Annotated in this window: 63 protein-coding genes (2 of these 63 only partly in view); 8 read left to right on the top strand and 55 right to left on the bottom strand. The window is 41.0% G+C overall.

All coding sequences use genetic code 11. The annotated features are described in order from the left end of the window. From KSP24_RS01535 to KSP24_RS01450, 18 genes are all read right to left on the bottom strand, one after another. Positions 1 to 600, bottom strand: partial view of a (2Fe-2S)-binding protein gene (locus KSP24_RS01535; RefSeq protein WP_064962027.1) — the 5' portion only. The gene continues 177 nt to the left of window position 1, outside the view; 600 of the gene's 777 nt are visible here — the first part of the coding sequence; the start codon lies at positions 598 to 600; its stop codon lies off the left edge, out of view. Position 601: 1 nt separating this feature from the next. Beyond that, positions 602 to 1,642, bottom strand: coding sequence for an ABC transporter substrate-binding protein (locus KSP24_RS01530; RefSeq protein WP_216974304.1), 1,041 nt, complete (start codon positions 1,640 to 1,642; stop codon positions 602 to 604). Between the two features lie 108 nt (positions 1,643 to 1,750). Next, positions 1,751 to 2,026, bottom strand: a complete 276-nt coding sequence (locus KSP24_RS01525) for a hypothetical protein (protein WP_196767448.1) — start codon at positions 2,024 to 2,026, stop codon at positions 1,751 to 1,753. Positions 2,027 to 2,262: 236 nt separating this feature from the next. Next, a complete protein-coding gene (locus tag KSP24_RS01520) occupies positions 2,263 to 2,772 on the bottom strand; it encodes a hypothetical protein (RefSeq protein ID WP_231124502.1) in 510 nt (169 codons plus the stop codon). 215 nt (positions 2,773 to 2,987) lie between these two features. Beyond that, the gene (locus KSP24_RS01515) at positions 2,988 to 3,416 is read right to left on the bottom strand and encodes a hypothetical protein (protein WP_058829972.1); all 429 of its coding nucleotides are present in this window, start codon (positions 3,414 to 3,416) and stop codon (positions 2,988 to 2,990) included. A 200-nt stretch (positions 3,417 to 3,616) separates the two neighbouring features. Then, positions 3,617 to 4,084, bottom strand: a complete 468-nt coding sequence (locus tag KSP24_RS01510; protein ID WP_058829973.1) for a DUF2691 family protein — start codon at positions 4,082 to 4,084, stop codon at positions 3,617 to 3,619. A 359-nt stretch (positions 4,085 to 4,443) separates the two neighbouring features. Further along, positions 4,444 to 4,536 carry a competence inhibitor ComI gene (gene comI, locus KSP24_RS01505; RefSeq protein WP_007431380.1) on the bottom strand — a complete coding sequence of 31 codons (93 nt, stop codon included), beginning with the start codon at positions 4,534 to 4,536 and terminating at the stop codon, positions 4,444 to 4,446. A 298-nt stretch (positions 4,537 to 4,834) separates the two neighbouring features. Then, complete coding sequence (locus KSP24_RS01500) at positions 4,835 to 5,206, bottom strand: hypothetical protein (RefSeq protein WP_064962180.1); 372 nt, start codon at positions 5,204 to 5,206, stop codon at positions 4,835 to 4,837. Positions 5,207 to 5,360: 154 nt separating this feature from the next. Next, the gene (locus tag KSP24_RS01495) at positions 5,361 to 6,410 is read right to left on the bottom strand and encodes a hypothetical protein (protein ID WP_058829981.1); all 1,050 of its coding nucleotides are present in this window, start codon (positions 6,408 to 6,410) and stop codon (positions 5,361 to 5,363) included. 155 nt (positions 6,411 to 6,565) lie between these two features. Further along, positions 6,566 to 7,351 carry a hypothetical protein gene (locus KSP24_RS01490; protein ID WP_216974303.1) on the bottom strand — a complete coding sequence of 262 codons (786 nt, stop codon included), beginning with the start codon at positions 7,349 to 7,351 and terminating at the stop codon, positions 6,566 to 6,568. A gap of 259 nt (positions 7,352 to 7,610) precedes the next feature. Next, complete coding sequence (locus KSP24_RS01485; protein ID WP_216974302.1) at positions 7,611 to 8,423, bottom strand: class I SAM-dependent methyltransferase; 813 nt, start codon at positions 8,421 to 8,423, stop codon at positions 7,611 to 7,613. 248 nt (positions 8,424 to 8,671) lie between these two features. Beyond that, positions 8,672 to 9,379, bottom strand: coding sequence for a GNAT family N-acetyltransferase (locus tag KSP24_RS01480; protein WP_216974471.1), 708 nt, complete (start codon positions 9,377 to 9,379; stop codon positions 8,672 to 8,674). A 153-nt stretch (positions 9,380 to 9,532) separates the two neighbouring features. Beyond that, complete coding sequence (locus tag KSP24_RS01475; RefSeq protein WP_216974301.1) at positions 9,533 to 10,021, bottom strand: hypothetical protein; 489 nt, start codon at positions 10,019 to 10,021, stop codon at positions 9,533 to 9,535. A gap of 50 nt (positions 10,022 to 10,071) precedes the next feature. Beyond that, positions 10,072 to 10,554: a hypothetical protein gene (locus KSP24_RS01470; RefSeq protein ID WP_216974300.1), complete on the bottom strand. Its 483-nt coding sequence runs from the start codon at positions 10,552 to 10,554 to the stop codon at positions 10,072 to 10,074. Between the two features lie 254 nt (positions 10,555 to 10,808). Further along, the gene (locus tag KSP24_RS01465) at positions 10,809 to 11,243 is read right to left on the bottom strand and encodes a hypothetical protein (protein WP_044788082.1); all 435 of its coding nucleotides are present in this window, start codon (positions 11,241 to 11,243) and stop codon (positions 10,809 to 10,811) included. Positions 11,244 to 11,745: 502 nt separating this feature from the next. After that, positions 11,746 to 12,360, bottom strand: coding sequence for a hypothetical protein (locus KSP24_RS01460; RefSeq protein WP_216974299.1), 615 nt, complete (start codon positions 12,358 to 12,360; stop codon positions 11,746 to 11,748). Between the two features lie 232 nt (positions 12,361 to 12,592). Next, positions 12,593 to 13,345: a hypothetical protein gene (locus KSP24_RS01455; protein WP_216974298.1), complete on the bottom strand. Its 753-nt coding sequence runs from the start codon at positions 13,343 to 13,345 to the stop codon at positions 12,593 to 12,595. Between the two features lie 184 nt (positions 13,346 to 13,529). After that, positions 13,530 to 13,754 carry a helix-turn-helix domain-containing protein gene (locus tag KSP24_RS01450; RefSeq protein WP_216974297.1) on the bottom strand — a complete coding sequence of 75 codons (225 nt, stop codon included), beginning with the start codon at positions 13,752 to 13,754 and terminating at the stop codon, positions 13,530 to 13,532. 153 nt (positions 13,755 to 13,907) lie between these two features. On the opposite strand from KSP24_RS01450, the gene KSP24_RS01445 reads away from it, so the two are divergent. Then, positions 13,908 to 14,195 (top strand): DUF6809 family protein, encoded by a 288-nt coding sequence (locus KSP24_RS01445; RefSeq protein WP_149033809.1) that lies wholly within the window; start codon positions 13,908 to 13,910, stop codon positions 14,193 to 14,195. A 194-nt stretch (positions 14,196 to 14,389) separates the two neighbouring features. On the opposite strand, the gene KSP24_RS01440 is transcribed toward KSP24_RS01445, so the two are convergent. The 7 genes from KSP24_RS01440 to KSP24_RS01405 form a co-directional block, all read right to left on the bottom strand. Beyond that, positions 14,390 to 14,989, bottom strand: a complete 600-nt coding sequence (locus KSP24_RS01440) for a hypothetical protein (protein WP_216974296.1) — start codon at positions 14,987 to 14,989, stop codon at positions 14,390 to 14,392. Positions 14,990 to 15,148: 159 nt separating this feature from the next. Further along, complete coding sequence (locus tag KSP24_RS01435) at positions 15,149 to 16,213, bottom strand: hypothetical protein (protein WP_216974295.1); 1,065 nt, start codon at positions 16,211 to 16,213, stop codon at positions 15,149 to 15,151. Between the two features lie 171 nt (positions 16,214 to 16,384). Next, positions 16,385 to 17,320, bottom strand: a complete 936-nt coding sequence (locus tag KSP24_RS01430; RefSeq protein ID WP_216974294.1) for a hypothetical protein — start codon at positions 17,318 to 17,320, stop codon at positions 16,385 to 16,387. 593 nt (positions 17,321 to 17,913) lie between these two features. After that, on the bottom strand, positions 17,914 to 18,678 hold the full coding sequence (locus tag KSP24_RS01425) for a tyrosine-type recombinase/integrase (RefSeq protein ID WP_367949279.1): 765 nt from the start codon (positions 18,676 to 18,678) through the stop codon (positions 17,914 to 17,916). Between the two features lie 245 nt (positions 18,679 to 18,923). After that, positions 18,924 to 20,987 carry a methyl-accepting chemotaxis protein gene (locus tag KSP24_RS01415; RefSeq protein WP_216974293.1) on the bottom strand — a complete coding sequence of 688 codons (2,064 nt, stop codon included), beginning with the start codon at positions 20,985 to 20,987 and terminating at the stop codon, positions 18,924 to 18,926. A 284-nt stretch (positions 20,988 to 21,271) separates the two neighbouring features. Continuing rightward, positions 21,272 to 21,811, bottom strand: coding sequence for a CueP family metal-binding protein (locus KSP24_RS01410; RefSeq protein WP_064962023.1), 540 nt, complete (start codon positions 21,809 to 21,811; stop codon positions 21,272 to 21,274). A 229-nt stretch (positions 21,812 to 22,040) separates the two neighbouring features. Then, a complete protein-coding gene (locus KSP24_RS01405) occupies positions 22,041 to 24,428 on the bottom strand; it encodes a polyprenyl synthetase family protein (RefSeq protein WP_216974292.1) in 2,388 nt (795 codons plus the stop codon). Between the two features lie 177 nt (positions 24,429 to 24,605). On the opposite strand from KSP24_RS01405, the gene KSP24_RS01400 reads away from it, so the two are divergent. After that, the gene (locus KSP24_RS01400) at positions 24,606 to 25,175 is read left to right on the top strand and encodes a TerD family protein (RefSeq protein ID WP_216974291.1); all 570 of its coding nucleotides are present in this window, start codon (positions 24,606 to 24,608) and stop codon (positions 25,173 to 25,175) included. Between the two features lie 49 nt (positions 25,176 to 25,224). On the opposite strand, the gene KSP24_RS01395 is transcribed toward KSP24_RS01400, so the two are convergent. From KSP24_RS01395 to KSP24_RS01380, 4 genes are all read right to left on the bottom strand, one after another. Then, positions 25,225 to 26,145: a hypothetical protein gene (locus KSP24_RS01395; RefSeq protein ID WP_216974290.1), complete on the bottom strand. Its 921-nt coding sequence runs from the start codon at positions 26,143 to 26,145 to the stop codon at positions 25,225 to 25,227. 212 nt (positions 26,146 to 26,357) lie between these two features. Beyond that, positions 26,358 to 27,299: an ADP-ribosylglycohydrolase family protein gene (locus KSP24_RS01390; RefSeq protein ID WP_216974289.1), complete on the bottom strand. Its 942-nt coding sequence runs from the start codon at positions 27,297 to 27,299 to the stop codon at positions 26,358 to 26,360. An 83-nt stretch (positions 27,300 to 27,382) separates the two neighbouring features. Beyond that, entirely contained in the window at positions 27,383 to 28,468 is a 1,086-nt protein-coding gene (locus KSP24_RS01385) for a hypothetical protein (RefSeq protein ID WP_216974288.1), read from the bottom strand. Beyond that, a complete protein-coding gene (locus KSP24_RS01380; protein ID WP_216974287.1) occupies positions 28,468 to 29,463 on the bottom strand; it encodes a hypothetical protein in 996 nt (331 codons plus the stop codon). The genes KSP24_RS01385 and KSP24_RS01380 overlap by 1 nt, the downstream gene beginning before the upstream one ends. A 182-nt stretch (positions 29,464 to 29,645) precedes the next feature. On the opposite strand from KSP24_RS01380, the gene KSP24_RS01375 reads away from it, so the two are divergent. The 3 genes from KSP24_RS01375 (at position 29,646) to KSP24_RS01365 (ending at position 31,682) form a co-directional block, all read left to right on the top strand. Further along, on the top strand, positions 29,646 to 30,296 hold the full coding sequence (locus tag KSP24_RS01375; protein WP_216974286.1) for a hypothetical protein: 651 nt from the start codon (positions 29,646 to 29,648) through the stop codon (positions 30,294 to 30,296). Positions 30,297 to 30,330: 34 nt separating this feature from the next. Next, complete coding sequence (locus KSP24_RS01370) at positions 30,331 to 30,900, top strand: DUF1697 domain-containing protein (protein WP_064962015.1); 570 nt, start codon at positions 30,331 to 30,333, stop codon at positions 30,898 to 30,900. A gap of 197 nt (positions 30,901 to 31,097) precedes the next feature. Beyond that, positions 31,098 to 31,682, top strand: a complete 585-nt coding sequence (locus tag KSP24_RS01365; RefSeq protein ID WP_216974285.1) for an RBBP9/YdeN family alpha/beta hydrolase — start codon at positions 31,098 to 31,100, stop codon at positions 31,680 to 31,682. Between the two features lie 106 nt (positions 31,683 to 31,788). Here KSP24_RS01365 and KSP24_RS01360 read toward each other — a convergent pair whose 3' ends face one another. The 6 genes from KSP24_RS01360 to KSP24_RS01335 form a co-directional block, all read right to left on the bottom strand. Then, positions 31,789 to 32,325, bottom strand: a complete 537-nt coding sequence (locus KSP24_RS01360) for an SMI1/KNR4 family protein (RefSeq protein ID WP_064962013.1) — start codon at positions 32,323 to 32,325, stop codon at positions 31,789 to 31,791. 28 nt (positions 32,326 to 32,353) lie between these two features. Beyond that, positions 32,354 to 32,794, bottom strand: coding sequence for a hypothetical protein (locus KSP24_RS01355; protein WP_058829995.1), 441 nt, complete (start codon positions 32,792 to 32,794; stop codon positions 32,354 to 32,356). Between the two features lie 29 nt (positions 32,795 to 32,823). Beyond that, positions 32,824 to 33,483 (bottom strand): DUF2625 domain-containing protein, encoded by a 660-nt coding sequence (locus KSP24_RS01350; RefSeq protein WP_064962012.1) that lies wholly within the window; start codon positions 33,481 to 33,483, stop codon positions 32,824 to 32,826. A 34-nt stretch (positions 33,484 to 33,517) separates the two neighbouring features. Next, positions 33,518 to 34,036 carry a hypothetical protein gene (locus KSP24_RS01345; RefSeq protein ID WP_064962011.1) on the bottom strand — a complete coding sequence of 173 codons (519 nt, stop codon included), beginning with the start codon at positions 34,034 to 34,036 and terminating at the stop codon, positions 33,518 to 33,520. Between the two features lie 30 nt (positions 34,037 to 34,066). After that, on the bottom strand, positions 34,067 to 35,227 hold the full coding sequence (locus tag KSP24_RS01340) for an immunity 26/phosphotriesterase HocA family protein (RefSeq protein ID WP_040103209.1): 1,161 nt from the start codon (positions 35,225 to 35,227) through the stop codon (positions 34,067 to 34,069). 84 nt (positions 35,228 to 35,311) lie between these two features. Further along, complete coding sequence (locus tag KSP24_RS01335; protein WP_216974284.1) at positions 35,312 to 36,319, bottom strand: phosphotransferase enzyme family protein; 1,008 nt, start codon at positions 36,317 to 36,319, stop codon at positions 35,312 to 35,314. 180 nt (positions 36,320 to 36,499) lie between these two features. Between KSP24_RS01335 and KSP24_RS01330 the strand changes: the two genes are divergently transcribed. Further along, on the top strand, positions 36,500 to 37,504 hold the full coding sequence (locus KSP24_RS01330) for a hypothetical protein (protein ID WP_216974283.1): 1,005 nt from the start codon (positions 36,500 to 36,502) through the stop codon (positions 37,502 to 37,504). A 128-nt stretch (positions 37,505 to 37,632) separates the two neighbouring features. Here the strand turns inward: KSP24_RS01330 and KSP24_RS01325 are convergent, their stop codons facing one another. The 5 genes from KSP24_RS01325 to KSP24_RS01305 all read right to left on the bottom strand — a co-directional run bounded on the left by KSP24_RS01325 (position 37,633) and on the right by KSP24_RS01305 (position 40,267). Continuing rightward, positions 37,633 to 38,034, bottom strand: a complete 402-nt coding sequence (locus KSP24_RS01325; RefSeq protein WP_029515491.1) for a hypothetical protein — start codon at positions 38,032 to 38,034, stop codon at positions 37,633 to 37,635. Positions 38,035 to 38,056: 22 nt separating this feature from the next. Next, positions 38,057 to 38,383 (bottom strand): hypothetical protein, encoded by a 327-nt coding sequence (locus tag KSP24_RS01320; RefSeq protein WP_216974282.1) that lies wholly within the window; start codon positions 38,381 to 38,383, stop codon positions 38,057 to 38,059. Between the two features lie 94 nt (positions 38,384 to 38,477). Further along, positions 38,478 to 38,828, bottom strand: a complete 351-nt coding sequence (locus tag KSP24_RS01315; protein ID WP_013372355.1) for a CbrC family protein — start codon at positions 38,826 to 38,828, stop codon at positions 38,478 to 38,480. Beyond that, the gene (locus KSP24_RS01310; protein WP_216974281.1) at positions 38,806 to 38,949 is read right to left on the bottom strand and encodes a hypothetical protein; all 144 of its coding nucleotides are present in this window, start codon (positions 38,947 to 38,949) and stop codon (positions 38,806 to 38,808) included. The genes KSP24_RS01315 and KSP24_RS01310 overlap by 23 nt, the downstream gene beginning before the upstream one ends. Positions 38,950 to 39,064: 115 nt before the next feature. Next, complete coding sequence (locus KSP24_RS01305; RefSeq protein ID WP_216974280.1) at positions 39,065 to 40,267, bottom strand: MFS transporter; 1,203 nt, start codon at positions 40,265 to 40,267, stop codon at positions 39,065 to 39,067. Between the two features lie 249 nt (positions 40,268 to 40,516). Here KSP24_RS01305 and KSP24_RS01300 point away from each other — a divergent pair, with 249 nt between their 5' ends. Further along, on the top strand, positions 40,517 to 42,277 hold the full coding sequence (locus KSP24_RS01300; protein ID WP_216974279.1) for a methyl-accepting chemotaxis protein: 1,761 nt from the start codon (positions 40,517 to 40,519) through the stop codon (positions 42,275 to 42,277). A 296-nt stretch (positions 42,278 to 42,573) separates the two neighbouring features. Further along, a complete protein-coding gene (locus KSP24_RS01295; RefSeq protein ID WP_013372360.1) occupies positions 42,574 to 44,169 on the top strand; it encodes an S-layer homology domain-containing protein in 1,596 nt (531 codons plus the stop codon). Between the two features lie 88 nt (positions 44,170 to 44,257). Here the strand turns inward: KSP24_RS01295 and KSP24_RS01290 are convergent, their stop codons facing one another. The 15 genes from KSP24_RS01290 to KSP24_RS01220 all read right to left on the bottom strand — a co-directional run. After that, entirely contained in the window at positions 44,258 to 45,220 is a 963-nt protein-coding gene (locus KSP24_RS01290) for a helix-turn-helix domain-containing protein (protein ID WP_058830006.1), read from the bottom strand. Between the two features lie 130 nt (positions 45,221 to 45,350). Next, complete coding sequence (locus KSP24_RS01285; protein ID WP_216974278.1) at positions 45,351 to 45,746, bottom strand: hypothetical protein; 396 nt, start codon at positions 45,744 to 45,746, stop codon at positions 45,351 to 45,353. 43 nt (positions 45,747 to 45,789) lie between these two features. Then, entirely contained in the window at positions 45,790 to 46,773 is a 984-nt protein-coding gene (locus KSP24_RS01280; RefSeq protein WP_216974277.1) for a sensor domain-containing diguanylate cyclase, read from the bottom strand. A gap of 24 nt (positions 46,774 to 46,797) precedes the next feature. Continuing rightward, a complete protein-coding gene (locus KSP24_RS01275; RefSeq protein ID WP_216974276.1) occupies positions 46,798 to 47,604 on the bottom strand; it encodes an alpha/beta fold hydrolase in 807 nt (268 codons plus the stop codon). Between the two features lie 86 nt (positions 47,605 to 47,690). After that, positions 47,691 to 48,041, bottom strand: a complete 351-nt coding sequence (locus KSP24_RS01270; RefSeq protein WP_216974275.1) for a hypothetical protein — start codon at positions 48,039 to 48,041, stop codon at positions 47,691 to 47,693. Between the two features lie 112 nt (positions 48,042 to 48,153). Further along, the gene (locus KSP24_RS01265) at positions 48,154 to 48,990 is read right to left on the bottom strand and encodes a methyl-accepting chemotaxis protein (protein ID WP_216974274.1); all 837 of its coding nucleotides are present in this window, start codon (positions 48,988 to 48,990) and stop codon (positions 48,154 to 48,156) included. Positions 48,991 to 49,216: 226 nt separating this feature from the next. Further along, the gene (locus KSP24_RS01260) at positions 49,217 to 50,674 is read right to left on the bottom strand and encodes a glycoside hydrolase family 1 protein (RefSeq protein ID WP_216974273.1); all 1,458 of its coding nucleotides are present in this window, start codon (positions 50,672 to 50,674) and stop codon (positions 49,217 to 49,219) included. Positions 50,675 to 50,702: 28 nt separating this feature from the next. After that, a complete protein-coding gene (locus tag KSP24_RS01255; RefSeq protein WP_216974272.1) occupies positions 50,703 to 52,619 on the bottom strand; it encodes a beta-glucoside-specific PTS transporter subunit IIABC in 1,917 nt (638 codons plus the stop codon). Between the two features lie 116 nt (positions 52,620 to 52,735). Continuing rightward, complete coding sequence (gene licT, locus KSP24_RS01250; RefSeq protein WP_025679241.1) at positions 52,736 to 53,560, bottom strand: BglG family transcription antiterminator LicT; 825 nt, start codon at positions 53,558 to 53,560, stop codon at positions 52,736 to 52,738. A gap of 131 nt (positions 53,561 to 53,691) precedes the next feature. After that, on the bottom strand, positions 53,692 to 53,949 hold the full coding sequence (locus KSP24_RS01245) for a hypothetical protein (RefSeq protein WP_216974271.1): 258 nt from the start codon (positions 53,947 to 53,949) through the stop codon (positions 53,692 to 53,694). Positions 53,950 to 53,959: 10 nt separating this feature from the next. Continuing rightward, positions 53,960 to 54,976 carry a GTP 3',8-cyclase MoaA gene (moaA, locus tag KSP24_RS01240; protein WP_216974270.1) on the bottom strand — a complete coding sequence of 339 codons (1,017 nt, stop codon included), beginning with the start codon at positions 54,974 to 54,976 and terminating at the stop codon, positions 53,960 to 53,962. Positions 54,977 to 55,045: 69 nt separating this feature from the next. Continuing rightward, positions 55,046 to 55,279 carry a MoaD/ThiS family protein gene (locus KSP24_RS01235; protein WP_016821782.1) on the bottom strand — a complete coding sequence of 78 codons (234 nt, stop codon included), beginning with the start codon at positions 55,277 to 55,279 and terminating at the stop codon, positions 55,046 to 55,048. Beyond that, positions 55,272 to 55,715, bottom strand: coding sequence for a molybdenum cofactor biosynthesis protein MoaE (locus KSP24_RS01230; RefSeq protein ID WP_064962177.1), 444 nt, complete (start codon positions 55,713 to 55,715; stop codon positions 55,272 to 55,274). The genes KSP24_RS01235 and KSP24_RS01230 overlap by 8 nt, the downstream gene beginning before the upstream one ends. 86 nt (positions 55,716 to 55,801) lie before the next feature. Next, positions 55,802 to 56,821 (bottom strand): ThiF family adenylyltransferase, encoded by a 1,020-nt coding sequence (locus tag KSP24_RS01225; RefSeq protein WP_216974269.1) that lies wholly within the window; start codon positions 56,819 to 56,821, stop codon positions 55,802 to 55,804. Positions 56,822 to 56,929: 108 nt separating this feature from the next. Next, positions 56,930 to 57,671, bottom strand: partial view of a nitrate/nitrite transporter gene (locus KSP24_RS01220; protein ID WP_025679251.1) — the 3' portion only. Its footprint extends 455 nt past the window's final position; 742 of the gene's 1,197 nt are visible here — the last part of the coding sequence; the start codon falls outside the window, past its right edge; its stop codon occupies positions 56,930 to 56,932.

Here is a 57,671-nt window from a genome sequence, read left to right as displayed (position 1 = left end):
CGCTTCTTGCGTCAGATATGAAAAATCTGCCTGGATGTGCTGACTTTCTTGCTCAGCATTGTCTACTTCAGGAGTATATAATGGGACAATGCGTATCATGATATTCTCCCAAAGGATACTCATCGAAAGAGGAGCAATCGCAGCAAGCGTCTTTAACAGCGGTGCAAGGTGTAACGCAAACATCTCCTTTACCACCTTTTCCCGCCAGACTTCCCTGTCTCCCGTTAGTGCTTCTGCCCGAAGCCCGTTCATAGCTAGAAAAGGAAAATGCGTCCCCCCCTCATTAGCTGTGAGCGTCGGATGATAGAGAAAGCTGTTGTCTAGCCGAAAAGAAACATGCTGATGATGAACGGTCATCGCGGTCAGCAACGGAGCAATCCACAGGTAGCCGATTCGCTTAGCTAACATCGAAGCAGCTACCCTCATGTCAGGCGCACCAATATACTCTTGAAGCCAGCTTAAATACTCTCGGCATGCAGCTTCTTCATGTAGTTGACTCAAAGCAATAATACGGACATTATCTTCAGACGGCTCGCCAAGCCGAATCGAGTGTTCATCCACCGTTTGCTGCCATAAGTCAGTCGATAGATAATGGTCCATTTTAATTCGATCCCAACAGTGCTTCCGATGCCTGATCTACAATATTATTAATTGCAAGTGGGCCATAATAAGCGATCCAAAGTGTAGAATTAACATCATATGCACGGTTATTTTTGACTGCATCAAGGGATTTCCATACTGAACTGCTATCCAAAGCCTCTGCCTCTGCCGCAAACAATTCATCAGACAGAACAAAATAATGATCTGCTCCAATCTCAGGAACTTTCTCCATCGAGATTTCAACGGAGGTATCATCTTTGATCTTCTGGACTAATGCAGGCATTTTTAAGCCCAAATCCTCATACAGAATGCCGCCTGTTCGATGCTCAAGACCATGAACACGAATGCCTTCTTTTCTCGGACGAATAAGTGCTACCGTTTCCTCTCCCAACTTCTCCGACAGCTTCTCCTTCAGTCCTGCAATTTTGTCCTCATAAGCCTTACGCACAGTTTCTGCCTCTGCCTGCTTACCTGTGATCGCAGCCACCGTAGCTAACGTATCTCGCCAGTCCTCGTAGAAGTCAAGTACGATTGTGGGCGCTATTTTGCTTACTCTCTCATACTCTTTCTCTTGAAAATCAGTCATTAAAATAAGATCCGGGTCCAATGCTACAATCGCTTCCAGGTTGGGCTTGTCCCGTGTACCTAAAACCTGTACGTCACCCGGCTTATCGCCTAAATATTCTGGAAATGTGGTATTGCCTTCAGCGATAACACTGCCTGCCGGCTGCTCGCCAATGGCTAGCAATTGATCCAGAAATTTGACATCAAGCACAGCAATTTTTTTGGGCTTCTCGTTAAGCGTATACTCACCCTTCTTATGCGCGATCGTAACCGGGAAGGCTCCGGCAGTCTGAGGCGCTTCATTCGAAGGCGTGTCCGTTGGAGTTGTAGCAGACTCATTGCCGCCATTTGTACCTGCTCCGGCACCGCAAGCCGTCAGTACAAGAACAAGGGCCAGCATCCAGCCCATTAAAAATCGTGATTTATGGTCAGCATGTGCCATGCTTCCGGCAGCTTGCCTCTTTGTTCCTTTATTCATGGTGAATCCTCCTTATGTATGATAATGATTTTCATTATCGAAATATAAGGCGAGTATAATATATCTCCACATCGCGTTACCATGTACTTTTGCGACATTTCAGCCGGACTAATACGACATGTAAACCGCTATATCTTCATTTACAATTCTATCAGCTCTTTTACTAATTACTGCATAATCATCGTCTAATGTATCAAGCCAACAAAACCAAGAATCTCCCATTTTTTCTTTCCATTGATTTCTACCTCTTGCGTCAATGTACATTCCATATCCATTTGTTCCATTGAAACTACAACAGAGGTTTGTATGATAAATTTGTGGGTACTCTTCATTAAATTCTGAATGTGGAAACTCATAAAATGTTCCTTTGGATTCATAAGCCATTTTCGGTGAAACATCTATCTTTAATACCCTTTCATCCACAGATATTTCTAAAACATTTTGCTTTCTCCTTTTATCAAGTATTTCCTATAACGTTCTTGTATTTATGCACCCGTTATAGGGGGTGTCTGCTGAAATTCCTCTCCGACACCCTTCTCACAGACCCAAGCTCCAAAGGAGCCGCAGCTTGAATATGATGTTATGTGATGCCACATCTTCTTCGAACTTTCTACCTACAATTATTTGTGGATTTGAACTTTGATTTTAGATATTTGTTTATCTATTAAATTATAGATTTTTTCGATTTCATCTTCTTTGATCTTATTTTTTACCAATTCATTTTTAATTTCTTGTTGAAGTTCAATTAACGCTTCAAGTTTCAATGTTATATACCAGCCTGTCCATTCCGTAACTAGGCTATCGTCAAAGCATTCGCCATCGGTATAAAAGAACATTCTATAATAACCTATTCTCTTTTTTTTGTAGTAAATGTCTAACGTAGATATAACCTGCTGGGAATAGTGACTGTCTACAATCTGATAATCGGAATGAAAAATAGTTTTATACTCAATTGTATCTATTGAAGGCTTAATATCTTCTAGATTCAATTCATCAAAAAACAAACTAATTTCTTCTGGACATTCTTTCATGTAGTTATTGAATGCTACCCAAAAACCTTCTAAGGTTCTATCCATAATTTTATGTGTATCAATCCAGCTCTCTAGCGCTAAATTATCCAATTGAATCATCCATCCTTTAAAATCTTATGTGATTTCACATAACGTTCCTGTATTCATGAACCCGAGAACCTTAAGTCCCAACGGGGCGGCCGCGACGCGGTTAGGTTCGCAGGTTTTGTCCGCCTAGATCCACTCCATTGAAAATTCCTCGGGAGGATCAAGGAGCCGTCAGGTTCCGCAGCGTGAATAGATGTTATGTGATGTCGACAACTTCCTCAAATTAGCTAAATGCCTAGTACTGAAATATAATTTTGGGATTTCAATCGCTCTTTAATCCATGTTTGAAATTCGTTAATTAATTTTCTCAGTTTTTCAATGTTATTTTCATAGTCTTTTATAAATTCATCTTCACTACATCCAAAGAAAAAGCCAATATGCTCTTTAAGTGTATTCATTTCGGGTTGTCCTTCAAGAAGATTTATTACTCTTTCTAATCTCCCTAGGATTCTCCACCAAATTTCCTTTTGAATCTCATTAAAAGCATAGTGATCATAAGTAGTATATTCACTTTCAATTGATTTCTCTATAAAACCAAATACTTCTTCGGTCAAAAAGATTGAAGTATCATTCCAACATTGACCAAGATATCTACCCGGCAAAATTTCAATATAACAAGTGCCTTCAAGTTCTTCTTTATTTATTATTATCTTCATTGTGCTTACCTCTTAAATAATATCGTCGATTTCACATAACGTTTCTATATTCATGAACCTCAACGAGGTTGTCTGCTGAAATGCCTCTCCGAAATTCATTCCGCAGACCAAGGCTCCATTAGAGCCGCAACTTGAATATTATGTTATCAGATTTCAGCGTCTTCCTTGAACTACTTACAACAATCATTTTTTGTTTTTAATCACCAAACTGATAGTCTTGTCCTTGTATCATTTTCATCAGTTATATATTCCAGAGATTTATATCCCTTTCTCTTTATGTGATCATATAAGTCCTCAAGTTTTCCAAGGTCTTTGCAGTAAACTGTTATGTACACACTATCAATCACAAGAAGAATAATCTGACACTCACTCGCAATATATTCTTCATATGACATTACATCTATTATATTTGCTCCTTTTGGATATGCCTTTAAATTCGCAAATATTAAGTAGTACTTGTTGTAATCAATAATCTTTTTAAGATCTTCTCCATCCATTCCAGTAACCATGTCTGGAAAGAGACTACCCCCTAAAGTATCATCAACGATAAAATATGACTCTTCTCCACCAATAAACCAACTGAAAGTAGTTATATCTATTGGCTTTAAAATCTCTCCAAGATGGTTTCCATAAGAATTTGGAATTTCAAAACTTATGCCTCTATTCATTTATTCACCCACTTCACCCTGATTTCATGTAACGTTTCTGTATTCATGAACCCCAAAGGGGTTGTCTGATGAAATGCTTCCCTGAAATCCTTCTCGCAGACCTAGGCTCCAAAGGAGCCGCTGCTTGAATATTATGTTATATGATGGATATGCTTCTTCGAGATTGCTTACTAACCTGTCCTTTTCACTTCAATTATTTAATTTAGCTTTGATTCATCTTTTCTCATGTGTTATCATATTCTTAAAGAAAGACCAAGTGCGTCAACACTTGGTCAGTACAATTGGCTTGGATGGTTTATCCCTTCTTAAAGCTTTCGGAATAAAAACCCACCTTTGGCGGTCAACCTTGGGGTGGGTTTTTACTTTCTCTTGTTGTTATTGATGTATGTTAAAAGTGCAAGAATGAATGTTCCGAATAATAGCATAAGAGTCATCGCATCTTTCACTTCCATGGTTTCACCTCCTTTCGAAGGGAAACCATACCCACCCAAGATTCAATTGTATCTATATTTTACCTGTATTTACATCTGCGCACAAGCGTTCTTATCTGTTTTATTGTATTTTCATTCTTCTTTGATCATATTGCTTTTCATTTCTATCATATAACGTTTTTGTATTCATGAACCCCGAAGGGGTTGTCTGCTGAAATGCCTCTCTCCGAAATCCTTCTCACAGACCTAGGCTCCAACGGGGCCGCAGCTTGAATATTATGTTATGTGTAGTTATCACTCCATTGATTGACATTCTAATTTACGCCTTCCAACCTATCTCTTTATACAATCTTCTAATCTGTTTTATAAAAATATCATCTTCTCTTCCCTTATTTATAATCTCTTCATCTGTGGTTACAGCCCATCTAAAAATTTGTTCAATGCTCCCGTAGCTACGTTTAAATCCTTTGGCCAACTTCAGTATGTTTTCTTTAGTTGGTGCAAATGATAATACTACTCTTAACTCTTCATCTGTCCAAGGTCTCCCCTTATTTTCTGTACTATACGCTTGTTTTTTCTCATATTCAAAGATCAGTAATTTCGTTTTGTGGATTACTTGGTCTGTTGTTAGTTCTTCAATTCCTTCATTAAGTAATTCAATTAATCTATCTTTATATTCTTTCTTTTTCATAGATTTCCCCTCCATGATCTTTTCAATAATTACGCATAACGTTCTTGTATTCACGACCCAACGAATGTTGGGTGTCCGGCGAATGCCGGACCCAGGACGAATGTCCGTAGCGTGAATATTTTGTTAGGCGAATTTGCGTACTTCTTCGATGATTCTAGAAAGAATTCTTCAGTTCTTTTTCTAAATTGAAGCATAATATCCGCATACGATTGATTACTTCTTCTTGATCAAAATTATTAAACACGAATTTATATCTTCTTCGTTCCATAATTCTATCATAATAATTATTAATTTCTTGTAATTCAGCTTGGGTCCAGTTAGTTCTTGTATAATCTACTTCTAAAAACGGAGGCAATGCTGCTTCAGTCTTATTCGCGACCATAAATTTCATTTTCATCGAGTCAAAAATTAACGATAAATTTTCATCTGCTGTTACGAAAACCGGGACAATCTTATCTCTTAAAAGCTTTTGACTCACCAATGTTGGAAATGTTAAGTCTAACGATGCATTCCATATTGCGTGCAGCCTATCTTCATCATTATTCTTTGTTTTATGGATAAGCTTTCTAATTTTATTGTTACCACTAAAATAATAATGAGCAAATATTGTTGTTGAAGCACTAAAAATATCTACTTCCTTTTCCACAAAGTCAAAATACTCAATTATTAATTGAGTATTACTTTTCGACTCTTTTTGCTTATCCAATATGTACATTTTTAACAAACACGCATACGAAACAAATAGAAGACGTTGGAAACTACTTACGCTTTCTAGACTCTTTGTTTTACTGTCCGTTTTTAGTGTTTCGTGTTTAATGAATGGCTCAAACTTTATAATTTTGCTGTGCTGCAACATTTGAAAGTAATCCATCTCAAATAAAGATCTAATTGCATTATTCATGTCACGGAACTTCGACATATTAATTTCAAAGTTGCTTAGTTCTCGACATGACTCTTCCAGTCCAAGAGAAAAGTCAACTAATAAATTATTCATCTCAATATTTTTAAGCAAACTTAATAATTCTTCAAGAGTGTTATCTTTTTGACCTAAAAGACTACTTGGTTCCTTATAGAATCTGGTTAGATATATACAAATATTTGTATCCAAACACAATTCAATTAATTGGGGATCTATTTTATTTTTGATGTCTTCAAATGAGCTCAGTGTTTCATGTATATACAAAGATGAATAGTAAAATTTCATTCTAAATAACCATCCCTTTTATGTAATTTCGCCTAACGTTCCCGTATTCACGACGTCTGACGACGTCTGACGAAGTCAGATGTGTCCGGCTGCTTCTGCTTCCCCGAAATCCTTCTGTCGGACCGAGGGCATATGCCCGATGTGTGAATATTATGTTATACGACGTCATTTTCTTCTTTGAGAAGCCCACAATAATGACTTAATAGTTCCTGAGAAACTTCACTAATTCCTAGCCTCATTGCAACATCTATCGCACATGAATAATCTTTATAGTTTAGGTGCTTTAAAATTAATTTTCTTTTTTCATCTTCCGATACTTTGGAGTAGTAAATCGCCCACATAAGATTTTTGTTACTTGCTTTTATATTTTCAGGAATACCATCTTCAATCAGTATTCCGATTACTTCAGAAACTCTTTCTTGAAGCTTTCTTTCATTAACTATTTGACGTGCCCAGTTAGTAATAAGCCTGTTACTAGTAGGATAACGTAAGAGTCTGTTTACAATATGCTCAGACTCTTCAAAGTTATCAATCAACCAATTAATTTGTTCGTCCTCTAAGGGCTGATCTTTAATAAGTGTACTAACTGCCCACTGAATTTCTTCTGTGCTAGTCAAAATAAAGGTTTGGTAGATATAGAATAAATCATTTATAAGTTTTTTACTAAATAGCTTATTTGAAGATCTATTTTTGATTATTCTTTTAAGCACCTTAAGGCATTCCATTCGACGGAAATGGCTATTCGACTTTAAATCTTTGACAATTATATCGACAAAGTATTCAATGGAATCTGAGTCAAATTCAACTGATTTAAGTAAGCGTCGTTCTTCGTAAATATCTTTTGTACTCTTTACATATTTTTTCACATATTTTAAAGGGGTATAGTGCATTCGTATATGTTCAAGATATTCAATATTGTTTTTTATTTCATTAATATCCATACTTAGGCCCTCACTTTTTAAAAGATGTCGTATAACGTTCAGGCATTCACGAACCCTCACTGCCTTAAGCGACCAACGGGAGCGGCCACGATGCGGTTAGGCAGTGCAGGGTTGTCCGCCTGTTCATCTTCCCTGAAAATCCTCGGGCGGACCAAGAGGCGCGACAGCGACCCGCAGCGTGAATGTTTTGTTATCGGATGTCAATGCCTTCCTCGAACCTCTAAAATCTTGGAGTCAGTTTCGCTTTTGTTTTTATATCTTATAGTTTTCTGGCCTTTATCACAAAAGTTACTGGAAGCATTTTTGCTCTCTTTGCCATATCGCTGTTATCATCCCGCGATTGCATAAACTCATGATCAGATTCCTCAATCATTAGCTCAATTACAAACCCTGCTTTCGCAAGCGCATTTACATAGGTTGATAGCATACGGTCCGCTAACAATAGCTCACCTTCATCAACTGCTACCGGATACCACCCTTCATTAAAGTAACTCTTATTAATTACAAACCTATCATTTTCTGTAGTGACCCATCTGTGTATAGGGTGAGACCAACTGAAAATAAATAGCCCGTCTTTTTTTAGGTAAGAAGATATTCGTCGAAAGGTACCCTCAAGATCGGTGGTCCAACCTATGGCATAAATTGAATAAACATAGTCAAAATAATCCGTCGGGATGCCGCATTCTTCTTCCATGGGAGAACATATCAATTTTGCTGCTATTCCACATGATTTCAAATGTTGCGCTGCCTTTTCAATTTGTCTTTCTGAAATGTCCACAGCCCATAGTTCAGATGCGTTTCGTTCCCCTTGATATTGCAAGGATTGACCATTTCCGCAGCCGATCTCCAGCAGTTTTTTTCCTGAGATATCACCAAAGAGCTGGCACTTTTCTTCTGAGATAAATGCTCCATAATAGGGGAGCACGATTGCTTTTAAGAAGTCATTGCCTTTGGTATCCCAATATAGGCTGTTTGTTTTATGAACAACATTCTTTTTTAAGTCTTCTGAGCTGCCGACACCATTTTCCCCATCAACAATAATGTTTCTTCTATTTAATGAATTCTTGTCCATGAAGACACCTTCTCTTAGTAGGGATTTATATTTGAGCATTTCAGATTTGCATTGATTTCCGATAACATTCTGGTATTCACGACGTCTCACCGACTTAAGGCTCCGTCAGGAGCCGGCCGCGATGCGGTTAGTCGGTGCAGATGTGTCCGCTGATTATACTTTACTGGCCAATCGCTTCTCGCGGACCGAGGAGCCGTCAGGCTCCGATGCGTGGATATAATGTTAGACGAATTACTTGGCTTCCTGACTTAACAGTCCAAATATAATTCTTCTACACAAGCTTCCATAACAATTGATTTAGCACTTCCATTTCTAATCCTTTTAAAACCGCATCTCTTATAGTAATTTGATAATCTACTTGAACTTTTAAAAACATTAGACTTCTTTGATAGTTTTGATTTCATTGGTTTTGCAATTAGGAACACAATTCCATTCGCATTTCTGAGCATATATTTAAAAGTATGTTGTATTAATTTCAAACCTACCTCTTGCCCACTGAATTCCGGGTGTACGTCTAATCTCTGTATGTAATATAAACTCCCGTATTCGAAAGCTTCTCCATATATATCTTCATTTACAATTCTATCTGCTCTTTCACCAATTACTGCATAATCTCCGTCTAATGCATCAAGCCAACAAAACCAAGAATCTCCCATTTCTTCTTTCCATTCATTTGGAAATTCCGTTATTTCTAATCTAGCAACAACTATTTGACCTTCATTTTCTTCAAAATAATATTTTTCTTTTAATTGATTTTCCACCTCTTGCGTCAATGTACATTCCATATCGATTTGTTCCATTGAAACTACAACAGAGATTGTATGATAAATTGGTGGGTACTCTTCATTAAATTCTGAATGAGGAAACTCATAAAGGGTTCCATTAGATTCATAAACCATTTTCGGTGAAACATCTATCTTTAGTACTCTTTCATCCACAGATATTTCTAAAATCATTTTTGGTTTCTCCTTTTATCAAGTATTTCGTCTAAGGTTCCGTATTCACGATCCGACGCATGTCGGGTGTCCGGCGAATGCCGGGCCAAGGACGAATGTCCGCAGCGTGAATATTATGTTATAAGATGTTGGCGGCTTCTCTGAATACTCAAATCAACCAAAAAGCATATTTATAATCATTTCTTTAGTTACGTTGTAGCCCTTTAATCGAGTATTTTTATTGGTTATATACACGTTTTTTGGTGCCAATAATACTGGATCAAGATGACTCGTAAGCAATTCTTTAATTTGAACATTGTCGAATTGAACTGTGATTTCATCTTCATTAGATTTACTTGTTAATGAAAGCTCTATTCTTAAATAATCTTTATTACTATCTATCTTTACATCTGTTTTTAGATTAAACCAGTAATAATCGCTAAACCCATTATACGGTGAATACATAGATGAAAGATCTTGTGTTCCATCTATAATTCTTTCTGGAAGATGAATAATGTTAGAGTAATAATCGTCATCTTCATTTGGATTATTCAATCCCATATAGAGTTCATTTGTGACCTCAACGTCTGTAAAGGGCAAAGGAAGACCTGCTAAAAATTGGTAATAATCTTTGTTATCCCATCTTATAATTCGCAACTTCAAAAATTGTCCAACAATTACAATAGTATTAATATCGTTTTTTGTATTCCCACTTAAAATCTCTTGTGGAGTTGGTAAATCGCTGATTTTTTTGTATTTCCAATAAATGAAATTAAACGAATAAACAAAAAAATTGTAGAACTTGCACAAATAATAAACACGATGGCAATAATAAATTCAAGTAATGTAGATACGGGTGGCCTAATTATTAACAAGACTATAGCAAAAACTAATGATAGTGCTATAAGAGAATACATAGCTGTTGTTAGAATTCGTCTTGTTAGTTTGCCTCCGTTATTATAAATTTGATTATAGATTGTGTACTGCTCAAAAAAATGTATTTCAGCCTCAATATTATAATGAGTATTTATATATCTTGAGTATTTTGATAGTTCCCAAAATACCTCTCTTAATTTTTGAATATTTTGTTGCATACTGAAAGAAAGAAAAATAGCTATTAAGCCAACCAGGGTAGCGATCGTCGTAACCACTCCAAAAGCTATAGTTAAAAGGTTGCTCAAATTTTCTATTTGCATTTTCACCACTCCTTTAGAACATAACTTTACTGTCACTTTGACTTGCGCCAATTTCATATAACGTTGTTGTATTCACGACGCCCCACCACCTTAAAGGAACGAGGTGACTGGCCGCAGCGCGGTTGGGTGGTGGGAGTGTGTTCGCCTGAATCCACTTTCAGCTTTGCCTCATCGGGCGAACCGAGGGCCGAAGGGCCCGAAGCGTGAATATTTTGTTATCTGAAGGATCGGTCTGCTTGAACTACTATCAATAACTATTCAACCTTTACTTCAGCAATAAAGAAATTCTCTCCAGGTATTGAATCTCCAGCCATTCTTCTTATCATTGACAATTGACCAACATGTGTCATTGCATCTGATAGTGGTCCTTGAATCAGTTTTTCGATAATTCTATCTTTGTTTGGTATTCCATTTGATTTCATTAAATTGTCTAAGTTATGCAGCTCATTAAAAAATGTCTGTACTTCGTCATTCCAGTTTCCTGATTCTTTCTTAAGTTGTACTTGGTTATCAAAAACGGATTGGGCATATCTTATGACATCAGACATGTGTGCCAAAATTTCAATTGGAGTTCTTACACCGTTACCGAGCTCATAATTCGGGTAATTACTTGGAGCATTTAGAATTGCTTTTGAACATCGATACTTGAGAGACGAGAGGTAATGTCTTAAAAAGTAAATTTCATCCATTTTTTATTATCCCCTTTTCTAATTCTTCTCTTTTTAAAGGTCTATCGATCTTTCATATAACGTTCCTGTATTCACGACCCAACGAATGTTGAGTGTCCGGCGCATGCCGGACCCAGGGCGTATGCCCGCAGCGTGAATATTATGTTATAAGTTGTTGGCGTCTTCTTCGAGTTACTGAATTAAGATTTTTAATTTATCAAGGAAATTTTCACTGAACAATCCTGTTAGTGATCCTATAATAAAACCACCTAAAAAATCCTCAACGGTAATTGCTTTGGTAGTATTAGATTTCCTAGCTGTTACTAATGCAACTAACAGACCTAATAGTATACTTCCTGACATTGAACTCCAATTGATTTGAGTAAGACTATTGGATGATATTAAACTAAGTTTAATAAGATACCCACAAATTGATCCAAGCATACTTCCTGTAGGTACAGCAAATGCAGACGGATATATTTTTATTTTTTGAGTTATAGAACTATTAATAGCAGTACCATTTTCAGAAAGGGAATGTCAACGTTTCTCCAGCAGCTAAAGTAAATCCTTTGTTTAATTCGTTTGAACTTCCTAACTCACTTTGCAAATTTATTTTATCTATAATCCTTTTTAGCTTATCTTTATTTATTAAAAATGCTCTTTTAAGAAATCTATCCTCTTCTATTTTTCCCATCACATCATGTTCAATTCGTTCAACATCTTCCCAATCATCTATTTTCAAGGCTTCGATGGCCCACGTTGGTGTACTTTTAACAGTTTTCTTACCTGTGAGATATCCAAACATCCCGGCATATATATCTATTACTTGTACGAATAATAAAACAAATTTTTGAAATGTATTCAAAGAGTTTAGTTGATTTCTTTCATATGCACTATCAATCTGTTTTTGCATTTCATTAATTATTTTATTTTTCTTTTCCTCTAGCTCAGACAATTCCACATTTTCAATTTCATTTAATGAAGTTAATTGTTGACCAATCGTATGTGTAGGAAAAACATCTAATTGATGAATGTCCTTACCTGATATGTTTGTTACATTTACGGAAATAGTGTATTGTGTACTGCCTACAATCTGTTCATCTGCTACAATATCTATTTTGAGTTTTTTGTTTTTCATGTAAAGCCCCCATAAACTCTTTAAATTTCTGTCTGCGTCAATTTCTTATAACGTTCGCGCATTCCTGACGTTCAAGCAGCTTAAGCGACCAACGGGAACGGGGCATCAAACTTAGCTGGTTGAATGTGTCGCATGAATCTACTTCTCCGATATCCCTCTTGGCGACCAGGGAGCGTCAGCGACAATGCAGGAATGTAATGTTATACGCAGTTACTGCCAACTTGGTATACTCCTAAAATTTATTTTGATATGTTTTATAAGCCTTTTCAATATTTCTTATAACATATTTGCTACCTGCAAATGCCTTCATAATGTTTAACATGTAAAGACAGCGGAGATAAAAAGCAAATCCCTTATACTCATTAAATTTAATTTCGACTATATCTTTGTTTGTTATTTCATGGGAACTAGACCATGTGGCTACCATTTTGGGTTCAGTTACTCTCTCAAGTCTTAATGTGAAATATATATCGAATTTCCCTTCCTCACCTCTTGAATATAAATTTATCTCATCCCATTGTAATACAGTGATAACGGATTCAAGATTGGATACGAATGCAGAAACAAGATCAAAATACAAATCTAATTCATCAATTTCTGGAATTTTGTATTCATGTTCCATTTTATTCCTGATTTTATTCAACTTAGCTAATGAACTCGAATTAAATATTCCAATTGAACTAATTAACTCAAGTTTCTTTTCGAATTTCAAATTTCTTTTTTTAAAAATGTCTTGTAAAGAAAGAGTATATAAGAAAGTATCTGTTTGACAATCGACAGCGCGCTTTAAATTTGAAATACAATTTATTAGTGCTTCGGTTGTTCCTTCTTTCAACTGATTCTCAGCAAACTCTAAATAATCACGAGCATATAGATCATACATAGGTACATTAAAACCATATCCACTTGAAGCATCCTCCTCCAATTCTTCAAGATGATTAATAATAAAATTATACAATTCACTTATCTTCTCATTCTCTGTCATTCTGTGAGACTCCTTGTTGAGTTTGTATTTGCAGTAATTGCGTATAACGTTTCTGTATTCATGAACCCCAAAGGGGTTGTCTGCCGAAATGCCTCCCCGAAATCCATCCGCAGACCAAGGCTCCGAAGGAGCCACTGCTTGAATATTATGTTATACGACGGATTCACTTCTTGAATCTCCCTCATTATTGATTATCTTCAGGTAGATATTCAATCAAATCAGATAATTTACAGTTAAATGTATCGCAAAGCTTGAATAAAGTCTCCAGCTTTGTTGTTTCTATATTCGTTTCCCTATATAGCTTATTAATTGAATTCCGACTCAATCCCGATTTCGCCATCAATTCTGTTATATCATCTATTCGATGTTCTGCCATGAGTTCCCTTATATTGCACTTGATTACGGTCATCTTTTCCCCTCCATAATTCTATCTTATCTTCCATATCAGTAATCATCAACGAAAAGCAAAGATTTAACTCTACAAAGTCAAATATTCACCTTGCAATTAACTCTATAAGGTTATATAATAACTTTATAGAGTTAATTAAAGGAGGAACAACATATGATTAATGCATTAGAATCATTGACAGAGCCACTTATAAGAATACGTTTAGAATTACTCTTTGCTGAGCTTCTGGAGTACCATACGGAGTACAATCAGCTTTCTTCGGAGACAGATCGATACTTTAGAACGCTTCGCGAAGCGTTACCCGATCAACTTCAACATACGGTTTTTCTGTACGAAGATGCTCAAATTTCTCTCCAATCCATCTTAGAAAGAAGCATCTACATACAAGGTTTCAAAGACGCTCTACAACTCTTTAGTGAATTGAAAAACTCTAGCATATAGAGGATCATATGATCCTCTTTTTCTATTTCTATTACTTCTGACTCTGTCGTATAACGTTCCTGTATTCATGAACCCCGAAGGGGTTGTCTGCTGAAATGCTTCCCTGAAATCCTTCTCGCGGACCAAGGCTCCAAAGGAGCCGCTGCTTGAATACTATGTTATCGGATGTTCCTGTCTTCTTCGAATTAGCTTAATTACTTGGAGTTCTCTATTTTGTCTAATATGATTTTATTGGTATCTCTGACGATCCATATTTTCGATACCTCGTCATAAGTTGCAATATAATTAGGTAAACCAGATCCTGAAAAATGGTTTATTTCACTGGATAGCGATTGTTTGCTCTGTAGCAAAGACATAATATTATCTAGAGCTTCGCGCATTGCTTCATCCGATGATATTCCATTAAATTTAAAGTTGTAATGATCATCATTAATTTTCACTTCAATCCCAAATGTTATTTGCTTCTCCTCCATGCCATTTTTCGTTATCTTGTTACATTTTTTGTTTTTCACTTTTTTAAAAGTCCGTAATATTACAGTTTTTATGCTATCCCACGTTGCACTAGCAAGAATACCTGAAACCAACCCCATAGCTAATGGAGAACTAACTAAAAATGAAAAAACATTAGAAAATTCATCAATCGAAGCATTAATTTGCCCACTTTCATCTAACGCTATAAATTGAATTCCATTCTCATTCAAATCAGAGCTTATCAATAAAAGATCGCTTTCTTCTATAGGCCCCGACACGTAAAACAAACCTAATTTATATTCAGGTGTAACTGTTTCTTTCATATTGAGCCCTCCAAATAATATTAAATTACTTCACATGAATTTCCGATAACGTTCCTGTATTCACGACTCGACGCATGTCGAGTATCCGGCGAATGCCGGATCAAGGGCGTATGCCCGATGCGTGAATATTATGTTATAAGATGTCCCTGTCTACTGTGATTAAGCATAAGATAAATTCTTTATATATTTACTTATTATTGCAATTAATTGTTTTGAATCAAGATCAAATCGGTCATATTTATCTTTACTATTCAAGTTAAATATAGTTTTTGCTTCACAAATCGTCCTTTTCTTAGGAACAAAAACATAAACATTTTTAATTTCATTTGGTAATCCATCTTTATAAGAATACTGTACGTTTTGATCCTCAATACTGATACACGCTACAATATGCTTATCATTATCATGTATTAAGATTGCTTCATTTAAGTAAGAATACAAGAATTTCCAATTATAAATTTTCTCTTTGTAATTAAAATTAACGCTCTTGAAAAATCCATACTCTTCTTTTTCCTCAATGTTATTCACTTCTATAAGCTCATTATTTAAAACTACATCTATACGTTCATTTACTTCACTCAATACATACTCTTTACTAGCCATCCACACTTCTTGTATATAATTCTCGCTTTTTTCCAATATATTTTTAGTGGCTTCGATTAATTCATTTCCAAAATACCTCTTTATATCGATCAAATTCTCAATGTAAAACGTTAAAACTATTTCTAAAGCATTATTTATTTCAACAAGTATCTTGTACCATTCAAATACAGAAGCATAACCGAGATGAGTCAATGTATTTCTATATTCAGACATTTTTATTAAGGTATAATTATTGCGATCGTCTAATTTATCTCCGAAAATTTTCATCAATAACTTTATAGATTTGTTGTAGCCTATGGTTATATAAGGTGCGTCAGAAAATACACTATGATAAGCAAAATGCGCATGTTTTCGTTTTGAATCATATTGATCTCTTAATAGATTGCATAAATGAATATCATTTTCTATGTCTGTTTCAAAAACTAATAGTTCATTTATATCTAGTAGTATCGCTTTTGTTAATAACTCCAGAGAGTTATGTATAGCTATTACTGCAAACTTTAAGTTACCATAGTGTGCTACTGATATATCGAGACTATTTGGGTTATCCAGAAATTTATTATAGAAATTAAGACCAACCTCAAATGAATTAATTGCGTTTTCTTTGACATGAATCTCCATATAACTCTTCCTCGATTTTCGTTTTTTAGGGATTTCTTATAACGTCCCTGTATTCACGACCCAGCGTATGCTGGGTGTCCGGCATATGCCGGACCTAGGACAAATGTCCGTAGCGTGAATATTATGTTATGTGTTGCTTCCGACTTCTTCAAATTCTCTTGCTAAAATTCTTCAAATGTCATTGAAAGTAAAACAAAGATGATTTAAATTCTTTACAGGAATTTCAACGCTTTTGAATGATCCTTTATCTGTCTGTACTTCTTTAACCAAAGGATTTACTCCAACAAAGTAACATCTCACTTCTATTTTAGAGGCAATCAGAGTATCCAATTGTTCTCGAAACTTTTTTGCTTTATTAAAAGCATTTATTTCTTTTTCACTCAAATAAATACTAGCCTTAAGTGACTTCCCGTCAATAAATGGATGTTCATCAAAAACAATTTTAAAATTATTTCCATATTTTTTCATTTCTTTAATCTTTCCATAATAAATCAGGTCTTCTTCATCTCTAAAAAATCTGATATTCTTAAAAAAACTTTTAAATCTTTTTGTCTTGGACCCTATAGTTAATTTTTGAGATTCAATTAACTTTGAGTCGCCTTTTTCAAAACAATCAACTAAATTATCCAACAAACTAGTTCTAATGATTGACTTTTTATAACTACTATCATTCCCAACGTTACTACGAGAGACAGTAATTTTGTTTCCAACTTCTACCTCTTCCTCTATTATTGGAATCCCCGCTAGTTTTTCACTAAAGCCTTCTAACAAAAAAACAGAAGGAAATCGACTTATTTTTATTCCTACTTCGTTTGTTCTTTTTGATTCTTCAGTATTGACTCTATAATCTTCATCAGAAAATTTGCACTTTGAAGAATGCGCACTTGTCCTTTTTTTGGCAAAATGGGGCACTTGTTTATTCCCCTCATCACTATATATACATCGTGCATACAATTCTGCTTGACAATTAGCTGTTGTACATTTGTAATTCATTTTCTTCCTATAGTATTCGCTAGACTCATTAAAGTAGAGTTCTCTTGCAAAATACGGTGTAATGGCTTTACCTAATTCTACACAGAATGCTTTAGTAAACTTGTTGTTACTCATTAGACACCTCTTGGTTATCATTTAAATTCATCCTTGATAAAACTTTTTAGGAAGTTACACATAACGTTTCTGTATTCATGAACCCCGAAGGGGTTGTCTGCTGAAATGCCTCTCCGAAATCCTTCTCACAGACCCAGGCTCCAACGGAGCCGCTGCTTGAATATTATGTTATGTGTAGTTATCACTCCATTGATTGACACCCTAGTTTACGCCTTCCAACCCACCTCTTTATACAATCTTCTAATCTGTTTTATAAAACTATCATCTTCCCTTCCCTTATTTATAATCTCTTCATCGGTGGTTACAGCCCATCTAAAAATTTGTTCAATACTCCCGTAACTACGTTTAAATCCTTTGGCCAACTTCAGTATGTTTTCTTTAGTTGTCTGTTGTTAGTTCTTCAATTCCTTCATTAAGTAATTCAATTAATCTATCTTTATATTCTTTCTTTTTCATAGATTTCCCCTCCATGATCTTTTCAATAATTACACATAACGTCTTATTTACGAACTTCCGAAAGAATGCTCTCTTCGTCATATTCACGAACTTCGTGAATCCTGCACTTTTCTCCTTATTCCCGCACTTTCTGCGTTTCAATCCTCCAGCCCGCTCATCCGATCCAATGGACTTTGAATCCGCCCAATGTCCCGTCTGCTCACATGTGTATACCGCTCCGTCGTTCGCACACTCTGATGCCCTAGCAGTTCCTGAATATAGCGAAGATCAATCCCATTCTCCAGCAAGTGGTTCGCAAAGGAATGCCTTAGCGAATGGATACTCACCTGTTTGCGAATGCTCGCTTCAGCCAGCGCTTTTTCAAACACTTTCTGCGCTGAACGTTCCGTCAGGTGGCGGCCTTCCCTCTGCCCTAGAAACAGCCAGTCTGCTGGCTGCTCCACCCCTATATACTGCTCGACCACCGCAAAAGCCGCTTCGGATAGCAGCGTTTGCCGATCCTTCCTGCCCTTTCCCTGACGAACTTTCAGTACTTTCCGTTCACGGTCGCAGTCTTCAAGACGCAACCTCACCACTTCGCTTACCCGCAGCCCGGATGTATACGTCAGGTACAGAATAGCCTTATGCTTTAGATTTTTCACTGCTTTCAACAGACGCATAACCTCATTCAGGGACAGCACATCTGGCAGTTTACTCTCCTTTTTCGGACGAACATAGGCGGCGGATTTAGGCTGCTTTAGCACATGGCGAAAGTAAAATTTCAGCGCGCTGATCGCTTGGTTAACATAAGCGTGCGAAAGGCCTTTTTCGAGCAGCGCCAACGCATATTTTTGCACCGTCGCATCATTTATGCTTGCTTCGTTCCCTTGCAATCTTGCAAAAAAGCGTTCCGTTTGCGATATGTATGCTTTAATCGTCTTGCTGCTGTCCCCCCTTGCCTCCTTAGTATATCAGTCGTTCAAAAAATTGGAAATCTAATTTTACACAAAAAAAGGGACTTAAGATGGATATTCATCTTAAGTCCCTGATTCTTTCAGAGTGAATTATTGATCCATTAAGTCCAATTTTCATCATCATAAAGTGTCTTGCCTTTACTTGTCCAGTTCCTCCGTCACATCATCCCATAGCATCGCCGCCACCTACCATGTTACTCGACCTTGAACTGTTTTAATTCGTCTTGCAGCTTATTGGACAATTGATTCAATTGTTTGGATAGTTCAGCAACCTGTTCGAAGCTCTCCAATTGTTCCTGCGTGCTGGCGCTGACCTCTTCGGTTGAAGCGGAATTCTCTTCGGTGGTGGAAGATATGATCTCCAGCGCTTGCAAAATCTCATCTTTGTGCTTGTGGACTTTGGAGGTGTTGGTGCTGATCTGGATCATTCGTAATTTCAAATCTTCCAAATCCTTGTTAATGCTAAAGAACACTTGCTTCGTGTCCTCCACCGATCTCGCATTTTCTTCTGCAATTTTCAGACCGTGAACTGTGTGCTCAACCGATACGCTGGTTTTTTCTTCGATGACACGGACCTTCTTGTAGATTTCCTGTGTTGCTAGCGCTGTCTGCTCAGCCAGCTTGCGAACCTCCCCGGCAACGACAGCAAACCCTTTGCCCTGTTCTCCTGCACGCGCAGCTTCTATAGAAGCATTAAGCGCCAGCAGATTCGTCTGTGTTGCAATTTGGTTGACTGTATCCACGATCCCCGAAATCTCATGACGGCTCAGATCGATATCCTGAATAATAGCCGACATCGCTTGTGTGGAGTTATGATTTTCTTCCGCCCATTTGGAAAGCTGATCTACTACTGCAAGCCCTTGTCCGCTTTGTTCGGCAGAGGTTTGCACCATCGATTCAATGGCTTTCGTATCATTGGCAATCTCGTCAATTTGGCCGGATAAGGCTCCGGTTTTTTGTAAAATGTTATCCGTCTCGATGGACTGGTAGTTCGTCGCATTGGCAATTTCATTAATTGCTGTCGCCGTATCGTTCATCGTGATCGCGGTTCTGGAAGAAATGGATTGCAAATCATTTGAAGACTGATTCAAGACTTGAGCTGAGCCGCCCACCATTTGGAGCATGCCTTGAATTTTTTGAACCATATTGTAAATTCCTTGAGAAATTTGCCCGATTTCGTTGTTGGAATGCGTATCAAACTGAACGGTCAAATCCCCATTTTCAATCAGCTTGATTTTGGCAAGCAATTTCGGGATTGATCTCAACAGATAGCGGAGCGTTATATAACAAATTATAACCAGCAGGATGGTAGCTGCAGCAAAACCGCCAATCGTAATCCAGGTAAAGGTTCTTAGTTCTGAGAGTGCCTCTTGTTCAGAGATGGTTAAGCCTACGGACCACCCCGTATCTTTACTGGTTGCATACCCAATGTAACGACGCTCGCCATTATCATTAATCAACTGTACTCCAGACTCACCAGCAATCATTTTCTTACCGATCTCGCCGAGATCACCTGTGCTTTCGTTAATCTTTTCTTTCAGCACTTTATTTTGATCAGGGTGATACAAAATATCACCTGTTTTGGACGCAAGAATTGAATAGCCTGTGCTTCCAAGCGAATAGCTTTGCATAACAGCAGGGATGTCTTTGAAAGCAATATCGACAGCAGCAAATCCGATTAATTGGTTACCGCTATCCTTGATCGGATAGAAAATGCCCATGACCACATTCCCCGTATTGACGTCCTTATAGGGTTCTGAGTAGTATAAACCGTCTGCTTCAACAGCTGGCTTGAAGTATGGGCGTGTATTGATATCGAAATCCGGCTTGGAAACAGCACCATCATTTTGTAGAAAGAAGCCTTTACCAGCTATTCCCGCAATCCAAGCATCAGCAAATGATGGCTCTGCCTTTACAATCGCTGCCAGAGTCGCTTCGGTTTCCGCAGCGTGTGGGGAAGTTTTTACCGTTTCAGCTGATTCGGTGGTCTCTATATACTGCCGAAAAAGATTATTTGTTGCCATTTGTTTGACAAGTGAGCCCTTTTCCTTAAATAACGCATCAAATTGACTGACGGTGGCCTGCGTCTTGGTCTGGAGCATGGCCTCTTGCTGCTTGACAAGCATGCTTTGCGTGCTAGCATACATGAACGTCCCCAAGGTTGCAAAGACGACAACGATAATGACTAACAAGACCATGGCCAACGTGTTGGCGATGCTGGATGATCTGAATACGCGCTTCTTCATATTTTGTGACATGCTGCCATCTCCCCGAGGAATATTGAGCGAAAAGCTCTTAGATAATATGTCGGAAGTTTGCAGCTGTTTTAATAGGTTTTTAGTATACACAATTTAAAGTTTTGCTATCTGATTCCTCATAGATTTCCTCCCAACCTGTTCAGTAACTCCAGCAAAAGATTAGGGCAGCATAAAGAGCCTCCGTCAGACGTAGGCTCTTTACTAAAAGCTATATATGAGAACGCAGAATTTTGCGGATTTAGAGCGTTTCAGCGATCCGTAAGCTCAACCCTCATTCTCCGTCGTTAACCCAACTGCATCGTTGTGATACACGTATCGTTTTTCTCATATGTAGAGAATTCCGTTTCAGCCGTTTTACCTTCATGATTCACGCTAATACGATATGTTTTATCCCTCGGCAGCCATAGATCAATAAAACCATTGGGTTGTGATTTCATGGCAGCATTCTCCATGATGACATTCCCTTCGGAGTCGTGAACGGTCACATTAAACTTTCCATTTTTTATTTCGCCTTGGCAGCCGGTTAGACTATGAGTAGCACAAGGGTGGGTCTCTTCTACATATGGCGCTATCGAAACAAAAAACTCGTTGTCAGGCAAATCATAAGTTATAGGTTGGGTGTTGTCTCCATTAACAATTAACTGACTGGAATTAATGGAAGCGGATTGACCTGTTGCCTTGCCTGCGCTGAAATCATGCACCAATTGCTTGATATCGGTTGTCCCAAGCTTGTCCGCTCCTTCTTTCTGCATATTTCCTGCAATCAGGTATGTGCCCAATGCCGCAACAACCAACCCTGAAGCGACCAAGATTCCTTTTTTCATCTGGAGTTCATCTCCTTGTCCGTTTTAAATCATTATAAGGGAGAATGCACCGTAACGGACAAAATACGGCACTGAAGTCACCAGATATTCACATCTTTGCTTGTTTATTCAGACGTATCTGCGTTACATTAGATGATCACCAAAGAGGGGCAAGGGAATATGAGCAACTCTACTGTCTCAACGAACAAACACCCCACCACTCCTATGGAGCCATGGGGCACAATTCTTTTTAACGATCCCGGTTCACAATATAATTCATTAAGTGCTTCAGAAAAGCGATATTGCGGGGCACCTCTTTTAATGCTTCCATGGCAAGGCAGTAGTGCTCCCACATTTCTTTACTGGCACCTTCGTAACCAAGGATGGACACGAAATTCGAGTTATTGTTATCCGAATCCTGGCCCACAGGTTTTCCAAGTAAGAGCGTATCTCCTTCCACATCAAGCAAATCATCTTTGATCTGGAAAGCAATCCCCATATGATAGGCGAATTTCTGCAAAGCAGCAATCTCCAGCTCCTCGGCCTGTGCGAGCATGGCTGGCATAACGAGACAAGCCTCGAACGCCACTCCTGTTTTGTAAAAGCACATCATATTCAGCTGTTCCAAGGTCAAAGCCTTTCCTTTGGAATCCAGATCCATCGCCTGCCCCATACACATATCCTCTGCCTTACGAGCCGAGTATTGGATCAAGGCAAGCACAGTCTCAGCATTGAACTGGTTCAGTGACGATTGCTCCCCGATGGCCTTCTGGATCAGATATAGTCCAGTTAATTCCGCAGTAGCGCTATTGTGCACCTGATGTAATGTCTGACGTCCTCTACGGGTAGACGCGTTATCCTGGGAAGGCAAATCATCAAAAATCAGGGAGGCTGTATGCATATATTCCAATGATCTCAGAAGGGGCACGATTGCCGATGCGTCTAAGCCATATTCGTTCACACCCATGACCCAGGTCAATATAGGACGTATCCTTTTCCCATCCCCCTCAAGACTATAATTGGCAGCATCAATAAGCTGTTCTTTCATGGCCTCGATCCCAGAAGGCTTGGTAATTTTCAATTGGTTGTTAATCTGGTCACGGACGGTTTTGACCGTATTCATAAAGTCTTCTTTTTCCCTCGAATCGTTCTTCAAATGGGTAATCATCTGGTCCCGAAGCAGCTTATCCAAAAAATCTACATCCTCTGCTTTGCCCACCATCTTCTGGATGAGACGATTAAATTCCGGATTTCCGGATGCAAAAATCCCCATTATTTCATTGTACTTTTCTACACCTACCCGTTCTTTATAACGTTTGAGTCCATTTATTGCACGGTCCAGTATCACCTCGCGAGCCATAGCATCCGAGGCATATACGTTATGGATCAAATTCGAAATGACCGCCCAGTATAGTTCGAAGGGATTGATCAAATCCGATCTTTGATGATGATATTTTAAATAATAGGTATAGGGTGTTACCGCACCGTCTCTCATATCGTCGGCCATATCTGCAAAATCATCAGCAAGCTGGTTATAGATACCATAATAGAATGTTCGTTGCTCAAACCCTTCATCCTCAGGAGCACTAATCACGGAACGGACAATCAAGCGAGAAGAAGCAGATTTTAAAATAACGGGTATATAAAGCTCTTCATTGGTGTAATTAGCTCGTGTTAGATCCTTATCCCGGTCGATATCTTGAGAATGAAAGAAAACATAGGACTGCTCGAAAAAGGTTTGCTGTGTGTCTGGCCGCTGATGTGCCTTAATATACTCAAAAGCATCCGAGAGCTCCGAATGGATATAGCGAATGAACTTCATATGATCGCCGGTCCAGTCGCCCAGCTCTGGCACAGATCCGGTAAGAAGCGCGTTACGTATCATATGGGAGTATTGCTCTTTCTCCTGAACGGTCAACAGCTGAGAATCGAGAAGATCATCAATAAAAGGATAGGTCAACCCATAGGAATACCCAAGCCTAATCGCTTCATCCAGTCTGCGCGAACGCTCAACAGGTGGCACGGCTTCGCCCAATTCTTCCATCACATGCAGAATAACCCCAATGATGATTTTAATCAGTTTGCGCTGGGCATGCTCTGCATCCATTTCCTCAGGAATATGAGAAGATACAGAGTTAAGCTTGTTAATTAGCCAGATTACAGTAGTTTCGATCCCTTCCTTTTGAGACCACCGATACACCCCCGCTAAATTCATAAACTCCGGTTGATCTCTCCTGTTAGCATGGGTGGGTTGAAGCAAATATCTTTTTACGTCAGCAATGACGCGCTGAATCCGGGTCTGTGTGTCGGCTGAATCTAGAGCCTTGCCTAGATCCCTCATGTAAATATAAGAGACACTCCGCTTCAGATAATCATCCAGTTTCCTTGTGTAACTCAGCCATTGAATATATCTGTAGTAATCCCGGGTATCCGGCTTTCTCTTATTCCGCGAAAAGAAGGATAACCATGAAGAAGAATGGATATGATTCCTTTTCCATATATGGATATCTTCTGTAAGAGAGGTCACATAAGTTTTATCCTTGACCTGATTAGAGAGTGATGCAAAATACTGAAGCGCCTTCTGTTCAGCCAGCTGATATCCTGTATCGGCTTGAAAATTTTTATTCATATGATGCATTACCTCAACTTCTCATTTTGTTAAACATGGTTGCATTTCTCCCTGAGGGAACGAATTTGGATCATGTTTTTATCTTTATACGGAATAAAGTCTGTGAAGTTACGAATAGATTATATCCTTCTATATATATGCTACAATTTCAGAGTAGAACGAACATATTGATAAGGAGGCATAACGTTGAGTATTAGTCTAGTTAAAGGGCAGAAGGTAGACCTAACCAAAAATAATCCACACTTATCCGTGCTAAAAGTAGGGCTTGGATGGGACCCTATGAAGGGTAGAAGCATGGATATTGATGCGTCAGCGCTGCTTCTTAATGAGAACGGCAAGCTGACCCAGACGAAAAATCTAGTATATTTCGGAAACAAAAATAGCCCTTGTGGGGCCGTCGTACATAGTGGTGACAACTTGACAGGACATGGTGACGGTGATGATGAAGTCATTACTGTATCCCTTCAACAACTACCAACTGAAGTGCATAGAGTCGTATTTATTGTGAATATATTCCGCTTTTTCAGCTTTGGTAGACGTAAGGATTTCAGTATGGTGAACAATGCTTATATTCGAGTATTGGATGCGTCCCAAGATGAAGAGATTCTCCGATACAACTTGACAGAGAACTATAAAGGGATGTGTAGTATCCGTGTAGGTGAAGTATACCGCTATGGAGGGGAGTGGAAATTCGGTGCTATTGGAGAAGGAAGCACCATTACCTCCCTGAATGAACTTGTCAAAACGTATGAATAAGCATTACGTCCTTTGGTGTTAAAGAAAAACCCACGTCTGACGTGGGTTTTTATGCTAACTCTTCAACAGCCACCTGATACAGCAGAGAACCTTCACGGAGCAGCAGGCGGTCTTTTCGGAAATCCTGTTCGTGCGGCTGAAGGAACTCTTGCTCGTCATTTAAAAAACGAATGTATTGTCCTTTGCTTAAGCTGCCTGGCTTCACATTCTTTTTCAAGACATATTGTCCGTTCTTTCCATACCCGCCGTCGAACAAAAAGTGATACCCATCTGTAGCCACCCCTGAACAGCCGGAAATCCTCGGATTCATAAACGTAATCTTCGTACGATCGCTACCGGAAATGCACCCTAATGAAAAATCTGAATAGTAATAAAACCAGATTTCCTGTTCGCTGACTACGTTTAAAGCATAGCAATCATAAATGTCTGCCGCTTGGTTTTCATATATTTTGTCTCCCTCTTTATTCCAGGCGACAAGGCCGGAGGACCCCACAGGCTCATTCCAACCATAATTCCCGAATATACCTTCATCAAAATAACTGGTCCAGATCGTACCTTCTTCTGTAACCTGAACACTCTGGATACCGTCTCCAAGCAGTAGTTCATTCACAGTACGGCCTTCATAATCAATAATTTTACCATTTAAATCATATTGGCCGGGTCCATAATAATGACATCGCGCTCCGACGAGCAGTAGATGATGATGTAGAGGCTGTACATAATGATAGTTAAACTGCTGTCCCTCCATATACACTTCTTCAATATGATCGTCTAGAATGAGTATCTTGTAAGTACGTCTCTCTTTAAGAGAGGCAGGCGGGAACATCCCCCGCACTCGTTCCGGGACTTTATCAATTAGCAAAATATACACGCGCCCATCAGGGCCAAATTGGGTTGAAACAATCTCAAACCCTTTAGTATAGTTGGAAATATCGACAAATGAATGAAGCTGTTTATTTAGATGTGACAATGTAGTTCCTCCTCTAAAAGATCAGTAAAGTGAAGTATGATTTGTACTGGACTTCATTTTGTCATAACGACATGTAACTGAGGAGGGCGGAAGTATGGCGATATGGATAGTTATCCCAAGAGATGAGTCATCGGCAAAAATATTGGGAACAAAAAAAGCCGGGTTCTGCTCATAATAAAAGCAACCCAGCTTGATCTTTATAGATGTCCCTCTTAAAGGGTCTGGTCCTTGTCGGCCTTCTGCCACAAAGCCTCCGTCAGCTCATCAATAGTCTCCTTCATCGCCAGCTTCTCGAGCCAGTGACTCGGGATACCGCTTTGCCCGTAATAAGCTCCTGCAATTTGCCCATACACCGCCCCGGTCGTATCGGCGTCATCCCCCAGATTTACGGCCAGCAGTGCCCCCTCTTCAAACGAAGTCGAATGGTGAAATGCCCACAGCGCAGCCTCAAGGGAACGAATGACATAGCCGGTTCCCTGTATTTCGGGCGGCTCCTTATCCTTGTAAGATCCCTGAATGATTTCTTCAATGGCTGCCGAATAAGCTGGCTGTTCCTGCCGCCGCCACTTATAGCAGATGTCGGCTGATAACATGGATTCTTTGTCCGCTCCCCGCAGACCTGCCACAAGGATTGAAGCAAGCACAGCACAGGCCTCCACACTTTCGACTGCTCCATGGGTGGTTCGCGAGCTCAGCTCGGCGTACATCACTGCCTCTTCCGGACGGTTCGCATAGGCCATGGCAACAGGTGCAAGCCTCATAATCGAGCCATTACCGGCAGTCATGGGGTCAACGGACCCACTGTACGGCTCTCCAGTGGCCTCGAAGCGATGCAATGCTGCTCTCGTCGCACCGCCGATATCAAAGCACGTTCCCGTGCTGCTCATATATCCCAGGTGATACCAATTGGTGTAGCGACGCATTTGGTCCGCTGGATCAAAGCTATCTTTTTGCACCATACTCTCGGCTAAACAAAGTGCCATAGACGTATCGTCGGTCCACTGCCCCGCCTTCAACCCAAATACACCGCCGCCCACGATATCCGTTACAGGTTCAAATGTACCTGGACTGCTGAATTCCACAGTGGTTCCCAAAGCATCACCCACGGCCAGTCCAGCGAGACTTCCATAAAAACGATCCTTGATCAGTGCCATTTTGATCTAAGCTCCTTTATAATTGTTATAGCTAATGCATATATTTCCATATCACTGGAAGGAAGAAAATCTGGTAACGCCATTTATTCGTAGCTTAAGGCTGTACAACCGCTATCTGGATTTAATTCAACGAAAATTCCTGCCTCATGATGGTAAATGAGTGGAAATCGCTCCGTATCTACATATTCGCGCACACCGCTTGAAAGCCACCATACCTGAAGCGGAACCCCTTTCCCCCACAAGAATAATCGGTCGCCAGAAACGGCCATATCCGCTTGGGGATATGGGTAAATCCCGTATTCATCAGGCTTACAATTTAGAGGCGGGATCGCAGGAAACACACGTCGGTACCCTGGCTGAGTCATATCGAATAGGACAACCGCCGGTTCCACTCCTTCCTCTCCCCAATCTTCCTCCTCCAGTAAATCGGCATCCATCTGTCCCCATACCGCCAATGTATCGGGTCCTCTCCAGCATACTGGCCCATCCCAATCTATGGTTTGCCAAAGATGGCGAACTGACGAACCATTCTCCGATTCCCATGGGTTCAGCAGCCAATCCGATAAGGACCAGGTTCGAACCACTCCTAATGGAGCCCATACCCATCCCGTATCCGCAATCCACTTTCCCTCTGGAGAAGCCAGCAGCTTCCCATGAAAATAATCTAGATAATGCTCATCTTTGTTCTCGCTGTTATAAACCGGGGCAGGTCTTGCTGTCAAAAGCTTCCCGGTTTCTACATCTGTCAAATCTAGCCGATTCCATTCCGTCCCATGAACAAGGATACATGCACCGTCTTGATGTACAAAGGCCAGGGGAAACATACTTTTATCGTAGTGGTATTCGTCCCGTGATAATTGCATTTTTTCTTGAGCATGGACTAAATCATACACTGCCGCATGTCGGCCAAATCGATTGGAGATCGCCACGTACTTGCCGTCAGGACTGGTCACCATTTGGACAGGTTGCAGGGGATTAAAATCAGGAATACAAATACGTGTACACAATTCTGCACTGCCAGAGCGAAGTTCTAGCCTCCACAGTTCTGCTTGTGTGTTCAATGCCAGCAAGGTTATGCTTCCCTGAGAGCCACCTTTTACAGGATGAATGGCCGTAAGACGTCCGATAGTCTGTGGTAAATCGGGTAAAGAAACGTGATGAAATGGCATCATTTAACCCCTTTTAATCTGGATAAATAATAATTTATACCCGTATTTGTGAAGCTGGATTTATCGACAAAAAATCTGAGTTCAAGCAATGCAGTCAATATTTTTATAAAAACTCCCGGTTTTTTCTTGCAAAAACATTTAAGATATGTAATTTCGCTAGGATTACTTTTGAGAATAAAATAGGAGTAATTCATCAAGATCAAATGGGAGATGAACTGCTCTGTTGGAGATTGATGCTCATTGATACAGTCGATCAGCACCTCTAATACCCTATTTTTATTAGAGTTATAGGCTTGTATAAACATCGTTGCTTCTGCAAACGGCTTGTTGAAATCGTCATACGGAAAATCATATACATCATGACTGCCTAGGATGAAGCTGACCAACTGACCCTGCAAAATTTTTATTTTTCCTAGCGCTGCCCGGGTATCCATATCCATCTCATTTTTGTTAATATGCTCATGCAACATGTCAATTAGAATATGCATATCATACTGTTGTGCGTCTTCCATCCTGTACATCATCTTATTATTTTCAATCGTTAGACGATCATAAATTTCATCCCCTAAACCCAGTTCAAATAAGAGATGGTGAAGAAAAAATAGCCTGTCCTGAGTAAGCGAGAATTCATTCCCTCTCTCTGCTAGATGTGAAACTTGATATTGATAATAAAAACAACATAAGTTTTTTCGGCTATAAACAGCATCTTTATGTATATCAAAAACGTTAAAAATGAGTGCAAGCAATCGAATCAGACGTTCAGCATCCGCTAAGCTTAGAATGGGATGATCCATTTTTGTAAATAGCGACCTGTCAAATAAATCATGCCATCGCACTAAAGAAATATGACTCTGCTCATTTATATTCAGAGTTAATATTCTTAAATTTTGCTCTTGATCAGGATAGGAATAGAATAGATATTCATGACTTAAATCAGAAATACGCTCATTAAAGAAGGCTCTTAATTTGTAATCGTATATTTTAGAAAAAGACATTTCTCTCCTCCTTGCAACATTATTTTCGAACTCCTATATTGTAAATTTAATCTGGAGCGACTGGCAAGGCGACATAAATACAGAAACATATGTTCTTCATTTCTATATTATGATATCTTTATGCTAGGAATGAAACGTTATGACGAAGGTCATAGCCTACGATTAGAAAGGAATGCACACCTATGAAACAGCTAAGCGAAGCTCTGGCCCGGTTTGTACACCAGCAAAACCTGTATAATGCAGCCTACGGGCTGTTCCAAGACCACGACATCCAGCCCCGGCCGGAGAACCTGACAGATTGCTGGGACAGCCGAATTCCTGTATCCCCTGAGCTTGAATACCTATATAGCCACTATGAAATGATCGATGCCAAGGCAGCGGGAACACACAAATTAAAAAATGCAGCAGTTGAAATTGGAGATGCCGCGGTTCTCTTTTTTGTCGCACCAGAACATCTGTATCGCCAACAGCTAGGCTATCGCTTCATTACATCTGGAGAGCTTGTTCATGAGTCATCTTCGTGGCCCTCCCATCATGTTGTAATTGCCACGTTTAATGACGATCCACTCATTGTCGATACTAGCGCACCCGATTCCCCTGTATATGCTGCTATTGAAGGTGGCGCAGCTCGGCAGGTTGCCAAATCTTTAGCTAACTTCTTTACGGCTCTTTCCATCCTGATTGAAGGTGCCTGTACCTTTAAGGGAGAATTGATAGATGAAGATACATACGAAACCAAAGCAGCATATATCGAGCACGTAAAACCATTGCTGCATCATTTGTTGGGCGAAAACCAAACCACGTATTTGCTGAATTACCTATCCTTTTGTTAGAAATCCTATTGGTTAAAGAGAGGTGGGGCTTTTTATGATCTATATCGCATTACTGCGGGGCATCAATGTTGGCGGCAACAACAAGATTGAGATGAAAAAGCTCAAGCAAACGTTTGAACATGCAGGTATGGGGCATGTGACGACTTACATTAATTCTGGAAACATTATTTTTTCCAGTCAGGAGCAGCCCAACCAGGAGCTATCGCTCGTACTGGAACAGGCGATTCTGGAGGATTTTAGCTTACCCATCCGTGTCATCGTCCGTAATATGAAGGAGATTCAGAGCATTATGGAGGCCCTGCCGAATGAATGGTCTAATGATACACAGATGAAAAGTGATGTAATGTTTCTGTGGGATGAAATTAACGATATTTCCGTTCTGGACAAGCTTCCCTTGAAACCGGGAATTGGGCATGTCATGTATACACCCGGGGCGATTTTGTTTTCTGTCAGCAAAGAACAAGTCACAAAAAGCGGTTTAACAAAATTAGTCGGCACTAAGCTGTATCAGCAAATGACGGTGCGGAATGTGAACACAACCCGTCAGATTTATAAGCTGATGCAAATGGCTGAACAGGAAGAACTACGGGATACGAGCTCTTGACTGTAGTCGTGTTTAAATAGGGAGGGATAGGCAAGATCAAAAACTCGCCAAAACTCATTAAAAAAATGGTCTACATAAATCAACAATTTCTAATACTATAGGCATAGAGATTTTGCTAAACTGGAAGGCTTCTCAGACGAAGAGGAACACCTATCATCAGCATGAACTAAACACTGAATAATGGGAGAAAAAACACTGTGACAAACCTACAAAATCAAAAACAAGTATATATAATCCACGGATACACAGCTTCGCCAACAGATCATTGGTTCCCTTGGTTACAAGACAAATTACAGGAAGACGGGGTTTCGGTAAATATACTAGAAATGCCCAACTCGCAAGCACCCGAGCTTAATGAGTGGATTGAGCATCTACTACAAAATATTAAAGTTCTACATAAAGACACCTATTTTATTGGACATAGCTTGGGTTGTGTATCCATATTAAGGTACCTGCAGCAAGTAAGTATCCCGGAAGCACTGGGTGGTGGAATTTTCGTTTCCGGTTTTGCTGACCCAGTGCCAAGCCTACCATCATTAGATGAGTTTACAAATGACCATTTGGATGATCAGCAAATCATGAATTCGCTAAAGGCGCGTGTAGTTATAGCTTCAAAGGACGACGCAATTGTCCCCTTTGCACTTAGTAAGAAACTAGCGGAAGATATGCAGGCTGATTTCCACGAAGTAGATCATGGGGGGCACTTTTTACAGAGTGACGGTTTTACTACCTTACCGATGGTATATCAAGTGTTAATTGAAATGATGAATGAAAATAGGTAGCGTTAAAAACCCGCAAGATAGACCTGGCAAAAAGGGTCCAGCTTGCGGGTTTTACATTTTCTACTGGATGAACTATGGATAATAAAGCGTATGTTTAGTCAAGGTATCAATACAATGCCCATTTTTCCGTGCATAGCTCCATAAAAGAATGAGCAACCTGTTCACATTCGTCATACCCCAAGCTACCAGAATGAGCAAAAAGAATGGGATATTCATTGTTTCTTTTCTCCTCTCTCATATCAAACATATAGTGGTTTCCGCACCCATCCATCGCAAACGACACGGCACCCGGCATATACTCTGGCAGCTCGTAGGCGAGGTTCATTTCTCTCAAATCTTCAGTATTGAAAAACTGGAAATAACGTTCTCCATTCTGAAATTCACCGCCATTAGAATATTTCAGCAATTCTATGTAACTATCAGGAAATTGTCCTTGGGGCAAATGCCAGCTAACAGGATCTAGCGATTGATATTGATCATAAAATGGAGACGATTTCGGAAAAGGGTTCACTTGTCTTTGTTGGATTTCGTGAATCTCCTGCTCCGATAGCTTTATATTCCATGTGTTCAAAAAATTCGCGATTTGTTCACCAGTTGCTTCCGGACATTTTATAAATTGATGTTCAAAGTGAATACTCCACATAATAACCACCCTCCCTACCTTGACGTCTCTAAAAGTTGTTGTTGCTACCTTTTTCAACCCATTCAGCCACACTTTCATGAGGTTGAAGGTTCTCACGTTTATAGTAAAAAACGGTCTTGAGCTCGTAATCCAAGCTTTCCGCAGCAATGAAAAATCGGGTACCAAACGTTTGATCCTCCATACAAATCACAGGCCCCTCAAGAAATCCGTAAGAGACAGTTTTTAACATTTCCAGTTCCTTGTCATTAGCCAGTCTAAAGCATTCAATTGAAAATACACCGCCCGGACAGGAAAGAAACGAGACCTCGTAAAATGTAATCTCTATGTTGTGATAATAGCTAAAGTCAAAGCTCCCTGCTAGTACCAGCTTGGGGCGACTTGTATAATCATAAATGTAGTAATGGTCAATGTTATTTTGAGAAAGTATTTCATTCAGCTGCATCAGTTTGGATTGAATGGAATGATTCATGATCCTATGTCCCCCCTCCCCACTCGCGGCTATTCCCGATCCGTCACCGCCTGCCACGCTTCTGTTATTGCTATAGGTGATTTGTGGCTGGTCTCTCCGCCACCTTCCTGAGTCCATAGCGGCGGATAATAAGCAAATACCTCTCCTGGCTGAAGTTGCTCCATATCCGACTGCCAACCATTCCAACGGAATGTCTGGTAGAACAAGCCCAAATCTCCCTCAGCCAACCAGCTCAAGAAACCGGAATAGGCCAGCTCAGTGGATTCCCACTCCAATGCATCCGGTGCAAAATAGTAGATATGGCCGCTACGTCCAAACTTTCCTGTATCCAATCCAAAGAAGCCACCTGCTGCATCATAGGCCACAATCAGCATTCCCCCAAGTGCAGGAACGCTCGCTGGCTCTTGCAGCCCGTTCCACGAAGCCAAACTACCGTAAATTTCAGGCCCACCTGCACCCAGTAAGGTGATCCATCCGTGGTCAAATATGATCCCTCCTGTTTCATAGGCAACCGTTCCCAAGTACGATTTTGTGCTCACTTGCAAACGGTAGAGCGAATCTCCCCTAACAGATTCCGATTCTGCCGGTACAATGCGATATGGATTATTCCCTTCTTGCAGAATGTTTCTGACCTCTTCCCATGCATGGTTGTCCTGATCCATTAGCTCATCAACCGTTAACGTATGCATATCCATTCTCCTTCCTGTATTCCGTATCTATCTTTCAACCTGTGAACTGATTTTCGAAAACCTGCGTTTGCTCTAAAATCACCCACTGATTCAGCTCGTCGTAGCCTTGGACAATCGCCGTGATCTCATGCCTCGGATACATCCACTCGGATGGGGCCTTTTCCGCATATGAATGGGTGTCTGCCAATCCGACTGCATTGTGCTGGAAAATATAAATTAGTGTTCCGTGTGGAAAAAAGGCTTCAATATGTCCAGTTACCTTAGTCCCAACCGGCAGTGCATTTTTGATTTGATGCCATTCCTTTTTGAAGGTGTGAAGATTGTTGGACCAGACTTCTTCAAACTCTTTTTTTGTAATTTTCGTATAATAGGGCTCTGTATCATCAATCGCTTTCTCGGCTAACAAGAAATGATATTGCTCGTGCTTACGATTAGAAGCAATAAAAGTACCGTCATCTTGGATCACAATTTGCCGATAGGCTACGCCGTCTGAGTCTATTTCAAAATACCAGGTTCCCATACCTGGTTCCGGACAATCTTTAAGATATTTCATTCGTACCTCCTAAAAGGATGTATAACCGTGTCATTTCATCTTTCTTTTTCCGCTATAGATTCTTGTCAAATATGCGAGATATTCCGAACGCGTCAGTCCTCCTGTTTGGCGATTGAACTCATCGTACGAAATGTCTTCCGGGAATCCGAATTCGGCCAGTGCTTTTCGGCGCTCTTCCCGATACAACGGGTTATCCAGCGTGTGGTGCCACTCCCGCTCTTCCCAAGGACCAAAACAGTCTGCAATGACACCTGAATATACACCGTTATTTAACAATTCGCGCGAAGACTTGAACACTGTCTTCCCTTCCGGTTTGGAAATTGTGCCCGTTCCCCAGGACAGTCTATATATTCTTTCTTTACTGCTATCTATGCTACTGCCGTAACCAATCGGAAACACAATATCCTCTTCCGCCAACGCTTTATACCCTATCCGCTCGTAGGACCCTCGCATAAAGGAATCATCCATGACAATCCAGGTTGTATCAGATAACGGGGCGGCCGTGACGGATTCCAAAGTTATTGAACGGTCACGACTTGTACACAAATACGGACGTACGAATAAAGGCATCGTCATGACACTGTTCCATATGCTCTCCTTTGCAAACAACTGATCCTTTTGCATTTGGCGCAAATCTCCGACGACCAGTACATAGCCATCTGTAAAAAGGTCTATTTCCACGCGGAAGATGTCTCCCGGAATGGTTTTATAACGCTGGTTTTTCATATGCTTCAATCGTTCCAGCTTACGATCATAGTCGTTAGGTACAAGCGACGGGTAACGTTGAAGCCAATCGATGATCTCTTCTTTACTATGTAAATGCTCACATCCAGTGATGGGCAATCTTACGCCAGTTTTGCTATTCACAGCAGTAACATAACTAATAGGACGATCTCTTCGAATGCCTGCTGAAAAGGATACACCTTCTGCTGTGATGCTCGAAACACTTGTATAATTCAGTTTTTTCTCTTTGCCACGAGCCGTTTTAGGTAGAACAAATGCCCGATCACGAGTAAAAATCTCTACATCAGCTTCTCCATAAGCATCCTCTTTGGAAGAAATTCGCTTGCGAATAACATCTCCATCCATACAAATAAAATATCCTTCTTTAATTTCTACTACGTCCCAATGTTCTTCCAGCGTCTCCAGCCCAAAATAGGGTCGTAACGCGTTCGTTAACCAACTATTCATCTGCTCCTCCTGTTCCGAGTATAATTCAGTAGACTTCATTTCTATTATTCCAGAAATTATAACATAACACGGCATGTAGCTCGTTTATTCATACATTGTTCCAGCTTGGACCAACTCCTCCTGAATCCAGCTACTGCTGGTAGACAGTTGGAGCAAGTCGGCCGTGATCTGTTTGATCTGTTCTTGCAGCACGTGTGGCTGATCTGTTCCTTCCAGAAAGCGACTCATAAAATGAAGAAAAACGTCTACCTTCCTAAGCAGCATTAACACAGGCAAAGCGTCAACCTCGGATTGGCTTAAACGAACCTGACGGCTGAAGCCCCGGCAAAAATCACGAACAGCTGTCGTTTCCTCCGGTTGTCCCAAAAATCCTGATAAAATGACCGCCGGATCCATGACCCGAACGTCCAGCGTACAAAATTCAAAATCAAGCAGTGCAGCCACCTGACTAGGGTCAGAATCCTTTACCAACAAATTGGAAGCGTTCAAATCTCCATGTACAAGCTGATGCGGCAAGTCTTCCAATGCATGAAGTGAATCTATAATCTCTTCATATACTTTTCCTATCAAACGCAGCTCCTCATGTAAATCTTTTAGAGGCTCCGGCGGGTTTAAACAAAAGCCTTGGATTACTTCCCGGTTACATAATGGATAGGATTGCTGCAAAGCATAATACGGCCGATAGACTGGAGTCATATCAAGATTAAGTGTTGCAAGTGCAGCAGATAATTCGCCAGCTGTCTCGCCAAAAGAATAGGCAAAGCTAGGATCCTGCTCCGATGGGGATGTGCCTTCTATGTATTCGAACAGACACACATATTTGCCACTATCCTTTTCAACCTGTGCAAGTGTCTCTCCAGTAATCGTTCGGATTGGCATTGGAACCCTGAATGATAGAGAATGCCTGCTCAGTTCCTGCAAAACCGCATGCTCAAATTCGATTTTGTTCCGATCCCTGTGTGTATCGTAGATGCGCAGCACCCCACTTCGCCCACCGCTCTTAACAAAATACGTCGTATTATTCCAACCTCCGGTTTCTCTCTGTAGTGTCCCGTCCCACTCCGGCCAGTGCCGTCTTAATACCGCTTCCAAAATGTATCCTCCCTATTAAACATCCGCTTATGAATTTGCAGTTATTATAACAAATATAGACGCCCATTAGAATTGGACGTCTATCCCATTTGGCACACTCCTATCACAAAAGGAAATCGCTTGTTTTTTGTACATATGGATTGTAGTATTAAGCCGATCCGTGAAAGGAGAATTACAGTAATGGAAACGAACTACAAAAAGCTGCTGGATCAGATGATGGCACCCTATGATGAAATGCTGCAGAGTCTAATAAGTGATCACGCCGATTTTTCGAAGGTTGACTATTTGGAGCAACACAGTGAGGAATATGGAAAAAGTGATGCCAATTATACCAATCGCTTGAAGGTGCTTTTGGCTATGTATAATCGTGAGGATCGATATGCCCCGCATTACGAACCGATTGTGAGAAGGCTGCTCGTTAATGAGATTATAGATAGGGAAACGAACAGTTTTCAAGGGATTGGAGATGCTCTGCATTATGCCGTTTTTTTACTGCAAAAGTATGAGCGTGAACAGGACCAAATTTTGTTCCAGCAGGCCAAGAAAGCCAATTTCGATACATACGCCGGGTTTGATCCTGAGTTGATTTTGGAAACATATTTGTTCAGCAAAGATTCAGCTGATCTTGAAGATTGCATCAATATCGCAAGTGAACTCGGGGAAGATGTATATCTATCATTATTTATCGATCTGTGGATCAGAGAGCAGACGGATTGGGACAAAGAAAATTTGCGGACACTCGTTTATCATGAGAGATGGCGCAACCATGCAGAAGGTGAAATTGAAGCTCTCAAAAAGCTGGCCGAAATGGAGAAAATAGAAGAAAATCCTAGTAACTACTGTTCTACTGCATCCAGCTTGGCAGAAAAGCTCATTGAAACAGGACGATGGGATGAAGCTTGGGAAACGATGGCAACCATCATTCCGCTTATTACGAAGGAAAAAGAATGGTTCCTGTACGGACTGGGCCGCAATATAATTACAGCCTGTATCCACATCATCATGCATTTTGGAGCAAAAAGCCGACAGGCTACTTCGTTATGGCAAACGATAAAAGGGGTTCTTCAACCTGACGCTAACAATATGGGGACCATTCAATATCAGCTTGCTGTATCTGTCAGCAAATTTATGGGTGATACCAAATTGGAGCAAAAGTTACTCAGGATTCGGAAGCAACGTCAATAATCCAGTTGCCATAAGGAGCCTGTCGCATGCAATGTAAAAAACGAGGCATTTGACCCAGCAGCTCGCTTTCCAGTTGCCCCTCGAAGCGAGGGGCAGCGAAAATACGGATTGCAGTGCATTGCCTTCCTCTACAGATTTCCGGTCACGATAATACCATCTGCTTGCTTCAAATGCGCTCTAACCCATGCTGTAAAGGAATCGATAAATATGCGTAATTCTGGCTCCTTGGCAGGCCAAGCATCCAATTCTGTTAATATTTCATGCCATACCGACGCCTGAATCGGATTATCCCAGCAGGCATCAAAAGCCTCATACGTTTCCCCCGTGTCAGGATCGACAAGTGGATATTTGGACTTTAACACAGACAGCACGATATCAAAGTCATCTGCGTAGATGAAGATCATCTCCTCCAGCTTTGGCTCATCTGTATCCCCATAGCGCAGCGGTTCAAAAGTATATCCAATATTGGCTCTTGGACCACTATAGCGATAGATTAGTGTCTGAATCTCTGTTTTTCCTTTCTTAGTCACTCTCTCTTACTCCTCTCTTCGGCTACAACTCGAACCAATCCGCAGCGCATTTCTCTTCTTCCAGTGCCCTACACATTCCTTCCCTTAACCTCATCGCATCTCCGCCGCCGATATGAAATAGACAATAGATATAAGGTTCATCATCTTCTAACCCTTCAATATTTCTTGCCTCTTCCACTGAAATCTGAAGCGCTTCAGGCCAATCAGAATTATTCTGAAGCAGAACAAAACCATCCTCATCCCTTTGCATCCGATATCCCTCAATCCTAGGCAATGCTTCAGTTAAGCGTTCCATTAGTGCTTTAATATCCTTAACATCTGCGACCTTAATTCCATACTCCCACCCCATCTGCATTCCTCCAATTTTATGAACTCCTCCTTAATTAGAACCACCCCTAAATTGGGTTTCACCTTCTCATTCACCTCAGGAAATTCACTTGGATTCAGTCATAGTCCGCATATAAGAGGTATTCCTTGCAATGCCTGCACTGAAATAAATAACCCCGAAACGATCCGTCACGTTCCATGCTTTCCCGTATTCGACTCTTAGCCTCTTTTTCATTATACAAAGCCAAAATAGGCATAAACATCAGGTTGACATCATTTTCTATCCCTCTACTGACAAGCTCCTTCCAGCCCACAAAATCTATAAAAACACAGTAGTCATCACAGTGATCCAGCCACGCGGCGGTCTGCCATGCCTCATAACCGGGAGTCCGATGCAGTAGCTCATCCAGTTTTGGTTCCTCCAGTTGTGCACAGCAAGCAGGGTCATGAAATGTTCCCTGTAGCATGCTCTCTTTCTAAGCCCTCAAGCTCTTCCTTCAATTGGTACATGGCTTGTACAGCCTCGGGACTGGGTGCGTACAAACTATATCTTTTGTTTAGTGCCACCCATTTTTGCTGGATTTCCATAAGCCCCTCACTTCCTTCTGATTTTCCTGAAATTTCTTATAACTTATTATAATAGATATAGGCTTCCGGTGAGTATACCCCGGAAGCCTATGGATTCATCTAACCAATCTTTTATTTATTTTGCCTTATGAGGAACAGGCTCACTATTCCCGTTTCTTTTTCTCACTCCCAACATAATAACAGCCATAACAGCTACCAAAACTGCTATAAACATAAAGGGAATATATTTGTCCACTCGATACAAGGTGGTCGTCAAAATAGGAGCAATGATCGCGGAAATTCCCTGTACCGCAGCTACCAGCCCCGCTGCTCCCCCTTGCTGCTCTTGACTGACCGAAAGCGAAGCACCTGCCATAAAACCGGGCATCAGTAAGCCTGTGCCTATGCCAAACATAAAGAACGCTGCATAGTAAACGACCAAGCTGGCTGAAATCAGAAATAATGCCATTCCAGCAATTAGGAATAGAGAACCAAGCAAAATCATCGGCTTAGGCTGCCATTTAAGCCATTTCATCTGGATGATCTGCACAATCAGCATCGCTGCCCCGGAGAACATAAGTCCAAAGGACACGACTCTTGCTGTTTCTTCGGATGTAAGACCTAACTGATCTTGAAAATAAAAACCACCTATAACCTGAATAGTCACAATACTTATCATCGTAACCAAGCCTGCAAACAAATACATTCTTAGACCTGGCTGGAGGGGGTTAATTCGAGCGGGTTTTTGCTGAATAACGGGCTGGGCCGCCGGAATCGCCAGCAGAGACACCACGAATGCAACAGCGGCAATGACAATTCCAAAATATAAGGGCCATAACAGCCCTATTAAAGTAAAGGCACCTGCAATCGCGGGACCAAATACCAGCCCGAGCCCATTCGCCGCACTAATAATAGCCATACCACTTCCACGCTCTTCTCCTTCCGTTACATCTCCCATATAAGCTTGGGACGATGACAACACCGCCGGGATAAAGCCGCCAATTAAGCCGCGTGTAACAATCAGCAGGACTAACAGCAGCCCCCCACTAAGCCAACCATTTAATCCTGCAAAAAGAGTAAGTGTAAACAACAGACAGCTTACACACATCCCTATGAAACCAAGCAGAATCACCGGCTTGCGTCCCTTTGCATCACTCAGATTTCCCCATACTGGAGCCATTAAGACCATCGTTATAGAACCAAGCGATATAATTAATCCGGAATGGCTTTCTCTTAAGCCTAATTCACGAATAAGGGGCGGCATAATTGGAGCAATGAGCATGAGCCCTAGCATAGCCACAAATACACTGAAAAAGATGCTCCCTTTTATTCTATTCATCCTCGCACACTCCTCTGTTAAAGATTCTCTCTATGCAGAAGTATACGGAGCATACCAAAACGCTACTGCCTATAGACGGATAAATTTGCGGTTAAACGGATTTTATTTTGCGTATAAAACAGCAGCCAGTCTGAGAGGGCTTCATTTCCTGGCATGTTATTACGATATATGATGTACAGTCTTTTGCCTTTAGTAATTAGCGTAGCTGTGGGTTGAGTCTGTATATCGATGTCTAAGGGGGAAATCTCAGTGAAAACAAAAATAGGATCAATCATGAAGGTAAGATCATTAAGAACGAAGTTAACCATAATGTGCTTGATTATTTTAATTGTACCCACATTCGTGATTGGAATCAGTTCTTATGTTGTTTCCAAGAATGAAATGAATGAATCAGGCAAAGTAGCACTTAAGAATAGTGTGCAAATGGTAATTGGTATGATTAGTTTCCTCAATGGGCAAGTCGAAGCCGGTAATTTAACATTGGAAGAAGCACAGGAAAAACTGCGCATCGAGCTGCTCGGTGTAAAAGATGCTAATAACAAAAGACCGGTAAAGATTAAATATACTGTAGGTAAAACAGGTTATCCGTGGGCAGTCAACCAAGATGCCGTTTCAGTGATGAACCCTTCAAATGAAGGCCAGGATTTAATAAATGCCGTATCGGAAGACGGTGTGCATGTGGGAAAAGAGTTTGTAGAAGCCGGTACAAACGGCGGGGGATTCGTCACTTATAAATGGGCTTTACCTGGTACAGATCAAGTGGAGACGAAAATTTCGTACGTTGAAAGGGATCCTTATTGGGGATGGATCATCGGCTCTGGAGCATATTTTAACGAATTTAACAGCGGGGCGACCAAGGTCCTTTATATTGTCCTGATTATTACGACTATTGCAGTTATTCTGGGAGCAATTATCGTAAGCTTTGTTTCGGGACGTTTTACGAAGCCTATTATCATGATTGCAAAGCGGCTTAATGCAGTTGCGGACGGTGATTTAACGGTCGAAGAAGTCAAAATCAATTCAAAAGATGAGGTTGGCGAGCTGGCACAGGATTTCAATCATATGATTAAAAATATTAGATATTTGATTGGTGAAGTAAACCTGTCCACAAAGCAGGTAGCAGCTTCCTCGAAAGAATTAACCCTTGGTGCAGAGCATACTGGGCAGGCAACCGAGCATATCACCATTGCGATTCAAGAATCGGCGGCCGGTGCGAAGGAGCAGCAACTGATGCTCCAGAAGACAACCAGCTCGCTTGAAGAAATTTCAATAGGCATGCAGCGGATCACGGATAGCTCCTTGACTATTGCTGAATCGTCTGCAGACGCGATGGAAATGGCGAGCCTTGGCGGTACTGCTGTACAACATACGGTGAAGCAAATGGACTTGATTAGCCATTCCGTCAATGAAACCGATGCGGTTATGAGAATGCTGGATGAACGCACTCAACAGATCGACACGATGCTACATGCCATTACGGATATCGCACAGCAGACCAATCTGCTTGCCTTAAATGCTTCGATTGAGGCTGCCCGTGCAGGCGAAGAAGGCCGCGGTTTCTCCGTAGTTGCTTCAGAGGTAAGAAAGCTGGCCGAACAATCGAACCAGTCTTCCGGGCAGATTTCCGAGTTGATTCAGAATATGCGCAAAGATATGGAGCATTCGCTTAAGACCATGGAACGCGTAAAACAGGATGTAGACTCCGGCATTAAAATTGCCAATGAGACGGAGCAGCAGTTTAATAAAATTGTGGCGTCCACCAATCATATCGCACAGCAAACGGAAGAGCTCGCGAGCATCACGGAGCAAATAACCGCAAGTGTCCAGGAGATTTCGGCGAGCGGAGAGAACGTATCCAGTCTGGCGCTTCAAGCGGCGGACAACTCGCAGAATATTGCAGCGTCTGCAGAAGAACAGCTGGCTTCGATGCAGCAGATCACCAGCCTGGCAACGACCTTGTCGGATATGTCACAGAAATTACAGGATCTAACGGTCAAATTCAAATACTAACGGAAATAAGTCTTTCCAAAACATCGCTCTAAACTGTTCTTCTATTATGAGGTCAACCGGTTCTTCCTGGTTGACCCTTTTTGCATTGTTCTGAGGAATTACTGAAAAGGCTTGCAAATCATGATCCCCTTCTAGCGATGTGAATTGGACACGGTTTTTGTTGATTTGGTTCAGAATTGGTTCAGAGGCATTTAGTATAGTAATTCAGTAGTGTAAGAAAATCATATTCGTAGGTTAGTCATCATGGAGAATCTTAGTAAGCTCATCGTGACACCGGAAATTTATGGAGGAAGTTTATGAGTAAATTCAAGTCTTTTTGTTTAACTTATCTTGCTGTTATCGTCTTATTTGGAACCTGGACATGGAGTTTTTCCGAGAGTACTGTGTATGCAACCTCCTCACCAGCACCTAGTGTAACGGATGCTGTGTATGCTACTGAAACCACGGTAACGAGTTGGACAAATCCTTCTAAACAAGGTCAATCCGTAACGTTTAGCATCAAAACCATCTCAACCCCACAAATTACGAAAGATTTAACCGGCTCGGTTATCCTTATGGACGGTACGGATATATTAGATACGCTGACGATGAGGCCAAATGGCATTGCGAATGGATATGCCACTGCGACCTACACCACAAGCGATTTAAGTGTGGGAAGTCATCCGATTACTGCTATATATAGTGGGGATGCTCGATTTGCCCCCAGTACATCTGAGCCTTACGTTCAGGTCGTAAATGCATCTACACCTACGACTACACCTTCACTGAGACCTACAGTAACTACAGTACTGAGTTCGCCAAATCCGTCTAGTCACGGCCAAGAAGTAAGGTTTAGCGTGAGGACAACTTCAAACCCACAAACTTCGGGCGATTTAACCGGAACAGTCATCCTTATGGACGGCACGAATATATTAGGTACGCTGACGATGGAGCCAGTGGGCATTTCGAATGGTTATGCCAATGCGTACTACACTACAAGCAACTTAAGTGTGGGAAGCCACCCGATTACTGCTATATACAGTGGAGATGTTCGATTCGCGCCGAGTACCTCTGAAGCGTATATACAGGTTGTAAACGGAGATGCAGGCACTGGTGGTACTGGAAGTACGAGCGGAACCGGTGCTACTACTGGTAACGACAGCAGCAGTAGTAATAAAAAAGATAAGAAGGATAACGCGGATAGCAGTGATTCATCTTTTTCCAGTGAAACAACTACATCTTCATCACCATCGGTTTCAACAACGGATGTACCGACTCCGGAAATCATGCCCGTAGAGCAATCCGAGGTTGCGCATGAAAAATATATAACGGGTTATCAGGATGGTACATTCCGACCGGACCAGTCCATTACACGAGCTGAAACCGCCGCAATGATGGCTAGAATTATGAAGCTGGAGACAAAAGAAGGCTCAACGACATACAAAGATGTACCTAACATGTATTGGGCAAAGGATTCGATTATAGCGCTTACGACACAGCACCTCATGAATGGATATGCAGATGGAACATTTCGGCCAGAGCAACCCATTACCCGTGCAGAAATGGCAGCAATACTCGCATCCTGGAAGCAGCTTAAAGGTACACAAACCGCAGCGTCTCCCTATACCGATATCGAAAAGCATTGGGCAAGAGATTCCATTGTAGCGCTAGCTAATGCAGGATGGATTACCGGTTATAACGACAACAGCTTCCAACCCAATAAATATATAACACGAGTAGAGACTGTTACCATTTTAAACACGATCTTAAAGCGAGGACCCCTGGAAGGAACAATTCAGGCTACTTGGAAGGATGTACCAGTAGATTACTGGGCATTCAAAAATATTGAAGAAGCGTCTCGTACCCATACTTCAACCATCAATTCAGAGGGTACAGAAACTTTCGTGAAATAAGCACCAAATAAAAAGCTGGCATCCTTTCTATAACAGGGTTCCAGCTTTTTATTTACTTGATATCTTTAGAAGGGTCAAAAAAGAAATTTTAAAATACTTTCTTCAAGGATGATGGTTTCACTCCGTATTCCCGGAAAAATTGCTCTGAAAATGCACTCACATTGCTGTACCCTACAGCCATCGCAGCTTCTGTTACATTGCTCTCCTGGCTTCGAAGCAGCTTCATCGCATAATCGAGACGAATTTGGCGCAAATATTCAAATACAGTCGTTCCAAAACATGCTTTGAATCCTTTTTTTAATTTAAAATCGTTTAATCCTACTTTTTTGGATAATGCGATCAGTGAAGGAGGATCAATCATGCTGGATTCAAGGATTTGCCGAGCCATATGCAACTTTCTGACATCTTCTTTAGATAAGCCTTCGGGCATGGGGGTTAAATCAAATAATTGAATCATAAGTCGATTTAAAATCTCTAGTGCTGCTGCTTCCATTAATAAAGGCGATCTATGCACACTTTTCAAGTCTTTGATCAAATGTTCAATCATCACTATACTTCTGTGATCCAGTTCAAAACCAAAGTGATGGAATGCAGCCCCCTTCAGAATTTGATTAAATTCAATAGCTACCTGTCGACGAGCCGCCAACTGTGAAGCCGCATAATTAAACAACGAAACAGGAATGCCAAGTGCAAATGATTGGTATTGTTCGTTAACCGGAGGATGGAAGCGTGCTTTGAAATCCTGTAAAAAAATAAGAGCCCCCCGCCCCGACGGGAGTGTATAGTCCAGACCAGCTATATTCACATGACGTTGCCCCGAAAGCGCAAATTGAAGTTCAATCATTTGTCCTCTGGAAGCAAAGTTCGTCGGGTAAGGCTCGTGATATTGAATGTGCGAATACACAATCTCGATTCCGCTGTAAGTTGTAACTCGGTAAATATGTCCGTTACCCGCTTCTGGTAACATCATATAGGTATGCTCGTTTTGTTTTCTAAATGGAGTTTTTTCTAAATAATGCTGATATATTAATGATAACGAATTTGAATTCACAAGCATCCACCTCAAAGGTTTTCATTCATTTTGATGATTCAAATGAGAATCGTTATCATTAATATTAGCTGAATTTGAATGGTTTGACCAGACTTATTGGAGTATGCTGTAGTGATATTCGGGGAATCTATTAATCCCAATCCATATAAAACGTTGCTTTCAATTTCCCCTTTTCACATGCTGGGCAACTCATATGAACAGGCACATTGTTTTCAATGTGTTCCTGCTCCATAACACTCGCGCATCTAGGACAAGCATAAGAAATTTTATACTGTGATGAGTCCGATATCATCTCAATAAACAGTTCATTGCGGATGGCCTGACAGACCGGACATACATATATCGCGTCATAAGCGTCATATCTCGTCGAAGGGTTGCCTATGAATTCCCCAATACGTCGTTTAAGGACAGTATCCTGTACAAACGAAGCAATGGATTCCAAACTCATATATGAAAAACCAAACCCTACAAATATGTTCTTAGTATAAGCACAGGTATCACAGTCCAGCTTGTACGCTTCCCCCATGTTTATCACTCCCCAACTCTTCATGCAGTTATTGAAGCCTCATTTATTTCTTTACGAGACTTGCTGCATGCGTGACCTGGTTTCTCCCGCCACTCTTAGAAGCATACAGTGCCAAATCCGCTTGATGAACTATCGATTGTTCCGTATCCGCTGGCGTAACCGTTGCCACACCAATACTCACAGTTATGCTGTATTCTCCCCAATCCCTTGAGGCCGTCGTGGAGCGATATCTTTCTGCTGTACGAATAGCTTCCTCTTGATCGATGCCCGGAAGAATAATGACAAACTCCTCACCACCATAACGAGCGACAATGTCCATTTCCCGTGACATGGATTGTAGTAACTCAGCCAGATGAGTGAGCACCAGGTCGCCCACCGGATGACCATAAGTATCATTAATGCTTTTGAAACGATCAATATCGATGATCAGCAGCGAAAAAGGTGTTCCGGTCTCTTGAAAAGAGGCTAGACTGACTAGTAATTGATCTTGAAAATATCTTCTATTTTTAAGCCCGGTTAACGGGTCGGTTGACGCCATCGTTTCTAGCTGGAGATTGATTCGCACCAATTCCTGCTGTTTGATTTCATATTCTGCGTGCAACCGTTCAAGCTTCTGGTTGGCTTCATTCGTCGCCTGATATAATTCCTGAAGCTTGGTTTTGGTCTGTAGTATATCTTTTTCATGTTCAATTCGCTTACGCATCATTAGCACTACACAATCAATAACAGCTTCTCCGTTTCGTTCCTGGCGAACCCCGTTTAGAAGTACAGGCACATCCTGTCGATCACTTGTCCGAAACGAAAAGTACATCTCATCGACACGCCCGTACAACTGGATATAGGGATAAAAATAAGTATGAAAAAATAGCTTGTTCGTAACAGACATTGTCGTTTCAATCGGCTGTCCAAGCAATTGATCGTGTTCATAAAGAAGCATGTCCAATAAAGTTTGATTTACCGATTGAATGATCCCAGCGTCCGAAATTGAAAAGTATCCACAGGGAGCTTTATCTAATTGAATATCCATTGCATGACTGCCTTTCATTCGATATTACACACTGGCTAAATATTCTTTGATTAAATCGCTCGTTTCTCCTGGTTGGCTTAAATGAGGATAATGCCCCTTTGCTCTCATCTGCTGAAGTCTGCTATTTCTAAGATGGGTATGCAAATAATCCCCTACCTCAATCGGAGCAATACTATCGTCTGAGCACTGGAGAATAAGCGTAGGAACCGAAGCATGCTGAAGATCGAAACGGCAATCTGAAAAAAATGTAACCTCTGCGAATTGCCGTGCAATATGAGGATCTCTTGAACAAAATGCTTTTTCCAATTCTTCGGTTAAGTCCCCTCGCTCGGGATTCTGCATAGCAATGGGTGCCATGTAACTAGCCCAGCCAATAAAGTTCATTTGCATCATATCCAGTAATTCATCAATATCACTTTTATCGAAGCCTCCATAATAAGAAGGCAGGTCATTCACATAGCGTGGAGAAGGACCGAGCATGACAATGCGTTCAAAATATTGAGGGCTGCGGATGGATGCGAGCATTCCGATCATGCTGCTAACGGAGTGTCCGACGAATATGGTATTTCGTAAGTCTAACGCTTCCATAATATCCAGCACATCTTGGGCATACCCTTGCAAGTCACTGTATTTTTTGGAATCATAGTATTTTATTTGAGAATCTCCGGAACCAACGTAATCAAATAAGACGAGTTGGTAGTTGTCGATAAAGCTAGGGACGATATAACGCCACATATCCTGGTCGCATCCAAAGCCGTGAGCCAACACAATCGTCTGGCTACCTGTGCCCAGCACTTTTACATTATTACGTAGGAGAATATCAACGGTCATTGTAAATCACCTCTCTGAGGTAGTATCTGTTCTATGGCTTCTCTTCCCTATTATATCGGAAAAGATCTGATTATGGATAATGGATCTCATTCATAAATCCAGCGTTTAATGATCCCTTTTACCTTGTGCACATGTTGCTGTGATAAGGAACAAATAATAACTAATTCATTTTTCCCATTCGTATCTAACCAATAGTGTACGTCATCCTCTTCATGAACCGTTTCTTGAATGATTCTGATGGATTTATGACTTAATTTTGATTTAGCCGAAAAAATGGGGTTCATATCCATGACTTTCTGACCATTAGAAAAAGATGTGTTGTAATAAGGAATCACCCAGTTCTCCTTATCCTGATCTTGTACTACATTTAGAAATACACGCACCCAATAATCCTCTAGTTCTGTGTAACTCTGTTCATTCAACCCATTCAAATTCATACATGTATCCACTCCAAGTTATTCATCTATAAACTTAAAAAAAGTCTCGCCCTGTGATCTACATTTCCATGACGGAATGCACAATTCACAGACCGAGACTTTTTTTCAATCTTTATTTTGCATCAATATCATTCGTGATTTTCTCTATTAAACCTCTCAAACCTTGGTTAGTTTCATTCAATTGATCGATAATATTCATAAACTCCGACACAAGCTTGGCCTGCTCTTGGGAAGATACCGTAATCTGCGTAATCTCTTGTTCCATGTTATAAACGGATTGTCTGACAGCTTGCAAGGATTGCTCGATTCGTCCAGTTGCTTCCTTAGTGCCCGTAGACATCTTGCGGATTTCTGCAGCGACAACTCCAAACCCTGCTCCTGCCTCACCCACCCGAGCAGCTTCAATGGCTGCATTTAATCCAAGCAAGTTTGTCTGCTCTGAAATTTCCTTGATGTAGCCTGCCACCTCAGTCACATTACCAGAATCCTCAACCGCCTTTTTCGTATTGCTTAAAATGTCCTCGGCCGTCGCACTAAGCTCCTCCGAATGGGCCGCCACATGCTGAATCCCTTCAACTAGCTTGCTTGTAACATCCTCTGCTTGACTCATCAACTTCTTCAGTTGATCTTGATTATCCGTACTATAGGTGATGCACATTACTGCCTCGATCTCATTCTGTTCATTCTTTATCGGATGAAAGTAAGAATTAGCAGCAAACCCAAAAACTTCGGCATCATAACGCACTCTGGTCTTTTCTCCGCCTACTAGCATTTTGAAGTTCTTGTGTACATCAGGAAGAGGGTCGCCTGCCTTGAAGTCATAGACTAAACTTTTACCCGACTGAAAGAATAGAAATTTTTCCCTATTCATTACGGAAATTAAAACATCTTGTCGTGCAGCTTCTCTAATCAACGGCATGGCAGTCAAAACAGCTTCTACTTGATTCATAATATGTATCCACTTCCTTATATTTTGTTATCCATCCTACCCTCTATGTCGACATTTTCATCCCATGTGTTTAGTGAATTAACATACTATTGGCTAGGTTGAGTCCCTAATTTGTATACATTTACCGTAGTTTCCTGAAGGGGAGTCGTTTTTAAATCCAAACAGCGCATACCTATGGAATAGGCACGCGCTGACTGTACAACTTTTTGAAGACACACACGAAGCATTAATCCAGCTGTTCTCCATTGGTTTCGATCACGCTCTTATACCAATAGAAGCTCTTCTTTCTGGATCTGGCAAGTGTTCCTTTACCTTCATTATCCTTATCGACGTATATGAATCCATAGCGTTTTTTCATTTCACCGGTTCCCGCACTTACCAGATCAATACATCCCCAAGGCGTATAACCTATTAAATCTACTCCATCAGCAATAGCTTCTTTCATTTGCTCAATGTGTTGCTTCAAATAATCAATTCGATAATCATCCTGAATGGAGCCATCTTCTTCCACGGTATCCACAGCACCCAGGCCATTCTCCACAACCATTAACGGAATTTCATATCGGTTATAAATGTTATTGAGGGACCATCTCAATCCCTGTGGATCGATTTGCCAGTCCCAGGCGCTTGCTTTTAAGTAGGGATTCTTTAATCCCATGGATAAATTGCCACCCACCTTCTCCTGATTGGGGTCTGCACTGACACAAGTAGATGAATAATAACTGAAGGTATAAAAATCTACGCAACCTTCTTTTAAGACATCCTCATCATTGTCCTGCATCGTAATTTGGATATTATGTTCTTTAAAATATCGTTTAGCATATCCCGGATAAGCACCTCTTACTTGAACATCTGAGCATAGGAAATTACTCAAATTATCCTTTTGTTGAGCCAGCAAAACATCATCAGGGTTACAGGTAAGTGGATATGAACACATATAAGCAATCATACAGCCAATTTTAAAATCCTTATTGATCTCATGTCCCAGCTTTACCGCCTTTGCGCTGGCTACAAATTGATGATGCAAAGCTTGATACAGTACCTGCTCATCCTTCACTGTAGCATGGGCAAGCTCTCCATTTCCCTCTGGCATCATCGCTCCGGCCATGAACGCTCCGAAAGACAAGGTTAAGATATTGATTTCATTAAAGGTGAGCCAGTATTTTACGACATCTTTGTATCTGTTAAAAAGCACTTCACAATATCTTACATAAAAATCGACGACTCTGCGGTCTGACCAGCCATTATATTTTTGGGCTAAATGGAATGGTGCTTCATAATGTGAGATTGTAACCAAAGGCTCAATGTTGTACTTTTTCAATTCTGCGAACACACGATCATAGAACTGCAAGCCTTGCTCATTCGGCTCTGTATCATCTCCGTTAGGAAATATTCTGGACCAAGCAATCGACATTCTAAAGACCTTGAAACCCATTTCAGCAAATAATCGGATATCCTCTTTATAATGATGGTAGAAATCAATCGCCTCGTGACTTGGATAGTTCATGCCTTCTTCCAACACAGGCGTAATTCTTCGGGAAACAGTATGAGTCCCGGCTGTTATGACATCAGCAGTGCTTAGTCCCTTACCATCCACGTTATATCCACCCTCAAATTGGTTAGCAGCCGTGGCCCCTCCCCATAAAAATCCTTGTGGAAACTTCTTGGTTATAATATTGTTCATTGCTCATTCCTCCTAAAATATTGGTAGCTTAGACCATGACCGTCAATAAATCCTCTTTATAACCAATCGTCTTTTTCTCCGTTTCAATGACATCCAAGTAACTTGTAGTGTTGGCAACGATCACAGGGGTAGTCAGAACGTAACCTGCCTTTTTGATCGCCTCCATATCAAACTCCATGAGCAATTGCCCTTTTTTGACGGCTTCCCCTTGTTTTACTTTGGGATAAAAATGTTTACCTTTTAATTTGACCGTATCCTTGCCTACATGGATGAGGATCTCCACGCCCTGATCACTGGTAATTCCGATGGCATGACCTGACGAAAATAAGGATGTTAATACACCATCTACAGGTGAAACAACCTTGCCTTCGGAAGGCTCAATGGCAATCCCTTTACCCAAAGCACCTGTGGAAAAGGCTTCATCAGTTACCTCAGATAAAGGCTTTACGTCACCCATTAACGGACTGATCACCGTCTCCTGCCTTACTAATACTTCTCCTCCTTTTGCTACCCCTGTAGTACTCGCTTCCTTTTTCGTTTCTTTCACTTCATCATCTTTGAATCCGCCAAAGAACATAAGCAAGAAGCCTAATACGAAACTTACCAGGATACCGATAACAGCTCCATAAAATCCGCTGTCTATTCCTGACGGACTGATATAGCTCGGAATCGCGAAAATGCCCAAGCCGCCAATAATATAGCCTTTCGTTCCCATCATGCCTATAATACCGCCACCTACCGCAGACGCTATACAGCTTAAAATGAATGGTTTCTTACGTGGTAATGTAATCCCGTAAATCGCTGGTTCTGTCACACCAAAGATCCCGGAGATGACCGCTGGAATGGAAAGGGATCTCAGCTTTACGTTTTTGGTTTTGAACAAAATCGCCAGCACAACACCTGTTTGAGCAAAGGAAGCTCCCAGCGTCGCAGCAAGGATCGGATCGAATTTGAGCACCGCCAAGTTGTTCATAGCGATAGGAACAAGACCCCAGTGTAATCCAAAAATAACAAATACTTGCCAGAAAGCACCCATGATGGTACCTTCTATAATTGGGCTTAAGTTATACACAAAGAGCGTTGCTGCGCCAAGCAGTTGACCTGCCCAAGTCGAGAGCGGTCCAATCACAATCAGTGCTAATGGAACAATAACTAACAAGGTGAAAAACGGTACCAAGAATGTTCTCACTACGCTAGGGATGACCTTTTTAAAGAAATTTTCTATTTTTGCGCCTACATAGGTGGATATGATAATCGGAAGAACAGTTGATGCATAGCTCATCAGAATGACCGGAATACCTAAGAAGGTGATGTATACTGGTGACTCAAATATAGTGCCGCTAAATAGAGTGTATAGCGGTTTACCCGAGGCTGTTATCGTGCTAAAGGTTGGATAAACAAGTGACGCCCCGATCGCCATACCTATAAAAATGTTGGCATTGAACTTTTTGGCCGACGTATACCCCAGGAAAATAGGGAAGAAGTAGAACAAGCAATCTCCTAAAGCATTGAGAATTTGATAGGTACCTGATGTTGCGGTCAACCAGCCCAAGGCTACAAACAATGCTGTAAAGCCCTTAATCATACCCGTGGCACTCAAGACACCCAGCGTGGGTGTAAATACACCTGAAATGGTATCAATAAACCTATTGAACAAACTCACTTTTTCACCTGATGCTTCTTCGGAGTCACCTGCCTGGAAACCACCTATCGTGGCAACATCCGCATAAACCTCGGGCACATGATTACCGATCACCACTTGGTATTGCCCGCCGCTTTTTACCACAGTGACAACACCATCCATGTTTTTCAGAACCTCTGTATTGGCCTTATTTTCATCTTTTAGCTTGAATCGCAAGCGTGTAATACAATGAGTTAGACTATTTACATTTTCTTTGCCGCCGACATTTCTGATGATGTCTTGTGCTAATGTCTCATACTTCATTGTAACTGCCCCTTTATTTGTATTTATAAAAAAAGGCAAAACCAAAATAGATCAAATTCGATCTAGGTTGGTTTCGCCTGCATTACCAGTAACAATCCAAGGAGTTATTCAATTGGTCATTGAGTTACGCGCTGAATATGAATCGTTATATACAGTTTTTCTTCATCTGATAATACCGTGTCCAAGTATTTCTCAATCTTCAGCATACAGCTGTAAGCTTTTTTGTACTTTGCTTTCACTTGCCTTAATAGAAAATCATCTTCCAGTGCTAATTTTTCTTTTTGAATTAACCGCTGAAAGAAAAACCTTAAATGTGTAATAAATCGTTCATAGCTGGTCGAGTGTTCGTCTAGCGTAATATTGTAAGAGTACTTAATAATATTTAAGATATCCTGTATTTTTTGAGTTTGCTGAGCGACATCAGTTACTTTATGGTTGGAGCCGTTTACTTGAGCATTGATTAAATGAAGAGCTATATTCCCTGCTTCATCTTCAGACAATCGTTTACCTGTTTCGTCTTCAATAAACTCCAGTGCTTTTAAGCCAACTCCAAATTCTTTAGGATAAAATTTTTTAATTTCCCAGATGAGCGGGTTCGCATTTTTAAACCCTTCATCAAACATTTTAAATGCATTGTTCATGTGATCTGTAAGCGAAACATATACATAGTCACTCAGTTGTGCTTCCAATATGCTTTTTCCATATTCAATGATGTCATAGCATAACGAAACATATTCTGTAGGGACATCCTCTAACAATAATTTAAATTTTTCTGAAGCATCTTTTTGTTTAAGTACAAACACCTTTTCAATTAAATGCTCTTCTACTTGTTCTCCTGCATTCTTTTTGAATGCAATTCCACGACCCATAACAACAAATTCATGCCTTTTTGAATCTTTGGCTATTATGGCGTTATTATTAAATATCTTTGTTATGATCATTCTGGCTGCCCCCTGATCCCGTAATAATTTAAAAAAGGATTTAGATGCTGGGCGATATTTCAGATAGGTCACAAGACGGTAATAGCCGATCAACTTTCATTGCAAACCAAACTGTAAAGTGCAGTAAAGATCTACAACTCCATTGTATTGAAAGCGCATTCATAAAGAGAGATAAGCCCTACATCATCACTCACCTTTCTGTGATATTGCAAATCTGTATACAAAAAGAAAAGGCAAAACCCAACACATGGAAATCCAGTTCCATGTCCCGGGTTTTGCCTTTTCAGTAACAATCCCAAGATCATAATAACATCAAATTTAAGTTTTGCCAACAAAAATGTTTGCGCTTTCTCTTTGGGGGCAACACCTTGAATACGTCCCATTGCCATGATAAAAATGTCAGCCCCCAATATAGGACATGTTAATTTTTTTTTGGTTGTTTGCAGTCTCTTCAGTACGTTCATCGGAATACCGATCTAAGCGTTGTTCCCATACTGAAGTAATCGCATCGAGTAGTTCCTCATTATTCGCCCCGTTACGAAGCATCTGGCGCAAATCGAATCCGTCTGAAGCAAATAAACACGTATAAAACTTGCCATCAGAAGATAAACGGGCACGCGTGCAGGATGAGCAAAATGAATCAGAAACCGAAGTAATAAAGCCAACTTGCGCGTCGCTGTCTTTATAACGGTAACGTTTTGCCACTTCTCCAAAGTAATTTTGATCTATCGGCTCCAGCTCGTACGCATTCTTAAGACGCTCAATAATTTCTTCTTTTGTTACTACCTTTTTGAAGCTCCACCCGGTATCGTTACCTACATCCATAAACTCAATAAAACGAAGGGTTATTCCCTGCTCCTTAAAATAAGCGGCCATCGGCAAAATTTCAGAATCATTAACACCTTTTTGAACCACCATATTGACCTTGATCTCAAATCCGATTTTTCTTGCACAATCAATCTGCTTCAAAATAAAAGCAGGCTTAATGCCCCGTCCATTCATTCGCCCAAATAGCTCGGGGTTCAGAGCGTCTACACTGACATTCAGTCGTCGCAGCCCCGCATCATAGAGGCGCTGAGCCTGTTGCCCTAGTAGCAAGCCATTTGTGGTCAACCCCATATCCTCCACTCCGTTGATAGACAAAATTCGGGAGACAAGGTCGGGAAGATTCTGCCGCATTAATGGCTCACCGCCTGTGAGCCGGATTTTTTTGACCCCAAGGCCTACAAAGAGCTCCGTAAGGCGATGGATCTCTTCAAACGATAGGCATTCGCTTTTGGGAAGAAAGGCAAAATCGTCGCCGAAAATTTCTTTTGGCATACAGTAGGAACAGCGAAAATTGCAGCGATCCGTAACAGATATACGTAAATCACGAATCGGACGCCGCAATGGGTCCTTCAGCGGATGTGAACTCATGTGACCACCTTCTTTTTTTCATTAGCTGTATTTGACGTTGCGGACATGGACACATGACGAGCACTTTCACTAGCCGCCGCTGACAGGCGGAATAAAAGCTGCGATATCTCCATCCTGCAGTACATCTGTAAGCAACGCGTACTCCTCGTTTACTGCAATTCGTGTAGAATTGATCGGCATATCCGGGTATTTATCTGTGATCCAACTGTATAATTCCCCTACAGTTTGGCCTGCCAAATCTGCCATTTCTTCGAATTTTCCTGTTACTTCACGGAGTCCCGCAAAATAGTACAGCTTAATCATGACTGATTTCCTCCGGCTTTTTCTTTTGTTGTCCGATCCATTGTGTTCCGTTTTCCCATATCTCTCGCTTCCAGATCGGAACGATTTCCTTGATTCGTTCGATTGCGTATTCATTCGCCTTATACGCATCCGAGCGGTGTGGTGAAGAAACAGCAATGACAACGGCAATATCACCGATCTGAAGCTCACCAATCCGATGTGCAATTGCTACTCTTGTCCCTTCCCATTTCTGTTCAATTTCGCGGCCAATCTCTGCAAGCTTTTTCTCGGCCATAGGCACATAGGCCTCGTAAGCAAGATATAATGTCCGTACGCCTTGGGTCCACTCTCTTACATGCCCCGTAAACACGGTCACCGCTCCCGCTTCCGGTCTTAAGACATAGTCTGCATAAGTCTGCGGAAGAATGGGCTCCGTCACGATTTCAAATACTCTCATCTTTTCCACCTTCCAGCCACCTAACAAGCTACTCTGCTATGAAAACTCTATACATTATTTACATTTATCGGATCTATATCTCTTGTTCAACCAAACAACTGATGGTATAGCTTTTGACCTCTGGCAACACTTCCGATCCCGTGAATGAGGAGTCTTCCGTTTTTAAATAAAATCATTCGATGCTTAAAGGCATAAAATTCAACGAAATAAGGGGTCCTTTTTACATGTTCCGCCATAAGCCTGCCCATCTTCTCTGCATCGTCCAGCGTGATCGGACGATGAGGGTCTGGAAGAACCTGCACCACATCCCGCCCGCACAGCGCCGCATATGCCGAGCGATGGGTTGCTGTCAGTGCAGGAAACTCAGGCTGTTCTCCACAGGTTGGACAATCCTGATTCCGGATGCGGGAAATCCCTATGTCCATTTGCGTATTTTCCCATAGATCGAATAGATGAACCTTGCTGCGCATCTTATCACGTTTGCCGCTCAGCCACTTCATGGCTTCTGCACATTGGAGGGCGGCCGTCACTTGGACAGCAGGCGATATGATTCCAGCCGTATCACAGGTCTGATTGATCGCTGGCAGCGAAGGCAGAAGGCAGCGAAAACATGCCGACTTGCCCGGCACAAATGGAAAAACAACGCCTGTGCTTCCAACACAGGCGCCGTAAATCCATGGAATTTCAGCCTTTAGTGCAGCATCGTTTATAAGTAACCGAGTTTCAAAATTGTCCGTTGCATCCATCAGCAATGTGCTTTTACCAGCAAGCTCTTGAGCAAGCCCGGCATCCAGGCTGTCGAGATAGGTATACAAGCGTACGTCTTCTCGTATCGCCTTCAGTCTTTTTTCAGCAGCCATAACCTTGGGGAGCATTTGTACAGCATCCTGCTCCGTGAATAACTGCTGGCGTTGCAGATTCGACGTCTCCACATAATCACGGTCAACCAGGTGAATCTCTCCGACGCCCGCTCTTACTAATGTTTCAGCAATGGCGGAACCTAGTGCCCCGCAGCCGATAATGGTGACAACAGCTTCAGCCAGATTACGCTGTCCTTCACCGCCGATGGGTCTAAATAAGATCTGTCTTGAATAACGTTCCTTCATCACAATGTCCCCCTAACGTTGAAGAGCGATCGTTAACTTTGTGCTTATTCCTGTGGCTCTCGCTAGAAACGTTAAAGGTGCCTTTATAATTTCTTCACTCTTAATGCTTTACTGCTGAAGTTCCTTTTGTTTCTCAAAGTGGTTCTGCTCGGCAGCTACAGGGAAACGTGCTTGATAATATAGCCATATGACGAGAATCAGGCTAGCCAGTGCCACTTGGGAGAGCAGCATGAACCCAATGGAATATTGGCCAGTAGCGGCATGAATCGTCGATAGCAAGATCGGAGGGAAAAAGCCCCCCAGGCCACCCATCATGGATACAATTCCGTTCACTATACCTGCCTGTTTATTAAAATAAAATGGAACTAGCTTGAAAATGACACCGTTCCCGATTCCTGCACTCACAGCGATAGCCAAGCACCCTACGGTATACAAGGTGATGTCTGGAGAAAAAGCCAGAAGAATCGCAGCAACCGTATACACAGCAAACGTACCTACCAGCAGGAACAAGGGCTGAAAACGATCCGCCAGCCAGCCACCGATTGGACGGAAGAATGTAGCAATCGCGATAAAGCCTGCTGTACGCATCCCGGCATCCACTTTATCCAGTTCAAAGTTCGATACGAGGAAATTCGGTAGATACACCGTGAACGCTACAAATGAACCAAACGTAATAAAATAAAAGAGCGAGAAAAACCAAAGCTTTTCATTTTTGTAAACCCCTTTGATTTGCTCCATAATGGGGGTTTTGACTTTAGTTTCATGACGGTCCCCAAAGAAGAAATTCAAAACGATAAAAACAAGCAACAGGATCAGATACAGCTTAACTGTAAGTGCCCATCCTACCTGC

This window comes from Paenibacillus sp. AK121, assembly GCF_019042715.1.
GTDB lineage: Bacteria > Bacillota > Bacilli > Paenibacillales > Paenibacillaceae > Paenibacillus > Paenibacillus polymyxa_C.
The sequence above is the reverse complement of the archived record's forward strand: the minus strand, read 5'-3'. Positions and strand labels throughout refer to the sequence as shown.

What these genes read in the sequence shown, in the direction of transcription:
- KSP24_RS01530 (WP_216974304.1), bottom strand. Translation starts at nt 1,642, where the DNA reads ATGAATAAAGGAACAAAGAGGCAAGCTGCCGGAAGCATGGCACATGCT.
- KSP24_RS01525 (WP_196767448.1), bottom strand. Translation starts at nt 2,026, where the DNA reads ATGGCTTATGAATCCAAAGGAACATTTTATGAGTTTCCACATTCAGAA.
- KSP24_RS01520 (WP_231124502.1), bottom strand. Translation starts at nt 2,772, where the DNA reads ATGATTCAATTGGATAATTTAGCGCTAGAGAGCTGGATTGATACACAT.
- KSP24_RS01515 (WP_058829972.1), bottom strand. Translation starts at nt 3,416, where the DNA reads ATGAAGATAATAATAAATAAAGAAGAACTTGAAGGCACTTGTTATATT.
- KSP24_RS01510 (WP_058829973.1), bottom strand. Translation starts at nt 4,084, where the DNA reads ATGAATAGAGGCATAAGTTTTGAAATTCCAAATTCTTATGGAAACCAT.
- comI (WP_007431380.1), bottom strand. Translation starts at nt 4,536, where the DNA reads ATGGAAGTGAAAGATGCGATGACTCTTATGCTATTATTCGGAACATTC.
- KSP24_RS01500 (WP_064962180.1), bottom strand. Translation starts at nt 5,206, where the DNA reads ATGAAAAAGAAAGAATATAAAGATAGATTAATTGAATTACTTAATGAA.
- KSP24_RS01495 (WP_058829981.1), bottom strand. Translation starts at nt 6,410, where the DNA reads ATGAAATTTTACTATTCATCTTTGTATATACATGAAACACTGAGCTCA.
- KSP24_RS01490 (WP_216974303.1), bottom strand. Translation starts at nt 7,351, where the DNA reads ATGGATATTAATGAAATAAAAAACAATATTGAATATCTTGAACATATA.
- KSP24_RS01485 (WP_216974302.1), bottom strand. Translation starts at nt 8,423, where the DNA reads ATGGACAAGAATTCATTAAATAGAAGAAACATTATTGTTGATGGGGAA.
- KSP24_RS01480 (WP_216974471.1), bottom strand. Translation starts at nt 9,379, where the DNA reads ATGATTTTAGAAATATCTGTGGATGAAAGAGTACTAAAGATAGATGTT.
- KSP24_RS01470 (WP_216974300.1), bottom strand. Translation starts at nt 10,554, where the DNA reads ATGCAAATAGAAAATTTGAGCAACCTTTTAACTATAGCTTTTGGAGTG.
- KSP24_RS01465 (WP_044788082.1), bottom strand. Translation starts at nt 11,243, where the DNA reads ATGGATGAAATTTACTTTTTAAGACATTACCTCTCGTCTCTCAAGTAT.
- KSP24_RS01460 (WP_216974299.1), bottom strand. Translation starts at nt 12,360, where the DNA reads ATGAAAAACAAAAAACTCAAAATAGATATTGTAGCAGATGAACAGATT.
- KSP24_RS01455 (WP_216974298.1), bottom strand. Translation starts at nt 13,345, where the DNA reads ATGACAGAGAATGAGAAGATAAGTGAATTGTATAATTTTATTATTAAT.
- KSP24_RS01450 (WP_216974297.1), bottom strand. Translation starts at nt 13,754, where the DNA reads ATGACCGTAATCAAGTGCAATATAAGGGAACTCATGGCAGAACATCGA.
- KSP24_RS01445 (WP_149033809.1), top strand. Translation starts at nt 13,908, where the DNA reads ATGATTAATGCATTAGAATCATTGACAGAGCCACTTATAAGAATACGT.
- KSP24_RS01440 (WP_216974296.1), bottom strand. Translation starts at nt 14,989, where the DNA reads ATGAAAGAAACAGTTACACCTGAATATAAATTAGGTTTGTTTTACGTG.
- KSP24_RS01435 (WP_216974295.1), bottom strand. Translation starts at nt 16,213, where the DNA reads ATGGAGATTCATGTCAAAGAAAACGCAATTAATTCATTTGAGGTTGGT.
- KSP24_RS01430 (WP_216974294.1), bottom strand. Translation starts at nt 17,320, where the DNA reads ATGAGTAACAACAAGTTTACTAAAGCATTCTGTGTAGAATTAGGTAAA.
- KSP24_RS01415 (WP_216974293.1), bottom strand. Translation starts at nt 20,987, where the DNA reads ATGTCACAAAATATGAAGAAGCGCGTATTCAGATCATCCAGCATCGCC.
- KSP24_RS01410 (WP_064962023.1), bottom strand. Translation starts at nt 21,811, where the DNA reads ATGAAAAAAGGAATCTTGGTCGCTTCAGGGTTGGTTGTTGCGGCATTG.
- KSP24_RS01405 (WP_216974292.1), bottom strand. Translation starts at nt 24,428, where the DNA reads ATGCATCATATGAATAAAAATTTTCAAGCCGATACAGGATATCAGCTG.
- KSP24_RS01390 (WP_216974289.1), bottom strand. Translation starts at nt 27,299, where the DNA reads ATGGCACTGATCAAGGATCGTTTTTATGGAAGTCTCGCTGGACTGGCC.
- KSP24_RS01385 (WP_216974288.1), bottom strand. Translation starts at nt 28,468, where the DNA reads ATGCCATTTCATCACGTTTCTTTACCCGATTTACCACAGACTATCGGA.
- KSP24_RS01380 (WP_216974287.1), bottom strand. Translation starts at nt 29,463, where the DNA reads ATGTCTTTTTCTAAAATATACGATTACAAATTAAGAGCCTTCTTTAAT.
- KSP24_RS01375 (WP_216974286.1), top strand. Translation starts at nt 29,646, where the DNA reads ATGAAACAGCTAAGCGAAGCTCTGGCCCGGTTTGTACACCAGCAAAAC.
- KSP24_RS01370 (WP_064962015.1), top strand. Translation starts at nt 30,331, where the DNA reads ATGATCTATATCGCATTACTGCGGGGCATCAATGTTGGCGGCAACAAC.
- KSP24_RS01360 (WP_064962013.1), bottom strand. Translation starts at nt 32,325, where the DNA reads ATGTGGAGTATTCACTTTGAACATCAATTTATAAAATGTCCGGAAGCA.
- KSP24_RS01355 (WP_058829995.1), bottom strand. Translation starts at nt 32,794, where the DNA reads ATGAATCATTCCATTCAATCCAAACTGATGCAGCTGAATGAAATACTT.
- KSP24_RS01350 (WP_064962012.1), bottom strand. Translation starts at nt 33,483, where the DNA reads ATGCATACGTTAACGGTTGATGAGCTAATGGATCAGGACAACCATGCA.
- KSP24_RS01345 (WP_064962011.1), bottom strand. Translation starts at nt 34,036, where the DNA reads ATGAAATATCTTAAAGATTGTCCGGAACCAGGTATGGGAACCTGGTAT.
- KSP24_RS01340 (WP_040103209.1), bottom strand. Translation starts at nt 35,227, where the DNA reads ATGAATAGTTGGTTAACGAACGCGTTACGACCCTATTTTGGGCTGGAG.
- KSP24_RS01330 (WP_216974283.1), top strand. Translation starts at nt 36,500, where the DNA reads ATGGAAACGAACTACAAAAAGCTGCTGGATCAGATGATGGCACCCTAT.
- KSP24_RS01320 (WP_216974282.1), bottom strand. Translation starts at nt 38,383, where the DNA reads ATGGGGTGGGAGTATGGAATTAAGGTCGCAGATGTTAAGGATATTAAA.
- KSP24_RS01315 (WP_013372355.1), bottom strand. Translation starts at nt 38,828, where the DNA reads ATGCTACAGGGAACATTTCATGACCCTGCTTGCTGTGCACAACTGGAG.
- KSP24_RS01310 (WP_216974281.1), bottom strand. Translation starts at nt 38,949, where the DNA reads ATGGAAATCCAGCAAAAATGGGTGGCACTAAACAAAAGATATAGTTTG.
- KSP24_RS01305 (WP_216974280.1), bottom strand. Translation starts at nt 40,267, where the DNA reads ATGAATAGAATAAAAGGGAGCATCTTTTTCAGTGTATTTGTGGCTATG.
- KSP24_RS01295 (WP_013372360.1), top strand. Translation starts at nt 42,574, where the DNA reads ATGAGTAAATTCAAGTCTTTTTGTTTAACTTATCTTGCTGTTATCGTC.
- KSP24_RS01285 (WP_216974278.1), bottom strand. Translation starts at nt 45,746, where the DNA reads ATGGGGGAAGCGTACAAGCTGGACTGTGATACCTGTGCTTATACTAAG.
- KSP24_RS01280 (WP_216974277.1), bottom strand. Translation starts at nt 46,773, where the DNA reads ATGGATATTCAATTAGATAAAGCTCCCTGTGGATACTTTTCAATTTCG.
- KSP24_RS01275 (WP_216974276.1), bottom strand. Translation starts at nt 47,604, where the DNA reads ATGACCGTTGATATTCTCCTACGTAATAATGTAAAAGTGCTGGGCACA.
- KSP24_RS01270 (WP_216974275.1), bottom strand. Translation starts at nt 48,041, where the DNA reads ATGAATTTGAATGGGTTGAATGAACAGAGTTACACAGAACTAGAGGAT.
- KSP24_RS01265 (WP_216974274.1), bottom strand. Translation starts at nt 48,990, where the DNA reads ATGAATCAAGTAGAAGCTGTTTTGACTGCCATGCCGTTGATTAGAGAA.
- KSP24_RS01260 (WP_216974273.1), bottom strand. Translation starts at nt 50,674, where the DNA reads ATGAACAATATTATAACCAAGAAGTTTCCACAAGGATTTTTATGGGGA.
- KSP24_RS01255 (WP_216974272.1), bottom strand. Translation starts at nt 52,619, where the DNA reads ATGAAGTATGAGACATTAGCACAAGACATCATCAGAAATGTCGGCGGC.
- licT (WP_025679241.1), bottom strand. Translation starts at nt 53,560, where the DNA reads ATGATCATAACAAAGATATTTAATAATAACGCCATAATAGCCAAAGAT.
- KSP24_RS01245 (WP_216974271.1), bottom strand. Translation starts at nt 53,949, where the DNA reads ATGGCAATGGGACGTATTCAAGGTGTTGCCCCCAAAGAGAAAGCGCAA.
- moaA (WP_216974270.1), bottom strand. Translation starts at nt 54,976, where the DNA reads ATGAGTTCACATCCGCTGAAGGACCCATTGCGGCGTCCGATTCGTGAT.
- KSP24_RS01235 (WP_016821782.1), bottom strand. Translation starts at nt 55,279, where the DNA reads ATGATTAAGCTGTACTATTTTGCGGGACTCCGTGAAGTAACAGGAAAA.
- KSP24_RS01230 (WP_064962177.1), bottom strand. Translation starts at nt 55,715, where the DNA reads ATGAGAGTATTTGAAATCGTGACGGAGCCCATTCTTCCGCAGACTTAT.
- KSP24_RS01225 (WP_216974269.1), bottom strand. Translation starts at nt 56,821, where the DNA reads ATGAAGGAACGTTATTCAAGACAGATCTTATTTAGACCCATCGGCGGT.